Here is a 56,797-nt window from a genome sequence, read left to right as displayed (position 1 = left end):
GCTCATCTCGCCACGATGATCGAGACCGGCGTGCTGGCGTCCGGGACGCGGCTGCCGCCCGTGCGTCAGCTCGCCGCCGATCTCGGGCTCGCCGTGAACACCGCCGCACGGGCGTACCAGGAGTTGGAGCGGGCCGGCCTGGTCACCAGCCGCGTACGCCACGGCACTGTCGTCGCACCTCGCAAGCCGATCGGCCAACCGGAGATACGCCGACGGCTCGCCGGGGCTGCCGACAGCTTTGCCGCCATCGCGGGACGCCTCGGTGTCACCCCGGACGAGGCGCTCGACGCGGTCCGCGAAGCCCTGCGCCGCTGAACGCTCGACACGCCTGCCTTGTCAGTGCTGCGGGCGGTGCCCGTCCCCCTCGGCGGACGCGGCGACGTGCTCGGTGGTCGGGCCGAGCGCCGGGGCCTCCTCCACCGCCCCCGGCCCGCCGGGTGCCACCTCCGCCTGGCCACGCCGGCTGTACTCCTGGAAGAACTGCAGCAGCTCGACCGGGAACGGCATGACCAGGGTGCTGTTCTTCTCCGCCGCCACGTCCACCACCGTCTGCAGCAGCCGCAGTTGGTAGGCCCCCGGCGTCTGCGACATCGTCCGGGACGCATCGGCCAGCCGGCGGGAGGCCTGGTATTCAGCGTCGGCGACGATGACCCGGGCCCGCCGTTCCCGCTCGGCCTCGGCCTGGCGGGACATCGAGCGCTTCATCTCCTCGGGCAGGGCCACGTCCTTGACCTCGACCCGCTCGATCAGCAGGCCCCAGGGTTTCTCGGTGGGCGCGTCGATCACCGATTTCAGCTCGGCGTTGATCTGATCCCGGTTGCTCAGCAGGGTGTCCAGATCAGCCTTGCCGATCACCGAACGCAATGCGGTCTGCGCCACCTGCAGCACCGCCGCCGGGTAGTCCCGAACGTTGATCAGGGCCTTCACCGGATCGACGACCCGGTAGTAGACCACCGCGTCGACGGTGAGTGTCACGTTGTCCCGGGTGATGGCGCCCTGCGCCGGCACCCCGATCACGGTGGTCTGCAGACTGACCCGCACCATCCGATCGGCGATCGGGATGATCAGTTGGAAGCCGGGTTGCCGGATGTTCTCCAGCACCCGGCCGAAGCGGAACACCACGCCACGCTGGTACTGCTGCACCAACCGGACGCTCATCGACAACCCGAGCAGCACAATCACGACGACGATGATCGCCACGATGACGGCGACTGCCATGGTCCCCCTCGATCCCGGAGGCACCCGCCTCCCGGCGCCGCGCCTACCCGTTCCGCCGCGATCCACTCCCCCCACCATCCACGACGCCCGGCACGAGCCGCCCGGAATGCAGATTCAGCACGATGTCGGCCACCTCGATCAAACGGGCGTCGTGCGTGGCGACCAGGACGGTCGTCCCCCGACCGACCGCCTCCCGCAGCGCCGCGACAACCTGCTCGACGTGCCCGTCGTCCTGGTGGGCCGTCGGTTCGTCCAGCACCGCCAGATCGGGGGCGAGGACGAGGGCCCGGGCCAGGGCGGTCCGCTGTTGCTCCCCGAGCGAGGTCTCCCGCGCCGGGCGCTGCGCGATGCGCTCCAAATCTATGCGGGCCAGCAGGTCCGGATCGACGGGCGCCCCCCGCAGCAGGGCCGGCAGGTGGACGTTCTCGGCGACCGTCAGCTCACCGACCAGGGCCAGTCGCTGGGGCGCCAGGGCGACGCCGGCCCAGTCCCGCACCGCGGTCGCCGGCTCACCCTTGACGCGCACCTGGCCGGCGGTCGGCGCCATCACTCCGGCCACCAGATGACAGAGGGTGGACTTTCCCGACCCGGAGCGGCCGGCGAGAGCCACCAGGACTCCCCCGCCGATCTCCACGGTGACCTCGTGCAGCACGGTGACGGCCGCCGCGCCACGACCATGGGTGTGGGTGACCGCGTGAGCGGCCACGAGCGCCGCGCTACTCATCCGCTGTCCTTCCGGGCGCCGTCGGACGATCAGGGGGCACCAGGCGTACGTGGTCGGCATGCACCTCGACCAGCGCGCGGCCGTCCGGGAACAGGGCCAGCGCCGGCTCGGGAAGCTGAACTCGCCCGAATCCGTCGATGGCCGCGGTGCGCCCCGCCGCACCGTGCTGCTCGGCCGACAGCACCCCGTGCCGCAGGTGCAGCACCGCGTCGGCGACGGCCACCGCCCGCGCGTCGTGGGTGGCGAGCACCACGGCCACGCCCTGCTCCGCGCACCGGCGCAGCCGGGCGAGGACGAGGTCGGCGGTGGTGTCGTCGAGCTCGGCGGTCGGTTCGTCGGCGATCACCAGATCCGGTGGCCCGACGCACGCCGCGGCCACGGCGAGTCGCTGCTGCTCCCCTCCGGACAGCGCGGCGGGCAGCGCGTCCGCCCGCTCGACGAGCCCCACGTCGGCCAGCACGGCGACCGGGTCGACCGGCACGCCGCGCAGCCACGCCGTCTGCTCGATCTGCCGGCGGGCGGACAGTTGCGGGAACAGCCCGTGCGCCGGCCGTTGGGCGATGTAGCCGATGTGGTGTCGGCGCAGCCGCTGCACCTGCCGGCGGCTCAGCGCGGCGACCGGGCTGCCCCGGTGGCGCAGCGTTCCACCGGCCGGCCGTTCCCGCAGGGCGAGGATCGCCAGCAGGGTGGACTTCCCGCTGCCGGACGGGCCCGTGATCGCGGTCAGCGTTCCGGTGCGGATCTGCACGTCGACGCCGCGCAGCGCCTGGGTCGGACCGGTGGGCGTCGGGTAGAGCTGAAGCAGCTCGGTGCCGGCGAGCAGCGGCTGGGTGACATGGTCAGGCATCGGTGCGGTACGCCTCCTCCTCGCCGCGGCCGGAGCGCTGCACGCTGACGGCGGTCGCCGCCGCGGCCGCCAGCAACGCCGCCAGGGTCGTCACCCCGAGCGCCGCCGGGGTGACGACCAGCCGGAACGCGGGAGCTTCGTCGGGGGCGACGTCGAGCAACCGCCCGGCCAGCGGGGTGAGCAGCAGCAACCCCAGCACGGCGCAGAGCAGTGCCAGGGCCGCGAGGGTGGCCTGTTCGACGGCCCTCGACAGCAGGACCCGGGAACGCCCGAAGCCGAGCCGCGCGAGCATGAGGTCGCTGGGCCGGTCGGCGGCCGCGCGGCGCTGGGCGTGTACGCACAGCGCCAGCACCGCGAGCAGCGCCAGGTAGCTGGCGACGGCCACCTGATAGCCGCCGGCCTGCTGGGCGGCGACGAAGATGTCACGGCGGCGCAGTTGCTCCGCCGTGTCGAGTTGCCGCGGCCGCACACCGTGGGCGGTCAGCACGGCATCCACGGCCCCGTCCGACGTCCCCCACAGCTCGGTGCGGGCGAAGACACCGGTCGCCAGGTTGTCGCGCGGCTTGAGTCGGGGGTCCCCCGGGCCGAACGTCGGGAACGCCGGCCCGGCGGGTACCACGTACATCGGCTCGCCGGCGTATCGCGGGAACACGTCGACGGTGTCCACGACCCGCAGGCGTTCCCGCCACGGCCCGCCCTCGACCTGGACGATGTCATCCACCTCGATCCCGTCCACGCCGACGGCGATCGCCGGCAGGCCGAGGATCGGGTCGTCCGGGGTGTCATGGTCGGCGAGCCGGCTGAGCGCGCGGCGGGCCTGGGCGAGTTCCGGCCCGTGTCCCCAGGCGGCGGCGTCGACGAGCGTCGCCGGGTCGACGATGAGCAGCTGGTGCGTGCCGAAGGTCGCCGCGTTGGTGACGTCGATCCGCCAGACCAGCGTGGTACGGGCGGGCAGTGGCGGGGTGCGTACCCCGGACACCGGCCCATCGGGCTGCGGCGGCTCGCCGGCCTTGGGGCGTGGTGGCGCGAGCACGGGATCGTCGTCGAGCTGCCAGGCCGCCTCGATGGCGGCCACCGTCTCGGCGCCGGACCGCACGGCGACCCGATCCTCGATCGTCGCCCGGGTGGCGGCCACGCCCGAGAGGGCGAACAGCATCATGCCGAGTCCGGCGGTGACGGCGGCGGCGACCGGGGCGCGGCCGGGCACGGCGGCGGCGAGCCGACGGCGGGCGAGCCACCTCGCGTCCGGGCGCGACGCGTGGGACGGCCGTCGCCACCTGGCCCGGGCCAGCCACGGCAGTGCCCGCATGCCGAGTGCGCCGGCCGCGACGAACACAAGTAGCGGCACGAGCAGATCGGTGCTGCGGGCGTCGTCGCCGGAGTGGTCCGCTGCCGCCAGACCCGCCGTCGCGGTGACCGCCGCGGCGACCAGCAGGACCAGCCACGGTACGGGACGGCGGCTGGTGCCGGGAGCGGCCGGGCGGACCCGTCGGGCGGCGACGCCGCCGGCGAACGCCCCCACCAGGACGACACCTACCGCCGACGACGCCATCGCGAGCAGCAGCCCCGGCACGACGGACAGGGCGGTCACGGTGCCGGTGGGGCCGGCCTGCCCGACGACCGCCCAGGCGCAGAGCCAGCCCAGGACGCCGCCCAGCGCGGCGGGTAGCAGGTGTTCGAGCGACCAGAGCAGGGCGACGAGAACGGTGGGCGTGCCGGTGCCGACCGCGTGGCGCACCTCGACGTCCCGGCGGCGCAGCGCGGCGGCCACGACGGCGAGCAGGGCGGTCAGCGCGACCAGCACGGCGGCCCATTCCAGGGGCAGGGTCCGTTGCCGGGCGCCGTCGGCCACCGCGCCGGCCTGTTCGGTCAGGTCACCGATGCCGCTGGCGACCCGGCGGGCCAGGACCTCGCCTTCGGCCCGGCCCTGGACGTACCGCTTGCGCAGCAGGTCGACCTGGTCCGCAACCTGCCGCGCCTGGGCGAGCGTCAGGCCGGGGGCGAGTGCGGCGTCCACCGACCAGAGCATCTGGTCGCCGACCTCGTCCGCCAGTGCTTCGGTGGTCGCGACGTCGCCGATGACGAGGTACGCCGGCAGCGTTTCCAGGGCGCTGTCGAGTGGCAGCTCGCCTCTGCGGAGGGACCAGTCCCGGCGGCCCGGGGGGTCCAGCGGTCGGCGGCCGTCCTCGGCGACCCGGTAGGTCCCGGCCACGGTGGTGTCGACGCGCCGTTCGTCGCCGTCCCGGCGGCGGGCGGAGAACGTCACCGGGTCGCCGGCTTCGACACCGAGTTCCCGGGCCAGCGGCACGGGCAGCCAGACCCCGTCGGATCGCCCCGCGGCGGCCTCCGCTGTGGTCACCAGGTGCTCGGCCGGGTCGGGGAGGGCGAAGAGACGGGCGCGCTCGCTGAGGGTTCCGTGTGCGAGGAACGACTCCCATCGTGTTGACCGACCCAGCTCGACGCCCACCGACTTGCCGTTCAGGGTGGGCGCGGACAGCCCGGTAATGGCCCGGATCTCGTCGAGGACGGCCTGCTGGTCGGCGCTGGACGGCGACGCCGACGCGGTCAGCCGGACGACGTCCGCATCACTCTGGCGGGCGCCGGCGGGCACGGCGGCACGGGCGCCTTCGAACGCCGCGTTCTCCGATGCCTCGGCGAACATCGGCGGTGCCGCGCTGGCCGTGGCGAGCACCGTGAATACGAGCAGCACCAGCAACGACCACGGCCCCTGACGGATGCCCCACCAGGCGGCCGAGCGCGGCAGCGGAGCACCCCGGGGACCTGCTCGGCGTGGGCGGGACGGGTTGCTGCCGGCCGGCGAGGTCGGGGGCGGAGCGCCGTGCGCGGCCGTCCCGTCGAGCCGATGCGCCATGAATCCCCCGGGTCGTGTGTGGACCCACTGATCCTGCTCGTTTCTACCGACTGAAGGAAGGTCCTGCCGACAAAACGGGGCGAACTCGTAACGTCCTCAACGGCCCGTCGAGAGTGGATGGCAACGCGGGGCGCAGGGCGGCCGGCTGGACAGTGATCGAAAATTGTCGCTTCCACTCCTAGCGCGGCGCACACCGATGGCAATATCCTCCGACTCACGAGCAGCGATTGAAGCTCCTTTTCATACCCTGGCTCTCGCCCGGCCACGGAGGAGATGACATGCATTTCGACCACCCTGAGCTGGACCGCCGTACCCTGCTGCGGGCCGGCCTCGGCGCTGCCGCGGTCGCGGTCGTCGGGACCGAACTCGCCTTCCCGGCTGCCGCGCAGGCCGCGCCGGGCGCGAACCTCGACTGGATCATCAGCTGCGACGGGTGGGGCGCCCGGCCGCCGGCGGACCCGCTGTCGGTCAGCGACATCGCCACCAACAAGATCATCGTGCATCACATGGCGTTCCCGAACAGCACCGACTACTCACCGGAACACGCCAAGCAGCTCGCCCGCGACTGCCAGGACCTGCACATCGACGGCAACGGCTGGTCGGACACCGGCCAGCACTTCACGGTCAGCCGGGGCGGCCACGTCCTGGAGGGCCGGCACGGCAGCCTGGAGCGGCTCCGGGCCGGCGACCGGCAAATGATCTCGGCGCACTGCCCCGGCGAGAACGGCCGGGCCATCGGCATCGAGAACGAGGGCACCTACGTCACCGACACCCCGCCGCGGGAGCTGCTCGACTCCCTGGTCACGCTCTGCACCACCATCTGCCAGCAGTACGGGCTGCACGCGCACGACATCTTCGGCCACTGGGACTTCCGGGCCACGCTGTGCCCAGGAGCGATGTTCTACCGGGAGTTCCCGACGCTGCGCCGCCGGGTCTTCGCCAAGCTCGGCACCCGCCTCGCCGACGTGCCGGCCCGCCGCTGGCCGGACATCTGGCGGTTCGTGGGTGGCCCCGTCGTCCAGGTCGCGCAATACCTGCTCGCGTTCCGCGGCTACCCCGTCCCGGTCAACGGCGTCTTCGACGCCGCCACCGCCGCCGCCGTGCAGAACTGGCAGGCCCGCAACGGCATCCCCGTCGACATCGACGCCACCCTCACCACGCCGACCTGGGAGACCCTGGCTCCCGAGCTGGACAAGCACGCGACCGGCATCCCGGTCAACGCGGTGCAGTTCATCCTCAACTCCAAGGGCTACGCCGACGTCGCGATCACCGGCGAGTACGACCACCCGACCCAGAAGGCGCTCCAGGACCTGCAGCGTCTGCACGGCCTGACACCGAACGGCAAGATCACGACCACAACCTGGTGTGCCCTGGTGGGGGGTGTGGTGCGTCAGTCGTTCCAGTAGAACCGACCGACGCGCCGGCGGGGGAAGCGGTGGAGGTGTCAACGGCGCCACCTCCACCGCACCCTCCCGTCATCGCCCCGTCGCGCCTCGTTGGCTGCGGCCCCTCGGTCTGCGACGATCCGCAGGTCACGATTGAGGAGGCGTCATGATCAAGCTCAACCCGTACCTCAGCTTCCGCGACACGGCGCGGCAGGCGATGGAGTACTACCAGCAGGTGTTCGGCGGCACCCTGACCTTGAGCACCTTCGGCGACTTCGGCAACCCGGCGCCCGGGCTCGCCGACCTGGTCATGCACTCGCAGCTCGAGACCGATCGCGGCCTCACGCTGATGGCCGCCGACACGCCGTCGGAGATGGACCTCACGATCGGCAACAACGTCACGGTGAGCCTCAGCGGCGACGACGCGGACGTGCTGCGGGGCTACTGGGACAAGCTCACCGATGGGGGCACCGTGACCGTCGCGCTCGAAAAGCAGATGTGGGGCGACGAGTTCGGCATGTGCGTGGACCGGTTCGGCATCGGCTGGCTGGTCAACATCAGCCAGCCCGCCTGACCGGGACAACCCACCGGGCGGGCCGATGAGCGCCGGTACGGTGCCGATCGGGCCGACGCTGGTCGTCGCCCTGCTCGGGCTGACCGTGGCGGCCGCCGCCGTGCTGCGACTCAGCGGGGTCGGCCGGGGCCGGGCGGTCCTTACCGCGGCAGCCCGGGCCACCGTGCAGCTCGGCGTGGTGTCGCTGGTCATCGTCGCCGTGCTGCGCGCCTGGTGGAGCACGGGCGCATTCATCCTGCTCATGTACGTGGTCGCCAGCGTCACCGCCCGCCGACGGATCGGGCCGTCCTGCCCGCGCCGGGTCGCCCCCCTCGCGATCGCGGCCGGGGTGGTGCCGAGTCTCGGCGTACTGCTGGTCAGCCGGGCGTTGCCGGTGACGCCGCTGGTGGTCCTGCCGACGGCCGGCATCCTGATCGGCGGAGCGATGACCGCGACCAGCCTCGCCGGCCGGCGCACCCTGGACGAGCTGCGCACCCGCCACGGCGAGTACGAGGCCGGCCTGGCTCTGGGGCTGCTCCCCCGCGACGCGGCGCTGGAGATCTGCCGGCCGGCCGCCGGGCAGGCGCTCATCCCCGCGCTGGACCAGACCCGCACGGTCGGGCTGGTCACCCTGCCGGGCGCGTTCGTCGGCGTGCTGCTGGGCGGGGCGGGGCCGCTGGAGGCCGGGGCGACCCAACTGCTCATCCTGATCACGCTGCTGGCGGTCGAGGCGGTGGCGATCGCGCTGGCCCTGGAACTGCTCGTACGCGCCCGGGCCCGCACCGCGCCCTGGGCCGACCGCCGGCTCAGCCGAGGCCGATCTGCTTCATGAAGGTGGTCAGGTCGTAGAAGAGGTTCTCTTCGACGATCTTGCCGTCGACCCAGCGGGCGATCGTGCAGAAGTCAACGTCGAAGGACTTGCCGGTGGGCGGGATCGGGTTGCCGTCCGGGCCCGTCATCGGGCCGGTCATGGTGCCGGTGAAGCGGGCGATGGAGCAGGTCCACTCGCCCGAAGCGAACAGCACCTTGTAGGGCCGGTTGCCGAGGCGCTGGTCGGGGAACGCTGTGAAGAAATCCCTCGCCTCGGCCTCGTGGTTGACCTGGCCGTGGGTCTCGGGCTTGCCGGGCCACCGGACCACCACGTCGTCGGTGTGGCGGCTGTTGAACGTCTCGAGATCCTGGGCGTTCCAGGCATCGTCGAGCGTCTGCATGAGTTCCATGTTCCGCTGTTCGGCACCCATCATCGGCCCCCGTATCCGTCGGCGTCACCCGCGACACCGTCACGTTATCGGGTTATTCGGTGCGTTTCAGGGAAATTTGCCAGAGGGCCGGTGCCAACTTCCACACATCCTGTTCGAACAGGTGTGCGAATATGGGTGCGTGTCGAGCGAGGCCACGATCCTGCATGCCGATCTGGACGCGTTCTACGCGTCGGTCGAGCAGCGCGACGATCCCCGGCTGCGCGGCCGGCCCGTGATCGTCGGCCGCGGGGTGGTGCTGGCGGCCAGCTACGAAGCGAAGGCGCGCGGGGTGCGCAGCGCGATGGGCGGGCGGCAGGCGCGACGGCTCTGCCCGGAGGCGGTCGTGGTGCCACCGCGGATGGCCGCGTACACGGCGGCGAGCCGGGCCGTCTTCGAGATCTTCCGCCGGACCACCCCGCTGGTCGAAGGCCTCTCCATCGACGAAGCGTTCCTGGACGTGGGTGGGCTGCGCCGGCTGGTCGGCCCGCCCGCCGACATCGCGGCGCAACTGCGCCAGGAGGTTCGCGAGCAGGTCGGCCTGCCGATCACCGTCGGCGTGGCCCGGACGAAGTTCCTGGCCAAGGTGGCCAGCGGGGTGGCTAAGCCGGACGGGCTGCTGGTCGTCGCGCCGGAGCGGGAGCTGGCGTTCCTGCACCCGCTGGCGGTGGAACGGCTGTGGGGCGTCGGGCCGGTCACCGCGACGAAGCTGCGCGAGCGGGGCATCCGTACGGTGGGGCAGGTGGCCCGGCTCAACGAGGCGGCCCTGGTGTCGCTGCTCGGCGCGGGCGCCGGCCGCCACCTGCACGCCCTCGCCAACAACCGCGACCCCCGCTCGGTGCAGGTCGGGCGCCGACGATCCTCGATGGGGGCCCAGCACGCGCTCGGCCGCGAGCCGCACTCCCCCACCGAGCTGGACGCCGTGCTGGCCGGGCTGGTCGACCGGGTGACCGGGCGGATGCGCGCGGCGCGGCGCACCGGGCGCACAGTGACCCTGCGGCTGCGCTTCGCCGACTACACCCGGGCCACCCGCTCGCACACCCTGGACAAGGCGACGGCACAGACCGGGCCGCTGCGGGACGCGGCGCGGGCGTTGCTGCGCGCGGCGCTGCCGGAGATCGAGGCCCGGGGCGTGACGCTGCTCGGGGTGTCCGTCGGCAACCTCGACGACGGGCACGTGCAGCTCACCCTGCCGTTCACCCGCGACCCGGGCGCGGAACTGGACGCCGCGGTGGACGCGGTCCGGGACCGGTTCGGCTCGACGGCGTTGACCCGCGCGGTGCTGCTCGGCCGCGACCCCGGTCTGGACATGCCCCGCCTGCCGGACTGACCGCCCGGGTATGGTCCGCGCATGTCGATGTTCCGACAGCCGCAGGTGATCCTGTTCAGCGAAAACGTCAGCCGGGCCGCCCTTCTACGCCGGGCTCGGGTTCACCGAGACCTTCCGGGTGCCCACCGGGGGGCGAGCCGATCCACGTCGACCTCACCCTCGACGGCTACCGGATCGGAATCGCGTCGGTGGCGTCCACCCGTGACGACCACGGCCTCGACCCGGTGCCGTCGGGCCAGCGCGCGGCGGTCGTCCTGTGGACCGACGACACCGCCGCCGCGTACGCGGCGCTGACCGCCGACGGCGCGCCGGCCCTGGCCGCCCCGCACGTCTGGCTCGATCGGCTGCTGATCGCCTGGACGGCCGACCCGGACGGCAACCCGATTCAGCTCGTCCAGCACCTGCCGGCGCGTTAACCGGTCGTCGCGCCGCTGGCGTCGACGCCTGCCTGGCGACCCGCTGCCCACCCCACCGACCAGCGGTGGAGGTGAGCGGGGACAGCACGCCGACCGGTCGGAACGCGTGGTCGCCGAGCCCACGAAAGGACCGACGATCACCGCTGGTGCGCTCAGGCGATGCGGCGGATCCTGCGGATGGCGAGATAGAGCAGGAGCACGGCGAGGACGACGAAGATGCCGGTCTCGATGCCCTGGAAGAGCCAGAACCGGTCGGCCGGTTGGTAGAGCTGCCAGTTGTAGGCGCCCGGTCCGAGGCCCAGCTCACCACCGCAGCCCCCGCCGGACGGCCCGCTGCTGCCCGGCGGGCAGGCGACCTGAGCGTCGACCGCCACCATTGTCCCGTCGGCGTTGCGGACTCCGCTGGAGAGGACCCAGTCGCCACGGGACATGAGCGGTTGGGTCCCTTCCACCGGGGAGGTGAGGGTGAGTGCGGGTTGATAGTGCGGCCGGGCCAGTGTCGCCAGCGCCGTTCGCACGCCGACGAACCCGACGAGGGTGACGGCCATGGCGGGTAGCATCCGGCGCCAGACGGTGCCGGCGAAGATGCCCAGCGCCACGGCGAAGAGTGTGTAGCCGATGGGGACGACGCCGAGCAGGTCGAAAACCATGACGCCCATCCGGCCCTCGTGTGCGGCCTGGGTCAGCGGGCCGGCCCACCACGACATGCCGAGGCCGTAGCAGATCGCGAGGCCCACCGTGACCGCGCCGACCAGGCCGAACTTCACCAACGCCCAGTGGGTGCGGCCGACGCCCTGGGTCCACGCGAAGCGGTGCGTGCCGTGCTCCACCTCGCGCGCGACAGTTGGGGCTCCCCAAAAGAGGCCGACCAGCATCGGCAGGACGAGCAGCAGCACCGCCACGAGGTTCAGGCTGCCGTATCGGTTGGTGAAGCGACGGAAGCCGGCCTGGCAGGCGTCCGCGGTGGACTGCGCCACGTCGGCGCGGGCCATCTGCCGTACGCAGTCGGGCAGGCCGAGGTCGGTGAACGTGTGCCGCATCGACAGGCCGATCGGGATCATCAGGGCGGCGAGCGCCGCGAACCCGATGAGGGTGAACAGGAGCTGTTTGCGGTGTTGCCGCCAGGCCAGCCAGATCATGCCGGCACCCCCCACTCTGTGTGACTGGTCATCGGGTCGCCGTCGGCGAGGTGGGCCAGGACGATGTCTTCGAGGCTGACCTCGCGGACCGTCCAGGCCGGATCGTCGATCGGCCCGTCGGTGCGAACCAGCAGCGTGGACTGTCGGTCGGTGTGGCTGGCCCGGAGCACCGCGGCGACGCCGGCGGGTGGCGTGCCGTCGTGCCGGGGGCCGACCAGTTGCCGATGCCCGGCCACGAGGTCGTCGACCGTGCCGGTGAGCTGCACCCGAGCGGCGTGCAGCACGATCAGGTAGTCGCAGACCCGTTCCAGGTCGGCCAGCAGGTGGGAGGAGAGCAGCACGCTGGTGCCGGCGTCGGCGACGCTGCCCATCAGCGACTGGAGGAACTCCCGCCGAGCCAGCGGGTCCAGGCTGGCCACCGGCTCGTCGAGCAGCAGCAGCCGGGGCCGTTTGGCCAGCGCGAGCGCCAGCGCGACCTGGGCGCGTTGTCCACCGGACAGCTTGCCGACCGGCCGGTCGGGTGGAATGCCGAGCTGCGCCAGCCGGTTGCGCGCGAGGGCGCCGTCCCACCGCCGGTTCAGCTTCGCGCCGGCGGTGACCAGCTCGGCGGCGCTGAAGTCCCGGTACAGCGGGGTGTCCTGGGCGACAAAGCCGATGTCCGCCAGGGTGCTCGTGTTGTTGTAGGGCGACTCGCCGAACACCCGCACCGTCCCCGCGTCGGGGCGGAGCAGGCCGACGGCCAGGTGCAGCAGGGTGCTCTTGCCCGCCCCGTTCGGGCCAACGAGGGCGGCGATCCGCCCGGCGGGCAGGCGCAGCGTGCAGTCCCGCAGCGCCCAGGTGGTGCCGTATCGCTTGCCTAACCGGTCGGCCTCCAGAACCATCTCCATCTTTCCTCCTCCGCTCACGCGGGCTCCTTCTGCTGTGTCTCGTCGGCGAGCGTGGCGCGCATGGTGGTCTCCACCAGGGCGATCACGTCCTCGGCGGTGAGCCCCGCGGCCCGGGCCCGGTGCAGCCAGGCCACCAGGTCCTCGCGCAGCTCGGCCTGGTTGGCCAGGGACGCGCCCGCCAGGGTGCGTTCGACGAACGTGCCGACCCCGGGTCGGCCGCCGACCAGGCCCTCGATCTCCAGTTCGCGATACGCCTTGAGCACCGTGTTCGGGTTGATCGCCAACGACTGCGCGACGTCCCGAACCTTCGGCAGCTGGTCGCCCGGCGCCAGCAGGCCGACGCGCAGCGCCTGTTTCACCTGCTGCACCAGCTGCATGTAGGTGTTCACCTTCGACCGGCTGTCCAGCACAAACTCGATCACGCAGGACGATCCTCTCTATTGTCCTACGTCAGTAGGATTATAGGACAGGGTGGTCGCGAGGGGAGCCAATGTCAAGGCCCGTCACGGCGGGTCGCGCGACCGGGTGACAGGAGGGCCGGGACCTCGCGCCGCGCCTGGGCGACCCAGTCGGTGGCAGGCCGTACCCTGGCCTCTGTGGTGATGGTGGTCGACCGTGCACAGGTGCTCAGCTTTCGCATCCGCGCCCAGCAACTCGACCGCACCGAAGGCATGCTCGCCGACACCGCCCTGCTCGACATCGGCGCACAGGACACCGGCACCTCCCCGCCGGTGCTGCAACCCATCGCCGGTTTCCGGCCGGCGGCTCAGGTGTCGGCGCGGTTCGACCTGATCCGCGCCTACCTGCGGCTGCTCGGCCCGGCCACCCCCAAGCACGTCGCCGACTACCTCGACGCGCCGGTCAAGGACGTCAAGGCCCGCTGGCCGGCCGACGCCGTCGAGGTGTCCGTGGCCGGCGAGGCCCGCTGGGTGCTGTCCGCCGACGCCGACCGGTTCGACGCGCCCCGCCCGCAACTGGTCCGGCTGCTCGGGCCATTCGACCTGTTCCTGCAGGCCAAGGACCGCCCGTTGCTGGTTGACGACCCGGCCCGCGCGAAGGTCCTCTGGCCGGTGCTCGGCCGGCCTGGCGCGGTGGTCGCCGACGGTGAGATCGCCGGCACCTGGCGACCGCGCCAGTCCGGCGGCAAGCTGACCGTGCAGGTGCAGTTGTGGCCCGCGCCGCCCGCCCGCCTCCGGGCCGCCATCGGGGAGCAGGCCGAACGGCTGGCCGCGCATCGGCAGGTCCGACTGGTCAAGGCGGGCTTCGTCGACTGACACCGCAGCTCGATCGGTGACAGCACAGCCGGCCCTTCGTCCACGTGCCGGCTGGTTCGGCTGCCACCGATCACGCACCCAACCGTGCTGCCGGTAAGAAAATTTCTTCCTCGACATTGACTTTTGGTGATTTCCGACACAACAATCACCATCTATATCGATGGCTGTCGCTATCGATTGTTGACTATGGGAGGAGGTATCCATGGCAGCTCTGCAAGGCGAGGTGTCCTGGTTCTGCTGCGGCAACGCCTGGGGTCCCTGCGGCGCGGCCGGCGGCGGCGCCTGCGGCACCTGCAAGTCGGGCAACTACCAGCACGCCTGGCCCAACACCTCGGACGCCTGCAACGCCATCACCCGCCCGGACGCCTGCGGCATCAACATCAGCCGCCGCGGCTGCGGCTTCGTGCACTACACCACCAACCTCTGCAACGGCGCCCGGGTCGGCACGAGCATCGCCGACTGCGGGCCGCGCACCGTCTCGTTCTGCGGCGAGCGCACGTGCTGCGGCTCGGCCTGCGGCAGCAACCGGGTCGTCGACCTGACCCCCGCGGCGTACAGCGTGATCGCCAGCCTGTCCACCGGGCTGCGGCCCTGTTCGATCGACATCGTCTGAACGGGAGGGCGTCACGATGGACCAGACCCTCAACCGCCGGCGACTGCTCGCCACCGCCGCGATCGGTGGCGTGGTGGGCGCCACCGGGCTCGGCTCACTCGCCCCCGAGGCGGCCTTCGCCGCCGAGGCCGCCGCCGTCACACCGGGTGCCCCGGACCCGAACTTCGCCGAGGGCCGGATCAGCAAGATCTCCGGCCACATGCTGCTGGTCACCGGCTCGGACACCGTGCTGCACTCGATCCGGGTCACCGACGGAACGAGCCTCTGGAAGCTGCACCCGACCACCTTCGACCAGGTGGCCGTCGGGGACGGCCTCTACGCCCGCGGCGTCCGCCTGCCCGACGGCACGCTCGCCGCGGACTCCATCTGGGTCAACATCGTCAACCTGCACGCGCACATCGCGTCGGTCGGCCGCAACCTGCTGCACCTCGACCACCAGGGTCGCCGGATCGTGGCGCACGTCGTGCCGGGGCGATCCGCCGCGGTCTACAACGGCACCCCGGCGATCAGCGACATGTCGCTGCTGCGGGTCGGGCGGCACGTCCAGGTGCTCGGCGCCTGGCATCCGGACACCAACGAGATCAGCATCGCCACCATCTACGCCGCCGCCTGACCGACGACGCCCGGGCGGCGCCGCGTACCGCCCGGGCACCGCCGGCCCGCCAACCCGAGGGGAGAACCCATGATCGAACTGATCGCGGCGCTGCAACCGCTGGTCGTCGGTGTGGTGCTGATCTGGTCCGCGCGCGTCAAGCTGTTCAGCCGGTACGCCGCCGAAGCCGCCAGCCGATCGGCCCTCGTGCGGCTGCTCGGCCAACGCCGGGCGCTGCCCGCGTACCGGCTGCTCGGCGGCGTCGAGCTGACCCTCGGCGCGCTGCTCCTGCTGCCACCCGCGCTGCGGCTGGAGGCGGTCGCCGCGAGCGTGCTGGCCGTCGGTTTCCTCGCCTACCTCACGTACGCCCGGCGAGCCGCTCCCGCCTCCTCGTGCGGCTGCCTGAGCGCCCGATCGACGCCGGTCTCCGGGCGCGGCCTGGGCCGGGCCGGGCTGCTGGTGCTGGCGAGCGGACTGTCCGTCGTGGTGCCCGGCGGCTGGCCGGCCGCGCTGTCCGCGCGACCACTGGCCGGTGCCGCCGTCCTGCTCGCCGAGGTGGCGGCGGTGGTGGCGCTTTCGCCGGAGCTGGACGCCGCCTGGCTGCTGCCGCTGCGCCGGCTGCGCGCCCGGCTGACCCACCCGCTGCGTGGCGGCACCGGCGTGCCGCTGCTCGCCACCGTGCAGCAGCTCCAGCTCAGTGACGCCTATCGGCGGGTCGCCCCGTTGCTCCGCTCCGACGTACGCGAGTACTGGGACGACGGAGACTGGCGCTTCGTCGGGCACGCCGCGCTCTACCAGGGCCGCCCGGTGACCGCGGTGTTCGCCGTGCCACTGGCCGACCAACAGCCCGACACGGTGCGGGTCGCCGTCGTCGACGACGCCACCGGCCACACCCTGCTGAGCCTGGCCGGCACCGCGCCGCCCACCGGCCCCCGGCTCACCGTCGTTCCCGCCTGACAGCAGCGGGACGCTCGGCGCCGACGCCACCGACCACCTCGTCGGACCGGGCGGACCTCCTGGCCCGCCTGGTCCGGGCAGTGCCCGTCGGGCTTCGCTGCGAAACCCGGGGCCGAGAGCCGTGCCTGGCAGCCGACCAGAGCGGTACGGTCCCGAGGTGACCACGGAAACCCTGCTGCGACGCGCGCACACCGGCGCACTCGACTACTACCTGCTGCACGCCCAGGCGGACGACGCCCAGGCAGCCGGCCTGCTGGTCGAGGAGTTCGTCCTGGCCGACGACCTCTCCGCAATCCGGTTACGCACCGCGGGCTGGACCCCGGCCGACGGCGGCTGGTGGAGCTCGGCCGCGTTCGCCCGGGCGATCCGAACGGACCGGCAGCTCCGCGCCCGTCTGAAGGCCGTCGACCGCGCCGCCGCCGCGGTGACCTACGGCAGGCTGGGCGGCGGCGCGCTGCCCGACGAGGAGGCGCTGCGCGGCCACTTCCACGACGACGTGCCGCTGTCGTCCGGGGCGCCGCTGCGGCTGGGCACCGGCGCGGACGTCCACCGGATCCTCTTCGCCGGCGAGTTGGACGATCGCCAGTTGGCCCGACTGAGCACGCTGCTGCGGCTCGGCGACGTTCCGGCCCCGACCGGGAGGCAACCGGGTGTGGTCGGCACCGGGCGCCTGCGGGTCAACGACACGAACTTCCGGTGGAACCTGCGGCACGTCGGCGGCGCATGGTGTCTCGACGTGACATCGCAGCCGGCCGCCGGTGACGCGCTGCGCTGGGTGCTACGCCAGCTCACCGGCGCGGCGCGCGGCCACGGTCTGGTCCCCGCGACGGTCGACCGGCTGTCCTGACCGCACCCGGAGGCGTTGCCTCAGGGCAGGTCGACGAGGAGATCGGCGACCGCGACGTCGACAGGACCGCCGTACCCGTCGCGGGCTGCACAGCGCGCGGCCGCCGGGTCCGTGCCCGGCTGAAGATCAGTCAGGATCAGGTGCCCGACGTCGGCGTCCGCCGCCTGCCGACCCGCCTGGCACGCGCTCGACTGGTACCGCCGCGAGTCCGGCGGCACCTGATCGAGATAGGTGGCCTCGGCGAGCAGCACGTCCGCGCCGCGCGCCAGTTCCACCACGTCGGGGCTCGGGCCGCTGTCCCCGGTGTACGCCAGGACGCGGCCACCGGCGGCGAGCCGGACGCCGGCGTTGGGCACGAAGTGCGGCAGCGGGCGGGTCTGGGCGCGGAACGGGCCGATGTCGAGGTGAGTGCCGGCAGTGAACTCGTGCAACACATAGGCGGCGTCCAGCATCCCGGGACGGTCCAGTGCCAGGACCGCGTCGAGCGCACCCGGCAGCGCGTACACCGGTAGCGGTGCCGGCGGATCGTCACGCAGCGCACGCGCCCGCAGCAGCGGGTTCAGGTCGGCGCAGTGATCGGGATGGCCGTGGCTGATGAACACCGCGTCGACCTGATCCGCGGTGATCCGTTCCAGCAGCCGCAGCGCGGTGGCGTAGCCGACGTCGACGAGCAGCCGGAACCCGTCGTGTTCGACGAGGTAGCCGCTGCACGCCTGACCCGCGTCGGGCCACACACCACACCCGCCCAGCACCGTGAGCCGCATGTTGGAGACTGTACCGACCTCAGCCGGTGCAGCTGCGGAACGTGCGGTCGAGCAGGTCGAACAGGGCGACCCAGTGCCGCTCGGTGGCCCGCTCGTCGTACATCGGGGTGTCGGACTGGGTGTAGCCGTGCGCGGCGCCGGGGTAGATCTCCGAGCGGTAGGTGACCCCGGCCGCGTCCAGGGTCTTCTCCAGCGTGGCGATCTGCTCGGCGGTCATCGACGGGTCCTGGTCGGCGTGGCCGAAGTACAGCTCGCCGGTGACAGAGCCGACGGCCAGGTGCGGGCTGTCCGGGGCGTCGGTGACCAGCCGTCCGGCGTGGAAGGCCGCCGCCGCGGCGATCCGGTCCGGGTGCGCCTCGATGGCCCGCACCGCGTTCATGCCGCCCATGCAGTAACCGGCGATCGCCGCCGGTCCGGGCGCGACGCCCGGCTGACCGGCCAGGAAGTCCAGGTAGGCGGCGGTGTCCCGGGCCACCACCTCCGGGGTCAGCAGTTGCATCATCGGGCGGAGCTGCTCGAACAGCGACCCGCGCCGCTCGGCGTCCGCGAACGCGGACAGGTCGACCAGCGGCGCACGGCCGGACCGGTAGAGCAGGTTCGGCACCAGCACAAGGTAGCCACGGGCCGCGATCGTCTCGGCCATCCGCGCCACCCCCTGGCGCAGCCCGAACGCGTCGGTGAAGACCAGGACGGCCGGGAAGGGTCCGTCTCCGTCCGGCCGGACAAGGTACGCGTCGGCCACGCCGTCGCCGGTCGGCACATCCACGGTCGTCGTCTGCACTGCGGGGACCTCCTCGCGCTGATCGTCTCGCCGTGACGCTACCGGCGGCGTCGGGATCCGGCACCACTCGGTGCAGCCGTTTGGGGCGGCGGTGGCGGGGAAAACCCGGGCAGCCATCCGAGAGAAGGGCCTTGCAGGTGGACGACAATCAGTTCATCGGCCTGGTGGCCACGCGTACGGGGACGTCGTCGGAGCAGGCGACGGCTCTTGTGCGGGCCACGCTGACCACGCTGGCGGAGCGGATCGACGGCGGCGAGGCGCGGGACCTGGCCGGCCAGCTGCCACGGGGTCTGCGGCCGTACGCCTTCGCCCCCGGTGAGACCGCCGAGCGGTTCGGGCTCGATGTCTTCGTCGAGCGGGTCAGCGGGCGCGCCGACATCGACGTGACGCAGGCGAAGGACGGGGTGACCGCGGTGTTCGACGTCCTCCGGCAGGCTCTGCCGGCCGACGGGTACAGCGACGTCGTATCGCAGCTTCCGGCCGAATACGGCGAGGTCGCCGACCTGACCGCCCCCTTCGTCGAGCGTACGCGGTGAACGCCGCCGATCCGCTGCGCCAACCGCCGGCCGCCGACGCGCAGGAGCAGCGGCAGGACGAGACCGTGGTGGGCCCGCCGGACCGGGTGTCGGACGCCGTGCCGGAGGCGTCCGAGGCCGATCTGGCGGAGCAGGGCGTCCTGCGGCCGCCGAGCGACCGGGCCGACCTGGCCGGCGCGGTACGCGGCGACCTCACCGCAGCCGACGCGCTGGAGCAGAACCAGGAGGTTCCGGTCCTGGACGAGGACCGACGGGCCTGAGCGGGTTCAGTGCGCGGCGACGGCGACCGGGGCCGGTTCGACCTCGGCCAGCCGCGCGGGCCGGACGACCACGAGCAGGACGGCCAGTGCCATGGCCATGCCGCCGGCGACCACCACGGCCATCGCCACGCTGCCGGTGCCGAGCACGCCGACCAGCGGCGCGGCCAGCGCACCGATGCCGAACTGCACCGAGCCGAGCAGCGCGGCCGCGGTGCCGGCCGCTTCCCCGTGCCGCGACAGCGCCAGGGCGGGTGCGTTCGGCATCGCGAGCCCGGCGGTGGCGAGCACCACCCACAGCGCGGCCAGGATGGCGGCGAGGCCACCGAAGCCGGTGGCGGCGACCGTGACCAGCACGAGCCCGGCCGCGGTGCCCACGGCCAGGGCGGTGACGAGGATCCGCTGCGGCGAGTGCCGGCGCAGCAGCCGCACGTTGAGCTGGGTGGCCGTGATCAGGCCGACGGCACCCGCGCCGAAGGCGAGCCCGAACTGCTGCTCGTCGAGGCCGTACTGCTGTTGGAAGACGAACGACGACCCGGCCACGTACGCGAAGAGGGCCGCCATGGCGAGCCCGGTGACCAGCACGAGACCCACGAACGTCCGGTCGCGCAGCAGCGCGCGGTAGTCCCGTACGGTGGCGGCCGCGCCGCCGCGGCGGCGTCGCTCGGGCGGCAGGGTTTCCGGCAGCCCGCGGGCCGCGACGGCGATCAGCAACACCCCGAAGACGGCGAGGGCGAGGAACACGCCCCGCCAGTTCGACCAGCGCAGCAGGCCGCTGCCGAGGGTGGGGGCCAGGATCGGGGCCACGCCCATCACCAGCATCAGGCGGGAGAACAGCTTGGCGAAGGCCGCGCCGCTGAACAGGTCGCGGACGACCGCGGTCGACACCACGGCGCTGGCCGCGACGCCCAGCCCCTGCAGCACCCGCAGTGCGCCCACCGTGCCGATGTTCGGGGCGATCGCGCACAGCACGGACGCGACGATGTGCAGGCCGAGGCCAGCGAGCAGCGGCACCCGCCGACCCACGGCGTCGGAGAGCGGGCCGATCAGCAGTTGGCCGACGGCGAGGCCGGCGAGGGTGCCGGTCAGGGTCAGCTGGACGGCCGCCGACGTGGTGTGCAGGTCGGTGGTGATGGTCGGGAGGGCGGGCAGGTACATGTCGATGGTCAGCGGCCCGATGGCGATCAGCGAGCCGAGGACGAGCACGAGCCGCAGTCGTTGCCGGGTGCCCATCAGGTCACCGGCCAGGTGGGTCGACGTGGGTGTTTCGTTCGTGTCGACGGTCGCGGTCATGAGGTCACGCCCGTCCGAAGGCGGGCGGAGGATGCGGCGGTCACACCTGCCACCAAATCATTCGGCGACGGTTCTCATTCCCGTACGGGACGATGGTGCCTCAGCTCACATGCGCCGTGAACGCTCGGCCGCTCCGATCGTTGGACCGGTATGCGACGCGAGCCAGTGACGGAGGAAACGGTGTCGGACTATCCCAAGGCAGTCACCCCCGTCGACCACGTCGAGCCGGTGCCCCGCCGGGTCCGCGCGTTCCTCGCCGCCGAGCCGGTGCTGGACACCACCCGGGCCTCGTACGTGTGGGAATGGCCGTTCTATCCGCAGTATTACATCCCGAGCGCGGACGTGAACCGTGACCTGCTGGTCGACGAGCAGCGCACGGAGCCGTCGCGGCGCGGCAGCGCGCGGCTGCACGGGCTGCGGGTCGGCGAGACCACCCGTGGTTCGTGCGCCCGGTGGTACGGGCACGGCGCGCGGCCCGGGCTGGCGGACACGATCCGGTTCGACTGGGCGGCACTGGACGCCTGGTTCGAGGAGGACGAGCAGGTATTCGTCCATCCCCGCAACCCGTACGCCCGGGTGGACGCGCTGCGCTCCTCGCGCGGCGTCCGGGTGGAGCTGGACGGGACGGTGCTGGCCGAGTCGACGGCACCGGTGCTGGTCTTCGAGACCGGCCTGCCGACCCGCTACTACCTCGACCGCACCGACGTGAACTTCCGGCACCTCGTGCCGTCGGACACCACGACCGCCTGCCCGTACAAGGGGCGGACCACCGGCTACTGGTCCGTGCGCGTCGACGGCACGGCGCACCCCGACCTGGCCTGGTCATACGGCTTCCCCACCGCGGCGCTGCTGCCGATCGCCGGGCTGGTCGCCTTCTACAACGAGAAGGTCGACCTGATCGTCGACGGGGAGCGCCTGGCCCGGCCGCGTACCCATTTCTCCTGAGTCAGGCCCATTCCCCGGTGAAGAGAGGGGCGACGGGACGCTCGCGACGCCCGATCCGCAGGTCGCCGAAGACGGTGCTGCGCTCCGCTCGCTCCACCTCCGCGTCCAGGTCGATCCTCAGCTCCGCGGAGGCGTCGTGGGCCGCTCCGACGAGCACAATCTCGGTCCCGGGATGATCGAGGAAGTCGGGTGGGTCGAGCGGGGCGAAGCGGCGCCCGTGAAACGTCGCCTGCAAGGCGGCGGGCAGCCGGACCTTCTGGGACTCGCGGAGGCCGACTCCGGGCGGGGACGGCGCCTGCGGGTTCTTCACCGTGACGATGTAGCTCGCCTCGGACTCGATGCCGAGGTCATGTTGCGCCTCGCCGAGACGCGGCGGGAGTTCGAGTTCGTACGCGAGGTGGGTGTGGTCGTCGTGTCGCGCGATCGCGTAGGCCCCCTCCGCCGCGGGCCGGGCCGGCGGCTGCCTGCGGTTGTCGCGGGTCCTCGTGCGGTAGCGGTGCGCCTGCAGGGCATCGTGGAGCTGCTGGGGTCGGTCCACCACCGCGTCGACGAACGCCCAGAAGCGGTCGTGCACCTCGATGTCGGGCAGGCGTTTACGCCCGACCACCAGCAGCCGCAGGTGCCGCCCGTGCCACGGGTGCAGCACCACCAGCAGCCGCTGCACCTCCTGCAGGGAGTCGACGTGCTCCTCCTCGACGCGCGGTCGGTAGAGCAGGTAGATGTCCCCGTCCTCGAGCAGCTCGGCCATTCGGCTCGCGTACCCCGATCCGGTCGCTGACCAACATCCCCGGTGATTCGCGCCGAACACGCCAGGGAATGTAATGAGCCAAATGCTGCTTGCCCATTACATCGATATACCGTAGTGTATCAATTTGCAGGAAGCAGTTATGGACCGCCGGTAGAAATGCCTCACAATGCCCCAGACCAGCCATTCCGCCAGATTCACAATGCTCGCCGATTATCGGCAATTCCGGATTATGACCCTTCATACGAGTGGAATCAGAAAGGCCCAGCATGATGGGGATTCCGACCGCGTCTCTGGTCATCGGCATCGCGTCCTCACCGGACGAACGCCGCCAGCTCGCCCAACTGCTCGCGGGGAACGCGGCCTTCCTGATCGTCTCGAGCGTCAGCCAGGCGCGCGAGTTCCTCGGCATGCCCCAGACGCCCCGCACCACGGCGTCACCGCCCACCGAAGCCGCGGTTACCGAAACGGCGATCGCCGCGCCCGTGGAGGACGTCAACGCGCCACCGCACTCCGGCCTCAGCGTCGACTCTGACCGCCGGGTGCTGCGCTGGCGGGACCGCGAGATCGAACTGACCCCGCTGGAGCATGACTTCCTGCGCTGCCTGGTCGGCACGCCCGGGCAGATTTGGACCTACGAGCGGTTGCACCTGAAAGTCTGGGGCAACGTGCACCTCGGCCGGGGCTCCGACATGCACTCGGTGGTGCGCCGGGTACGGCGCAAGCTCGCCTGGCTCAACGCCACGGCGACGATCCACGCGGTCCGTGGGGTCGGTTTCCGGCTGGCCCCATCCTGACCATCGCTGGCGCCCGAGGGCAGCCGCCGCGGGGCCGAAACGGGTTCGGCCCGCCTGGTCGGATACCAGGCGGGCCGAACCTCAACTACCGGTCAGTTGTCAGCAACGGATGGGAGACAGCGCGAAGTCCTCCACCGTGGGCGTACTGTTGTTGATCTTCGTCGTACGGGTCTGGGGCTTCCAGCCGTCCTTGGCGACGATCATCGTCAGCGGGTTGTTCCGCTTGTCCATCCAGTAGGCGTACTTCCCGGCGGCGTCCGTGGTGAACGTGAAGTCCATCGCCCACGTGTCGACCTGGACGATCGCCCCGGAAATCGGTGCCTTCGCGCCCTGGCAACTCGTCCCGGTGACCGTGCCCATCAGCTTGCCCCAGGTCTTCGGCGCATTCGCGATCATCGTCACCGGCACCGGCTGCACCTGGTACGGGGTGTTCTGCTTGATCGCGACCGAAGCGGTGTAGGTGCCCGGCTGGTCGACGTTCGCCGTCATCCCGACGGTGACCGTCACCTTGGCGCCCGGTGCCAGCGTGACCGCCGCCTTGTCGATCGTCATCCAGCTGACGTCCGCCGCGGCCTCGCTGCACCCCTCGAACCCGGGCAGCACCTCGTTGTCGGAGGTGGCGTCGAAGCTGCCCGACGAACCGCCGATCTTGTAGAAGCCGCACGCCGCGGCACCGCGGTAGCGGGCAGTGTTGGCGTTCGGCAGGCTGGACCACGCCTTGGTGGCCGGGTCATAGGCGAAGCCGGCGTTGGTGATGGCGCCACCCTGCACGCCACCGACGACCATGAGCTTGCCGCTCGCCACCGCGAACGAGCTGGCCCAACTGTCGGCCGGCGCGTCGGCGATGGCCGTCCACGCGTTGGCACCCGGGTCGAAGGCATAGCTGGCCTTCAGCGCGACCGAGCCGTCGTTACCACCGGTGCAGTAGACGACGCCGTCGATCCCGCCGCAGGACAGGAACGCCACCGACTTCGGGTAGTTGGGCAACGTCTCCCAGGCGTCGCTGCCCGGGTCGTACCGGACGACCGAGTTGGACATCGGCGTGCAGGACGCGGTCGTGCAACCCCCGATGGCGTACAGCTTGCCGCCGACGACCGCCTGCCCGGCGGCGGAGCGGGCCGCGGGGTTGTTGGCCTTCTTCGTCCAGGTGTTGGCCGCCGGGTCGTACGACCAGGTGGTGCCGTCCGGCCCGGAGGCTCCCCAGCCGCCGGTCGCGATGATCTTCCCGTCCGCGACGCCCACCGTCATGGCGTTGCGCGCGCCGGGCAGATCGGCGATCGGCGCCCAGTTCTGCGCGATCGGGTCGTAGACGTAGTTCTTCGCGGTGGAGGCCGACCCGTCGCTGCCGGCGATCGCATAGACCTTGCCGTCGAGGTTCACCACCCGGTTGTCCATCGTCTTCGCCGGGTAGTTGGCGATGGTGGTCCACGGCGCGGCGTGCGGGCCGACCGCGGCGGGGGCGCCGGTGGTCCCCATGCCGGACGTCTTGGCGGCGAACGACGTGGGGGCGTTGAGCCGCTGCTCCGGTGCGCCGCTGGCCGCGAGCACCTGCTGCTTGCTCAGCTGGGTGCCGTCGGCCCGCTCGAGCACGAAGCCGCCGTCCCGCTTGCTGAACTCGACGTCGACGGGAGCACCGCCGGTGTTGGTCACCGTGAACTTCGAGGTGGCCTTGCCGCCGGGCATCTGCGCGGTGCCGACGACCTCGGCCGGGGTGATCGACAGTTGGCCGGCCCCGAGCTTGAAGTTCGCCGACGTCGCCCAGTCGGTCTCGACGTCGACCTGCTTGCTCTGGCTGACGTACTTGCCGGCCTTGGCAGTGAAGCTGTGCGAGCCGGTCAGCGTGGAGAACATCCAGAAGAAGCCGGGCAGAGCGGGGTCATCCGAGTTGGCCACGGTGGTGGCCTTCTCCGCCGGCCGGTCGTCACTGGTGACGGTGGCGCCATTGAGGTAGCTGCTGTCGTTCTTGTCCTGCACCTGGCCGAACACCAGGCCACCGTCGATCGGCTCGCAGACGACCTTGCTGCCGATCAGCACGTTGTCGATCTGCCACCACCAGACCCACTGGGCGTCATAGAAGTGGAACCGAACCCGCGCCTGGGAATTGCCCGCAGCCTGCGGGATCTTGATCTCGGTCACCAGCGGGCCACGGGCATTGGTCGTCTGCCGCAGCACGTTGGTCCAGGTGGCGCCGCCGTCGAGGCTCAGGTCGACATCCGCCTTGTTGGCGCTCAGCTGGCGGAAGTCCTGGTTGAACCGGATCACCGGCGCGGCGACGTTGGTCAAATCGACGACCGGGCTGACCAGCGAGCTGTCCTGCTTGTTGCCGCTGCCGTACTTGTCGCTGTCGAGGATCGCGAAGTTGCCCGTGCCGCCGGTCAGGTTGCCCCGGGCGCCCGGGTCGTTGAACTGCCAGCCCTGACCGTTGCCGATGTTGTCAACGATCGACCATCCGGCCGGCCTGGTGGTGCCGTCGAAAGTCTCGTACACCCCGTCGGAGCCGTTGCGGTAGCCGGGCGCCGTGGTGCAGGAGTTGGCGGCCACCGGCACGGCCACGTTGTGGGTGACGTTCTTGGAGGCGACCACGACGTCCTTGGTGACCGTCTGGTAACCGGGGTACTTCGACTCGACCTTGATGCTGTAGGTCGCCCCGGCCGGCAGCGTGAGGCTATAGCGGCCGTTGGTGGGCTTGGTGTAGGTCGAAACACCGGCCGGGCCCGCGACGCTCACCTTCGCGTAGAGCGGCCAACCGTGTCCGGAGTCGTCGGTGACCGTGCCGCTGACGGTGACGCTCGGCACCGTCGCCAGCGCGACGTTGGTCGTGGTGGTCGCGTTCTTGGTGACCGTCGCCGACACCGTCTTGCTCTGGTAGCCGAACGCCGACACCGCGACCTGGTAGTCACCGGCCGGCAGGACCGACGAGTACTTGCCGTCGCTTGCGGTGGTCAGGTCGCGGCTGGCCGCACCGGTCAGGGCGACGGTCGCGCCCGGGATCGCGGCACCGGTGCCCGCGTCGGTGACGGTGCCGGCCAGGGTGCCGGTGTCACCGATCGGGGCGGCGTTGAGCAGCGCGAGGACGTCCAGCCGGCCCTCGCCGTAGACGTTGTTGTTCGCTGCGGTGCCGCCACACTGGCTGTCGGCCGTGTCGATGGCCGTGCCGTTGAGCAGTGCGCGGGTGGCGTTGATGTCGCCGACCAGCGCCGGCGCCGCCGACCACAGCAGCGCGACCGCGCCCGCGAGGTGCGGGGCCGCCATGGAGGTCCCGTTGAAGCTGGCGTAGGTGCTGCCGGGAACGCTCGACCGGACGTTGACCCCCGGCGCCGAGATGTTCGGCTTGATCGTGCCGCCCTGCCCGGCTCCGCGGGAGGAGAAGCTGGCGATGGTGTTGTTGACGTCGTAGGCGCCGACGGAGTAGTTGCTGGTGAGGCTGCCCGGCGAGCCGCTGGTCTGGCAGCCGGATCCGTTGTTGCCGTTCGACCAGGCCCCGAAGATGCCCGAGGCCTTCCACGCGTCGGTCACGTCCTCCATGAACGGGTCGTTGGAGGGCAACGTGGTGCCCCACGAGTTGTTGATGATGTTCGGCCGCTTGCTCGCGTCCGGGTTCTGACCGTTGAGGTCCCGGGGCTGCAGCATCCACTGGCCGGAGTTGATCAGCGCGGCGTCGCTGGGGCAGCAGCCGTTCGCCGCGATCCACTTGACCTCGGGGGCGACCCCGATCTCGTTGGCCCCGGCGGAGCCGGCCATGGTGCCCATCGTGTGGGTGCCGTGGCCGTTGGTGTCGCAGGGCGCGGCGGCACAGGTCCCGGCGGCGTTGTACCAGTTGTAGTTGTGGTTGAACGTGCCGTCACCGTTGTTGCCGCGGTAGGAGTTCACCAGCGCCGGGTGATCGTACTGGACCCCGGTGTCGATGTTCGCCACCGTGATGCCGGCGCCCTTGACGCCGTACTGGGACCAGACCTTGTCGGCCTTGATGTTCGCGATGCCCCACTCGAGGGCGTTCACCGTCTTCTCGTCGGTGCCCTTGGTGACCTCGGGGACCTTGTACTCGATCGGGGCGTACAGGCCCTCGACCTCGGCGTGCGTGGCGAAGTTCTGCACCATTGTCGCCGAGCCGCCGCTGACCTTGATGGCGTTGGACGCCCAGAAGGTCTCGTACTTGACGCCCGAGCTGTTCAGTTCAGCCCGGATGGCGGCCTGGCTCTTCGCGGCGGTCTGCTGCAACGCTTCGGCGACCGCGGTGCCCCGCTCGTTCCAGTCCTTGATCGCGCTGGCCTTGCTCAGGTCCGCCTTGTCCTTGAAGTGGATCCAGAAGTCGCCCTCGCTCTTGCCCTGCAGTTGCTGCGCGAGTTCCGGGCGGATCTTGTCCGACGCGGACCCTGCGCCGATGCCCGTTCCGGCCTGTGCGCCGGTGCCGGTGGCGACCAGGGCTGTCGTGGCGAGAGCCAGAGCCGCCCCTGCACTCAGCAGGGATCTGGCGATGCGCCTCGGGTGTGGACGTCTCAGCATCGCTGCTGCCTCCTCCAGTACGACCCGCGGTTGATCGAGCCATGGCGAAGGGTGCCGGAGATCCTTTCCGTCAGGATCACGCCGGAATGACAGGCCCCCGTACCCCCCAGGGCCGCCGTGCGGGTCACGCCGGCTGCCCGGTTGGACACTATGATCGAGGCAAAAGGACGATCAAGAACGGGACGTGAGCAACTTGTCACTAACGGTTGCCTAGCTGCTGGCAGCGTTGACAATTACTGTCACGGTCAAGACGAAGTTGGGCAGAAGTTGCCTACCGTTTTCCGGGGTGGGGGCGGCTGTGGCGGAGGACCTGTTTCCACTGTTGATCGCGGTGACACCGTCGCCGGCCGAACGAATCCGGCTGGCGGAACTCCTCGACGGTGTCGCACCACTGCTGCTGGTGGCTGATTTCGATGAGCTGCGCAAGCTGATCGGGGCCCCGCAGCACCGTACGGCTGCGCCGTCCGCCCGGGCACCCGTCGCCGTGGCCGCGGCAGTCGACGACACTTTGCTGATCGACTCGGTCCGGTCCACCGCCCGCTGCGGGGACCGTCAGGTCGATCTCACCCGGCTCGAGCACGACCTGCTGACCTGTCTGACCACCGAGCCGATCCGGGTGTGGAGCTACGCCGAACTGCACCGTTCGGTCTGGCACGACGAGCGGCTGCAGCGCCGGGCGGACGTGCAGTCCCTGGTGAAGCGGCTGCGGCGCAAGCTCGCCGAACTCGGCACCGGCGTCACCATCGACGCCGTACGCGGTGTCGGGCTCCGGTTGACCCACCACCGTCGGCCCAGAGTCGGTGGCGCGTGATGCCGTCAGGCGGTGGGCATCCTCCGGGCACCGCTCGGCCACAGGATCGTGGTCGGGATGCCGCGCTGCCGCGCCCAGCCGACGGTGCGGTCCGTCGACGCGGCGTGGCAGCCGAGCTCGCCGTCCCAGACCGCCACGAGCCGCTGTATCCGGCGAAGCAACTCCCGGTTGGCGGCCACGTAGGCGGCGGTACCGGAGCGGTCATGACCAATGTTGATGATCTGGGTCGCGCCCTGGAGAAGCTCGTCGTAGGCGGCCCGGCGGTCCGGCGCTATCGCCACGGCCCGGTAGTCCGGGGCCGGCAGGATCACCTCGTACGTGCCGCCGGTGGCCAGGACCGCACGGGCGAAGATCTGGTCGGCACCGGCCGCGAGGCAGGTCACGCCGTGCACCGGCCGGTCGCTGATCCGGCGTAGCTCGACGCGCAGCGCGTCGGCGACGAGCCGCTCGGTGGCGGGGGTCAGGTTGATGTGCCCGGTGATGCCGACGCGCAGCGGTGCGGGGTCAGGAGCCATCGGCCGGTCCTCTCCACTGCCCGGGCACGGCGGGCGCCAGCCGGATCAGCTCGAACCCGCTGTCGGAGAGGACGTCGGGCAGCGCCCGGATCTCCTCACGGTTCTGCTCCTGGACCTCGGGGGTCAGCTCGTGCCAGGGCCGCAGCGCGGGATGCCGCCGCCGAGCGTCGTCGCGGGGGTCGCCGTACGTCCAGCCCTCCCCCTGCCGTTCCCGGCACCAGCGCTCGTGCTCGAGTTGGGCGAGCTCGTCGATCCGGTCGTCGATGGCCCGCCCGGCGGCCGAGGCGTCGCCGGTGCTGCCGTGTCGGGGCGCCACGACGCAGCCGAGGTTCAGCAACTTGGCGGCGATGTCCTGGACATGGGCGCGGTTGGCTTGCCGCAGGGACTCGGGCAGGCGCGGCCAGTCGACCATCGCGGGCGCGTCGCCGGGGCGTACCCCGGCCCGCTGCTGGGCGTGCAGGTAGCGGTCGTGGATCTGCTCGGCCAGCCGTTCGGTGAGGTCCTCGGCGATCAGTCGGGCGTCGCAGGCCTGGGTCAGCACCGGGTACAACCGCAGCTTGCCGTGCACCTCGTCGAGCAGATCGTGGCGGGAATCGCCGTGGAAGGCCGCGGCGAGCGCCGCCTGCCGGTACACCGGGATGAAGACGGCGCTCGCCGCCGCCCGCCAGAGCGCGGGGGTGTCCAGCACGAACTGCAGACCGGTGCGTTCGTCGAGCGGGCAGAGGTAGATGCGGTCGTAGCCACCGATGGCCAGTTGCGGCAGCCTGGCCAGGCCGTCGAAGTCCACGTCGTACGCGGAAAGCCGGCAGGCGGTGGTCAGGAACGGGTAACGGGAGGCGGCCAGGGCAAGCTCGACGGTGGCGTCGGGGGCGACGAGGTCCACGTGCAGGGGTTCGGCGGGCTCACCATCGCCGGCCGGGCGGGACCGCCAGTGGCGGGCGGTCTCGACCAGCAGGGCGCGGCGGAAGGTGCCATTGCCGGCGATGAGCACCTTCGCCGGCCGGCCCGGGGCCGGGCGCAGCGGGTGGTGGCGGTGCAACGCGCGGGCGGCGATGTCGTCGACGTGGAAGTAGTCCAGCCGCAGTCGGCTGGATCCGGCGGCGCCGAGCCGCCGAGCCTGCAGAGACAGGCACATCTCCGGGTCGTGGACCTGGACGTAGACCCGGGGAACGGGCCGCCGGTCGTGAACCAGATGGCTGGCCGCGTTGGCGATGGCGTGGTTGCGGTCGTCGTTGCCGGTGCAGGCGTAGATGGTGTGGGCCCTGGGTAGGCCCGCGCCCCGCAGCACGTCGCCGCGGGTGGGGTCGCCGATGACGCCGAGGTAGCGACGTTGGCGGTATTCCAGTAGCCCGAACGGTTCGGAGCGCACCACGACCACGCGTTCGCCGTCGGCGAATAGCCGGTCGGCGAGCATGTGGGCGAACTGGGAGTCGCCGCAGACCAGGGCGTGGCCGTGGGCTCGGCGGGCGCGCAGGCGACGGATCTCGGCAGCGAGCAGCAGCCGGCTGGCCTCGACCACGGCGATCAGGGTGAACAGCGGGGCGGTGAACCGGGCGACCTGCAGCTGCCACGGGTAGGGGCCCTGCTCCTGGAAGGGTTCGGCGCTGAGGACGAAGAGTTGGAGATCGTAGTAGAGCACGTCGTACACGTCGTGGATGCTGCCCGGACGGTCCAGCCGCAGTTGCTGGAAGCCGAGGTAGCCCAGCATCAGGGAGAGCAGGCCGATGACTCCGAACACCACCCGCAGCCATCGTGCGGTGGGGCGGGTAACGCCGGCGAGGGGGTGCGTCACCGCGTGGCTCTCCCGCCGGCAGGGTCGAGGCGACGCGGGCCGGACATCTCGGCACGCCGGGATCGGTGTCGCGGCCACCAGGTTGGGCCCATGGCTTCTATGGTATTGGACGTAGTCGATCGCGATGGTTCTCGGCAGACCTGACCGATTGGCTCTTTTCGCAGGTGAGCCCGAACTGACCGTCGGCGACGGGTGCGCCGCGTTGGCTACGGACGGCTACGATTTGAAGACGGGCCGGAGCCGACGCACGAACGGAGCAGGCCTCGATACGGGAAAGCCTGGTGCCCAGACCGGAGCTACCGGAGGATCAGGACATGGACGCACTCGGACCACCGGCGGTCGGTCCGGTCAATCCGTTCTCCGCGACGGCCGTCGCCCGGGTGAGTGAGGACGGCACGGACACGACCACGGTGGTCACGGTGGCCATCCGCGACGCGCTCACCCACCTTGACAACTACCTGCGGACGGGCGACGGCGCAACGATCGCCGTGGTGGGTGACTACGGCACCGGAAAGACTCATCTCGCGGTCGAGTTGCTGGCCTACGCCCGCCGCGTCGCCGGTCCGGCGGGGAGGGCGATCTACCTCGATGCGCCGGCCGACACGTTCCTGTCGCTGAGCCGCCGGTTCCTGGGCCGACTGTCCCGCGATGCGGTTCGTGCCCTCGTCGCGCAGTGGCGGGCGGAGCCCGCCTCGTCAGCGGCAGGCGACGGCGACCCGGCGGAAACGCCGACCCATCGGCTCGCCCGGCGGTTACGCGATGAGTTGGCCGAGTTCAATGTCGACCCGTCCGTCGGCACGGTCCTCGCGATGCTGCTCGACCCCGCTACCGAGGCGATGGCGTGGGATTGGTTGATGGGCTATCCACCGGGGCCGGCTCTGGTGGCCGCCGGGGTCACCGCCCGGACGGACGTGGAGGCCGGCGCGGTGGAGACGATGGGCGTGCTCGCCCTGCTGCACGGACGCCGGCACGAACGCTTCGTCCTGGTGTTCGACGAGCTGGACAGAATCCTGTCCACGGCGGGACGACCCGGGGACGAGACGATGGCCCGTTTCGCACGGATGATCGGGGTCCTCGCGTCCGCCGGGGCGTTCCTGATGATCGCCGGGCTGCCCGAGATGCTTCATCTGCTCAGCCCTGACGTGCGGCAACGGATCGGGCCGATCGTGCGGATGTCCGCGCTGAGCTCGGCGGACGTGCGGGACTTCATCCGGCGCAGCCAGTTGCGGGCCTTCGGCCAGGCGCGGCTGGCGCCGTTCACCGAGGAGACCACCGAATATCTGACCAACCTGACCGACGGGGTGCCGCGCCGGATACTCCGGCTCTGCTACCACCTCTACCAGCGGGCGGTGCAGGCCGGCACGCCGGTCACCCACGTCATGGTCCGAGAAGCGGTCCGGGTGCAGTTCGACCTGGCCAGCCGGCAGGATGTCGGCGCGGACGTACGGCGGGTGCTGACCCAGGACGGCTGGTCGTACCAGCGGGATCATCTGATCGGGTCGATGCGGGACCTGCCGGTCGACTTCTGGGTGCCGTTGGACGAGCAGGACGCCGGCTGCTGTGTGCTGCTGTCCGAGTCGGTGCTCAAGTCCGAGGAGGTCGACGAGCTCAACCGGCGGGTGGTGGCGATCCGAGCGGCGGTCGCGGACAGTGAGGTGATCCTGGTCGTCGTCGGGCACCTGCCGGCGGACTTCGCCGCCGACCTGACCGCGACGTTCAGCGTGGAGCCGATCGTCTACGACCCGCAGACGTTCGCCGAGGATCTGTCGGGCAGTGTCAAGGCGTCAATGCGCCGGCTGGAGCAGGTGATCGGCGCGGATGCGCTGACCTCGGTCCGGCAGCGGGTGGAGCGGATCCAGCGCCAGCAGACCAACACCCAGCGGTCCATTGAGCGGTTGACGTACCAGCTTGACGAGATGCGGGGCGAGCTGCATCAGGACTTCAAAGGCTCACGGGTCGACGCTGGCTCCACCGCCGGGCCGGGGCCGGCAACGCTCGTCGCGTCACCACTGCCGGGCCGGGTAGCCCGCATCTTCGTCGAGGCGATACAGGCGCTCGATCAGCTCACCGGGTTCGACCGGCAGCTACGCGACGCGTTCACGCCGCCCCGGGCCGGGGTGGGGCGGGCGGCCGAGGAGGGTGGGCCACCGCTGCGGTCGCGGCTGCGCTCCCGGGACGTGCAGCGGGCGTTGGGGACGTCGCTGGTGCTGCGGCGGTTGATCGAGGTGTTCCGGTACGGCGTCGAACAGTGGTACGAGCGCCACACCCGCGACCCACACCCGGCAGACCTGGAGCAGTTGGACCGGCTCTGCGAGACCTATGACGGGATCGCCGAATACCTGCCGCTGTTCCAGCTGGACGCGTTGGGTGACCTGCCCAATCCCAGCGAGGGCGGCGACGACGCGGTCGAGCCATCGGACCGGTCACGCAGTTGGTCGGGGGCACGTTCGGTCTTCGACGGCTTGAGCGGTCACGTTCGCCAACTGATGCTTGCTGGCTGATCCCCCGGCATGCGGTCGGGTAACGGTCATCGGTCCGGTTCGAGCGCTTTGGGCGAGGGGGTCTCACGCATGCGGGGCAGCCCGGCGTCGGTCTCCGTCGTTACGGGGTCCGGCTGCCCTGGCGATCGGCGCCGGTCGAGCAGCATGGTGGCCAGCGCGTGGATAGAGTTGATCACGATGATCGCGGTGGCGACGACGCCGACGGTGCCGGGAAAGGTGCGCTCCAGCACGAGAGCGAGGATCACCGCGGTCAACCCGTTCTGCTGACCCCAGGCGAGGTACCGCCGGTCGGTCTTCGGCAGGCCGCGTGAGATGGGCAAGGAGACCACCAGGTGGGCAGCCACCGCCGCCAGGCCGAGCACCATTCCTTCGCGCACGTTGACGCCCTGCAGGAGCAGCATGCCGAGTAGGAAGGTGGCGACGAGGTAGGCCGCCTGGGTGGACCTGCCGACGACGGGGCCGAGGCGGGGCCGGAAGAACAGCCCGGCGATCGCCAGGCCAAGCATCAGAAACTGCCAGGCGGCGAGGAGAACGAGCACGATCAGCAGCACGACGGCAGTCCAGCGCAGGGCGGCCCGGGTGCGGGGTCCGGCGGAGCTGTCATCGCCGAGCCCGGCTGCCTGCAGCGCCCGCCACAGCAGCCAGGCGATCGCGGCGAAGGCGAAGTTGGCCCCGAAGCCGAGCAGAAGGTCGAGGGGACCGGCGCCGAGCAGGCCGGGAACGGTGCCGCTGGGGTCGCCGCGCAGGTCCAGCGCGACCGCGGAGAGGTAGATGGTCACCAGGACGGTCACCGGGTCGTCAAACGACGCCCAGATCGACAGGATCGACCGAGCCCGGGGCGAGGTCCGATCCGGGCGGCTCATCGCCGCAACCGCGAGCGGGTCGATCTGCGCGACGGCCACGCCGAGGACCAGAACCGCCGGATCGTGGAAGGCCAGGAACATGACTCCAGCGACGAGCACCGCCTTGGCGATCACCCCGACCGTGACGGCGAGCAGCACCGTGGACAGGTGAGCCCGGACGTCCGCGAGGCTGATGTCCCGGGTGCTGCCGACCAACCCCACCGCAAGCAGGACCGAGGCGAGCAGGAGATACGCCGGAGCGCCCTCCAGCCCGTGGAAGTCACCGGCCCACGCCAACAGTAGGCCGGCCAGTCCGGCACCGATCACGACCGCAGATCGGGCCAGGGAGCTGGCGGCCATCGTCAGCCGGGGAACTCCGTGAGCTGCCGGGCGACCGTCCACATGCTGCTGTCGGCCTGGCTGACCGCATCCTGGTCGAGGGTGACCCCGAACAGGTAGTCGTCCGGGGAAAGCCGGTAGTAGTAGACGGCTCCCATCTCCACGTCGAGCACCAGCCGGGCGACGTCGCCGACGACGGTCCGCCGCAGGTCCCGGCTGACCTGCAGCGCCAGCAGCGCCAGGTCGCCAGCGAGACGCCGATAGCGGGTGCGGCGGTCGGCCACGGTGACGCCGCGGTTGAAGAACGGCCCCAGCTCCGGTCGCTCCAGGATGTCGACTCCGGCCACCTGCTCTCCCGCCCGATGGTGGCTGAGGTAGTGCAACCCGGCGGGCCGCAACACCGCGGCCAAAGGGTCGCTGGGCCCGGTCGAGCCGCTCACCTGCGACGGGACGGTGTCGGCTGACGTCCGGGGGTCCGGTGGATGCTGCCCATCCTGGGCGGTCAGCCAGCCGCCGGGGTTCTGCGACCGTTGCCGTACCAACCGGCGCAGGTCGGTGGCGAGCTCAGCGGCAGCCCGGTCGATCTCGCTGACCAGGGCCGGGTCGGCCAGATCGCCGGCCGACTGCGGGGCGGCGCCGAAGCCCACCACGTGCTCGCTGCCGACCACGGAGTTGCAGAAGACGAGGCCGGCCCTGGTCTGGACGACCATTCGGATCAACGCCCCGCTCTGCAGTTCCCACAGCCGCCGGTTGAGTTCGGTCGCCCGGTAGACCAGGTGGGCGCCCGCCCGGCGGTGGAGGTCGCGGCGCTGCCGCAGGTCGGCGTCGTCGACGGCGGGCGGGGCCGTTTCGTGCGCCAGCAGGTCCAACGCGAAGTCGAGCACGCCGGCGGTGTAGTGCGCGACGTGGTAGACGCCGCAGCCACGCAGCATCAGCCCGCGGCACAGGTCCCGCTTCTTGAGGAACCCCGGGACATCCTGCTCGGCCGACTCCTCCATCAGGGCGTCGAGCAGCTGCGGATCCGTCACCTCTGCACTCCTCAGCTTTGCGGCACGTCAATGTCGGTGTCGGTCAAGGCGGAGGGGCCGCTGTCGTCGGCTCGATCGCGCAGCACGTCGATCGCAGCCAGGTTAGCAGCTGCATCGATGCTGCACGGGTGACGCTGGCCGAGGTAGCGCAGGCAGGTCTGGAGCGTTTCCTCCTGAATCCGGGCGGCGGTGTCCAGGTCACCCCGAGCGGCCAGGTGACCGGCCTGGGCGGTCGCCGCCGTCAGGGTCCACGGGTGGGCGTCGCCGAGTCTGGTCCGCAGCGCGTGCAGCCCCCGTTCACCGTCGCGGACCGCCTGGTCGTATTCGCCGGCACCGCGTTGGAAAAGCCCGAGGTTGACCGAGCAGACCGCGGTGAACGGGTGGCCGGCCTCAAGCTGCCGCTCGTAGCCGCGCAGGCAGCGGATGGCGTGCTGGACGGCTATGGCGGCGTCGCCGGTGCGGTGATAGTCCACGGCCAGGCTAAGCAGGCTGGCCCGGGTGAGCGGATGGTCCTCACCGAGGTGGTCCCGGTAACCGCGGAAGGTTTCGGTGTTTCGCTTCTTGGCCGCGATGGTGAGGCCGAGGCGGCGCTCGGTGACCGCGAGGCTGCGGTTGACGCGCAGCTCGTCGAGGTGGACGGCGGCCTGTAGCTCGTGAACGCGTTCCAACGCCTCGCGGAGGGTGACCAACGACTGGTCGTACTCGCCGACCTCGCGTTCGAAGGTGCCCACCTGGCACGACGCTCGCCAGGTCCGGGGATCCTCCGGTCCGAACAGGGCCATCCGCCGGTCGCGTTCCTGGCGGGCGAGCCGCAGCGCCTCCCGCGCGTCGCCGGTGAGCAGAAAGGAGATCGCGAGGTTGTTGACCGCCATCCGGGTGTTGGGGTGGTCATTGCCGACGACGGCCTGAAAGCCGGCGAAGGTGGCCTGGTCCTCGACCAGAGCGTCGTCGAAGCGGCCCAACCCGCGCAGGTCCCCGCCGCGGCCTCGGCCGGCGATCAGGGTACGGAAGTGCCGCAGCCCGTGGCGGCGGCGCTGCTCGCTGAGCACCTCCTCGTCGAGACGCAACGCATCCTGGTAGTGGCCCAGTGCCCGGTGCAGGTTGGCGGTCTGCACGAACAGCCGCATGGTCAGCTGGTCGATCTCGCCGCTGGCCCGCCACCGTTCGCACGCCGGCTCGGCCAGCTGCAGCGCGGACTGCCACGCGTCACTGTCGTTGAGCAGGTACAGGTAGCGCAGCTGTTTGACGACCCAGTGCCGGACCTGCCGGTCGTCGGCGTCGAGGGCGCCAGAGGGCACGAGGTGCCGCTGCAGTTCGTCGAAGACGTCGGCGTAGCGGCGGTCGTCGGCCTCCGGGTCGGTAGGGGCATACCCGGCCAGGCTGTGCAGGACCTGCCTGTGCCGCTCGCGCCGTCGCGGCTCGGGAATCGTCTCCCGCAGCAGGACCTGGATCGCCCGGTGCATCCGCAGCGCCGCGTCGCGCCCCCAGTCGACCTCGTAGAGGGCGAAGCGTGCCCCGACGGTCAGCACAAGGTCGATCTCCCCGGCGCGCAGCAGCAGTTCCTGCGCGTCGACGTCGGCCGCGGCGGCGAGTTGGGTCAGCATCGGCGCCGACCGCAGCAGCGGCAGCCCGATGCCCTCGGGTGAAAGAAACGCGCAGAGTTCGGCCAGCCTGATCGCGAGCGGGCCGAACTCGGTGTCCTGAAGGGTGGCCAGGGTGATGTCCAGGACGCGGGCGACGGTGGCGGTGTGTGAGCCGGGGATCCGTTCGGCCGGGTCCAGATCAGGGCGCAGGCGCAGCCGGGTCAGCAGCTCGGTGACGCAGCGCGCCACCGCTTCCAGGTTGGGCACGCCGTCGCGTTCCAGCACTCGGACGCTCTGGCGGATCCAGGCGGTGGCCAGCCGCAGGGCCAGCGGCAGGTGCTCCAGCGCGACGGCGATGGACCGAGCGTCGTCGATGCTGATCCCCAGCACCCGGCGCAGCATGGCAACGCTCTCGTCCCCGGTGAACGCCGCGACCTCCAGCGGTGCGGGCAGGTTGGAGGATCCGTCGTCCCGGGAGGTGATCAGCACATGCCCCGTACCGGGGCGGGGCATCAGGTCGGCCGCAAGCACGGTCGCGTCATCGGCGTTGTCGTAGATCAGCAGCCATCGGGTAAGGGCGCCGCGAGGCGCCGACAGGGCCGTCAGGGCCGACTCGGCGGCGCCCACGCCGTCGACGGCGTTGATCACGTCAGCCAGATCACCGAGGCTTGTCTGCACGGTCTCCCGGTCCTGCGCGGGGATCCACCAGACCAGGTCGTAGTCGTAGGCGAAGCGGTGGGCAAACTCGCGGGCGAGCTCGCTCTTGCCGACGCCGGCACCGCCCGTGAGGGTGACCGGGCCGCTGCTGTCGGTCAGCCGGTCGCGGAGCCGTTCCAGGTATTCGCCGCGGCCGACGAAGGATTCGTTGCGGGTTGGCAGGTTGGTCCGCAGTCGACGGTCCGTCTCGCCGGGATAGCGGGAGGTGACTCGCGGGTCGCCGCCGGGCTGCGCCGGCGCGATGAGGCCGAGCATGCTCAGCAGCAGTGACTGGGCCCGGGCGGCGTCGGCGGTGCGTACGTCGACCAGGCGGCTCGGGTCGACCTGGTGCGCCGGGACTTCGCCGGCGGTCAGCACACCGAGCAGTTCGACGTCGTCGGCGTCAGCATCGGACGGTGGGGCGGCGAGCTGGGGGCCAACCGCGCGGAGCACGTTCGGGGACAGCACAGCCAGAACGGTGGTGTCCGCGTCGAGCATCATCGGGGTGCCGGGCCGCACGGCGTGGCGCCGGACGCGGACGTCCGCGCGGTGCAACTGTCCGCCGATCCAGTCTGCCCACGGCCGGTCGACGGGGTCGTAGAGCACGACGATGTCGTCGGTGCTCTCCGCCCGTTCCAGCAGTACGCCCCGCCGGTAGCGGCGGCGGATGCGCTCCGGCGCGGTGGCCGCGCGGACGACCGTGCCGCCGCTGATCCAGAACGCCATCCGTTCGTATGCCGTCAGCAGGCTGGTCTCGTCGCCCGGCGGGTCGGCCAGCGCGGCCAGCACGTCGTCGTAGGTGTCGTACGACTGCTGGGGCACTTCGACGATCTCCACCACGGAAGCGGCGTCCCGGGTGGAGCCGTCGAGCAGCCGGTCGAACGCCCGCCGGGCCAGGTCGCGGTCCTCGCCGCTTCGCGGCTGTCCGACGTCGCGCAGCGTCGGGGCGGCGAGCACCCGGATGCCCCCCGTGGCCTGCCGCTGAAGCTGGCCGGTCAGCTCGGCCGCCTGCTGCATGGCTTGCCGGCGAGGTGGCATGCAGACCACCGCGGCATCGCTGAGCACGGCGGTGTGGGTGATGCCCTCCAGGGTGATGTCCACCGGGGTGTCGATCAGGACGTAGTCGTACGGCGCGTGCTGTAACAGCTGCCGGATCCGCGTCGAGTCGCCCGCGGGCCGGGCCTCGGCGTTGGCGCCGACGCCGACCATGTCGAACCCGAAGCTGGACCCCGGCACCGCATACCGGTAGAGGGTGCCCTGCTCGGGCGCGGGCGGAGCGATCACCGCGGGCGCCCGGTGTGACGGACCGTCCGGATGCGGGCAGATCAGGGTGGCGAGCTCCGCGCCGAGCACGCCGGCCGCCGGGCCGGCGTCGACCTGGAAGGAACGGAGGTAGTCGTAGACCCTCGGGGTGCGGGCGCACCAGTCGATGGCGAGGACCCGCTTGCCGTTGCCAGCGAAGATCCAGGCGACGTTGGCGACAGCGCTGCTGCGGCCCGTGCCGTTGGTGGGTGACACGAACGAGACGATCGTGCAGGTGCCCGGGGTGTCATCGCTGCCAGGCCGGACGGCTGCGCCGGGTGCGGGGCGGTGGTGCGGGACACCGGCCAGGGCGGACGAGCGGCCCATCGGGTCAATCCTCGCCATCGAGGGCGCTCTCGAAGCCCGCGTACTGGTCGGCGGGGGCGGCGCTGCGACGTTCCAGTCGGCGCAGCGCCGCCACGAGCACGGCGCTCGGTAAGGCGTCGAGCGTGGCGGGATCCAGGTCGCTGAGATCGATCAGATCGGAGCGCAATACGTCCTCCCCGGTGTCCATCCCCCGATCACCGCCTGTCTGCGTCCCACACCACCGCCGCCGTGCCCGCGAAGCCGGCATCGACCGGTGGCCAGATCCGCTGCGTGTGCTCATGATAACGGTGTGCGGCATCCTGGTTGGCCCGCACGCGACGGGCGCGCCGCTGGGCCGCCGCAGTCGGCACAGGACACCTGGGGCTGTGCTGAGGTATAAGACTAGCGGCAAACATCGATGTACGCTGAGGGCTTCAACGGCGGCCACAGCGGCCACCGACATGAGGCGGAGCGGCTGATGCCCGGACCCGATGACGGCGACCAGCCGACCGGTGACACCAGGGTTCGCGCGCCTGCCGTCGCCTTCCGGCAGTTCGTGGTCAAGTTGCACAGCCGATGCGACCTGGCCTGCGACCACTGCTACGTCTACACCATGGCCGACCAGCGCTGGCGGTCCCTGCCTCGGCCAATGCCCGAGGGGGTGCTCCGGCGGACGGCGCGGCGGATCGGTGAACACGCCCGAGCGCACCAGCTCGATCAGGTGGACGTCATCCTGCACGGCGGGGAGCCGCTGCTGGCCGGGCCGGCCGGGGTCGAACACGCGGTGACGGAAATCCGACAGTCCGTCGCGCCGGTGCCGACACGGGTGACGGTGCAGACGAACGGCGTCCGCCTGGACGAGGTGTTCCTGCTCCTCTTCGACCGGCTCGGCATCCGGGTCAGCGTCAGCCTCGACGGTGAGCGGGAAGCCCACGACCGGCACCGACGCGGGCCCGACGGGCGGGGCAGCCACGACCGCGTCACGGCCGGGCTGCGTCGCCTGACCACCGGGTACCCGCATCTGTTCAACGGTCTGCTGTGCACGATCGACCTGCGCAACGACCCGGTCACCACATACCGGAGCCTGCTTGCGCACCGGCCGCCTGCAGTCGACTTCCTGTTTCCGCACGGCACCTGGAGCAGTCCCCCGCCCGGCCGGCCGCCTGGCCACCAACTGGCGCCCTACGCGGAGTGGTTGATCACAGTCTTCGACGAGTGGTACCACACTCCCGGACAGCGCACCCGGGTCCGCCTCTTCGACGAGATCATCCAGCTGCTGCTCGGCGGCGTGTCCCGGCTGACCGGGGTGGGCACCAGCCCGGTCGCGGTGGCGGTGGTGCAGACCGACGGCGCCATCGAACTGGACGACACGCTCGGTGCCGCGCACGCCGGCGCGGCCCGCACCGGGCTGCACGTGAGCCGTGACTCGTTCGACGACGCGCTCGACCTGCCGGTCATGGTGGCTCAGCAGGCCGGCGTGAACGCGCTCTGCGCCACCTGCCGCGGGTGCGACCTGCGCCGGGTGTGCGGCGGCGGCCTTCGCACGCACCGCTACCGAGCCGGCACCGGCTTCGACAACCCGTCGGTCTACTGCCCTGACCTGTACGCGCTCATCGGCCACATCCGGCATACCGTCCGCCGGGACGTGGCGGCGCTGCGGGCGGCGTTACGGTGAACCCGCCCGTACACCGGCTGCCCCGGCCGGTCCTCGACGAACTGGCTGCTGGCCGCGGCGGGCCGGACGCCGTCGACCGGTTACGGGCCGCGCAACGCAGCAAGGCCCTACTGCTGGTACGGACGCTGGTGCTGCTGGTGCAGGAGACCGGGCACCCAGACCGGGCGGTGGTCGAGGCGGCGTACGACGTCCTGGCGAGCATGCACCCCGACGACCGCGCGGCGGCGCTCGGGCATCCCCCGGTCGCCGCGTGGGCGTTCGGCACTGCCTCGCTGCTGCGCCGGGGCGAACCGGCGGCGGCGCAGCCCGGAATGCTGGCGGCCGTGGCGGCTGCCGCGGCCGTCCGGTCCGGCGCCGACGCCGACCTAGACGTTCCACTCTCCGCCGGCACGCCCGGCCAGCTGAACCTGCCCGGCCTGGGCACCGTGCTGGTACCCGCGCACGCCACCTGCGCCCGGATTCGGCGCGCTGGCGGGCGGGCCGAGGTGCACTGCGGCGGCGAGCGGATCGAGATCGGAGATGGCCCGTCGGGCGACCGGCGGTGGCTGCCCGTACCCCGGCTGCGGTTCACCCGCGACGACCTGCCGCTGTCTCTGCTGCTGGACACCCGGACCTGGCGGCACGTTCCCGCCAACGGCGAAGGTCATCAGGCCGGCGGGGTCACCGATCCCCGCCGCTGGCGGCACCGCCTCGACGGGGCATGGCGGCTTCTGGCCGGCTGTCACCGTCCGGTCGCCGAGGAGATCTCCGGGGCGCTGCGCGCGCTGCTGCCGATGGCCTCTCCGCCGGCCGGCACCCGCAGCGGCACCTTCCACCACGCCTTCGGGGCGGTGGCCATGTCGCTGCCGCCGGACGACCAGTCCGCCGCCGTCGCCCTTGCCCACGAGATCCAGCACCTCAAGCTGGCCGCGCTGGCAGACATGTTCACCCTGGTGGAGCCGGGGCCGACACAATTCTTCTACGCGCCATGGCGACCGGATCCCCGCCCGATGGGCGGCCTGCTGCATGGCGCTTACGCCCATCTGGGCGTGGCGGGGTTCTGGCGCCGGCAGCGACGGGTGGCGCACACCCGCACGGAGCGGTATCGCGCCGAGGTCGAGTTCGCCCGGTGGACCCGGGCGGCCGGTGCCACCGTGCGGGTGCTGGCCGCGCAGCGGCGGCTGACCCCGGTTGGGCAGTGCCTGGTCGAGGGCATGGCCGGCGTCCTCGACGACTGGGCCCGGGAGCCGGTCACGCCGCAGGCGACGGCCGAGGCCACCCGGCTGCTGGACGCGCATCGGGCCCGGTGGGAGCGAGCGCCAGCGCGCACGGGGTGACACGCGCGTGGCTGATCTCCACTACGCTGTGTCCATGGGGGACGGTAACGATCAGACCACCCGTCGAGAATGTTTCGTCATCGCACCGATCGGCCCCGAGGGTTCGGAAATCCGCAAACGCAGCGACCAGATCCTCAAGCACGTCATCCGCCCGGTGGTGGAGGAGCGTGGTTTCGTCGCCGTGCGCGGCGACGAGATCGAACGCGCCGGCCTGATCACCTCGCAGGTGCTCGACCACATCATCCGCAACGACCTGGTCATCGCCGACCTGACCGATCAGAACGCCAACGTCTTCTACGAGCTGGCGGTCCGGCACGCCCTGCGCAAACCCTTTGTGCAGCTGATGGCGAAGGAGCAGCAGCTCCCCTTCGACGTGCAGGGGATGCGGACAATCCTGGTCGACCATACCGACCTCGACAGCGTGCACACGGCCAAGGAGCAGCTCGGCCGGGCCATTGACGCGATCGGCCAGGAGGCTGACATCGTCACCCCGATGTCGGTTGCGCTCACCCTGCAGGACCTGCGCGGATCGTCCAGCCCGCACGAGGCCGGCCTGTCGCAGGTCATCGAGACGCTGCCGCAGATGTTGGACATTCTCCAAGACCTGCAGCGGCACCTGGGCGCCGGTGCCTCCGACGCCGAATCGGACGACGACGACCACCGAAAGCTGCGGACGCTGGTCGAGTCGCTGGCCGCCCGGGGCGGGCTGACGGAAGAGGACCTGACCGGTCTGCTCGGCGGGGCCAACAGCAAGTTCCGACGGTGGGTCGAGCACCTCATTCAACGGGTGGGGCGGTCCAACAACCACCGGGCGGCGTGACAGGTAAGCCGGTTGGTTCCGGCAGCCGTCATCGCTCCCGGGTTCCCGGCGTCGGATTTCCGTCGTCGTGGCCGATGCGCAGGTCCCGCTCCAACTCCGTCAGCATCGCGCGCAGATCGTCCAACCGCTGCCTGATCATGATCCGGTCGAGATGATCCGGCACACCATCGCCGTCCTCGTCGACCGCCATCCGCTCGGTCATCTCCAACCGCCGAGCCTCCTCCATCGAATTGACGACCACCGCGATCAGGATGTTCAACAACAGGTTGACCGTGATCAACACATAGCTGACGTAGTAGACCAGGGTCCACGGCGACAGCTCCAAGCCCTGCTCGACCAGTTCCGGCAACGTGTTCAAGGACAGCAGCACGAACAGGGTCACCACACTCTGGCCGAGCGTGCCGTAGTCGTCCGGATAGGTCTCGGCGAAGATCAGCCACCCGACCATGCCGTACACGTACAACGTCACCAACGCGAGGGCGAGGAACCCACCGACACCGGGCAGGCTCCGCAACAAAGCCGCCACAATCGTGCGCAACCCCGGCGAGAAACGCACCAGCCGCAGCACCCGCGCCATCCGGATCACCCGCAACGCCGCCGACTCGCCATGCAAACCCGGAATGAACGCCGCCGCGATCACCACGAAATCGAAGACGTTCCACCCACGCCGGAAGAAGTCCTGCGGCCGCCGGCCGTGCGCCAGCATCCGAATGAGGATCTCGACCACGAACACCGCGCGGAACAACCACTCCAACACCCGCAGCGACACCCCGAGCGACCCCGGATGCGGATAGGTCTCGACACCGAGCACCAACGCGTTCACGCCGATGACGACAACGATCGCCACCTCGAACCAGTGCGACTCCACCACGCCGGCACACCAGCGAGCCACCCGCGACGGCCCCGGCCCGGACACCACCGGGGCGGACCGCTGAAGGGATACTGATCGCTCGCTCACCGGGCCGCCCACGGCCCCCGCGCTGGATTGATCACCACGGCAGCCTACGAGTAGGCGACCTGCCACCCTCGGCACGGTACCCGGGTGGTCACGGCCTCGGCGATGCTGCCTAGCCGCGCGGTCTCCTCGGCCAGGCGTCGCGCGCCCAGGGCGGTGAGTCGGTATATCCAGACCGACGGTATAAAGGGCAGCTATCCGCCGGCCATGGCGCCGAGGATGATGAACGGTTCCTCGCCGGCGACGACCCGCTCGGGAAGCGGGGTGTCGGGCGGCTCGTTGGACAGGTCCTCCTGGCAGGCGTAGAAACGGACGAAGGCACGGCGTTTGCCGCTGTGCCGGTCGCGGATCGTGCCGAGCAGCATCGGATACCGCGCCTCGAGGGTGTCCAGCACCCGGCGCTGGGTGACCGGCCCGGCATCCGGGCCGGCCACCTCCAGACGCACCTCGCCGGTGACGTGAGCCAGGGTCTTCAGGTGGGCCGGGAGGACGACCCGGATCACGGCAGCACCTGGACTTCCACGGAGAGCACGGGCGGCAGGTCCCGGACGATCGGGGCCCAGCTGTCGCCGGCGTCGGCCGAGTGGTAGACCTGGCCACCGGTGGTGCCGAAGTAGATCCCGCACGGGTCGAGCGTGTCGACCGCCATCGCGTCGCGCAGCACGTTGACGTAGCAGTCGGACTGCGGCAGGCCCTTGGTCAGCGGCTCCCACTCGTCGCCACCGGTGCGGCTGCGGTAGACGCGCAGCTTCCCCTCCGGCGGGTAGTGCTCGGAGTCGCTCTTGATCGGCACCACGTAGACGGTCTCCGGCTCGTGCGCGTGCACCGCGATCGGGAACCCGAAGTCGGACGGCAGGTCGCCGCTGACCTCGCGCCAGTGCGCGCCGGCGTCGTCGCTGCGCATCACGTCCCAGTGCTTCTGCATGAACAGCGTGTCCGGCCGGGACGGGTGCTGGGTGATGTGGTGCACGCAGTGGCCGACCTCGGCGTCCTGATCCGGGATCTCGCCGGAGCGCAGGCCCTTGTTGATCGGCAGCCAACTGGCGCCGTCGTTGTCGCTGCGGAACGCGCCCGCCGCCGAGATGGCGGCGTAGATCCGGCCGGGATGCGCCGGATCCAGGATGATCGTGTGCAGGCACAGACCGCCGGCGCCGGGCTGCCACGACGGCCCGGTCGGATGCGTCCGGAGGGCGGTGAGCTCCGTCCACTTCTGCCCGCCGTCCGTGGTGACGTAGAGCGCGGCGTCCTCCGCGCCCGCGTATACCGTGTCGGGGTCGTCGCGGGCCGGCTCGAGATGCCAGATGCGTTTGAACTCCCACGGACGCGGGGTGCCGTCGTACCAGAGGTGTTCACCGGCCTCCCCGGAGTAGGCGAAGTCGTTGCCGACCGGGTTCCAGGTCCTGCCGCCGTCGTCGGAGCGCTGGATCAACTGCCCGAACCAGCCGCCGGACTGGGACGCGTAGAGCCGGTCCGGGTCGGCCGGCGACCCGGTCAGGTGGTAGATCTCCCAGCCGCCGAAGTGCGGCCCCTCGACGGCCCAGTCGCCACGTCTGCCGTCCGACGTCAGCACGAACGCGCCCTTGCGCGTGCCGACCAGCACCCGTACGCCGCTCATATCCTCATCCCTCCGCTCCGCCCGGCGGCAGCCCTCGACAGCGGCCCTTCGCCATGCCGAAGCTCACCGGTCCCCGTCAGTCGTACCCTCCGGGTACGACGAAACGGCCGCTTCAGAATGGGCGACACGCCGACGATGTCGCCGGCGCGCGGATCGATCACCGGCGCAGGTGACGCCCCGCTTCGCGCAGATCGTCCAGCAGCAGGTCGATCAGCCGCTCCTCCATCACCGCGCGCCCGGCCCGGCGCATCGCGTCGGCCAGCGCCGGGTCCCAGGGCGTCGGGGCGGGGGCGCCGACCAGGGCCGGGCCCGACACCGCGGCGGTCTCGTACTCGGTTGTGGACATCCGCCAGGGAACCGCCGTCGGGTACCGCGCGAGGGCCGCGGCGGTCAGTCGTACGCCGGTCCAGTCCAGGTCGTTGCGCCACCGGATCGCGGCACCGCCCGCCGCGGGCAGCAGGGTGTGCACCGCCACCGACGGCACCCCCTCGGCGCAGATCAGCGGCGGCGCCTGCGCGCCGAGCGCGGCGGTGGCCGCCCGCAGCACCGCCGGGTTCTCGCAGACGAAGACCGCTTCGCAAGCCAGCGCGAGCGGGGCGAGGCGAAGCTGGTGCAGGGTGACCCGCACCGGCACGCCCGCCCCCGCCGCCTCGGTCAACCACCGTCCGAGCAGCCCGCCAGTGGCGGGCACGTTGAGCACCAGCACCTGACTGGCGAGGTCGTCGGGGACCAGCCCGACGGATTCCCACAGGGCCCGCTCGGGCTCCCCGCCGGTGGGCACCGGCAGCTGCTGCCAGGCGGCGAGGGCCCGCAGCACGAGACCCCGTAACAGGCCCTCGGCCAGGGCCTTCGTGTCGTCGAGCACCCGGTCGGCGAAGATCGGGATGGGCTCGTCCGGCGCGGGCAGGGCGTCGAGTACGCGCAGCACGTCGGGGAACGGCAGGCCGGCGCGGATCGTACGGGTGAGAGTGCCGTCGCGGCGCAGGCCGTCGAGCCAGTCGGCGTACCAGCCGGCGCCGGCGTGGCGGCTTTCGCTGGCGAGGCTGAGCAGGGCGTCGCGGGCGACGGCTTCGCGCTTCGCCTCGGCGGGCCGGTTGCGCAGGGGAATCGCCGCGGAGAGCAGGTCGCGCAGGCCGACCCCGTGGACCGCGCGAAGATGATCGTCCACGTCGCTGAGCCGCACGCTGAGCCGCGCCGACCCCGCCGATCGGTGGGCGCCGCTGATCCCATGATCACCACCCGTTCGTCGTCGCTGGGGGACGTCAGGGTCACGGCGACGTCGAGCCGCCCGCCGGTGCGCTCAAGACTGCGCCGGGCGGCGGCCAGCAGCCGCCGCCAACCCGGGTCGTCGGGCAGCCGCCGGCCCGCGCTCATTCGCCGGCGAGGTCGAGGACGAGTTCGGACGGGTCGATCTGATCGGCGCTGCCCGGCGCTCGGCGGGTCTCCGGCGAGCCGAGCGCCCGAGCCAGCGTCCCGTCGAAGTCGGCGACGTTGACCGAGCCGTCCCACACCAGCAGCAAAGTGGAGACCGTGTGCTCGACCGTGGAATGGGACAGGTCGTAGTGGGCCGCGCCGCGGACCGTCGGGTGGGTGGCCCACAGGTCGTATCCGGTCATGAACAGGTCCAGGTCGAACTGCTTCGCCAGCGCCATCAGCTCGCCCCGGCCGGTGTCGTCCACCCCCGCGAACGCCTCGTCCAGGCCGAGGAGGCGGGGCGCGTCCGGCCGGGCCGAGCCGAACAGGGCGTTCGCGGCGGCGAACAGCGGCAGGTGCAGCGACACGGACTGCTCGCCGCCGGAGAGCTAGCTGTTGCCGGGCTCGGGTCAGCGCCTCGGTGCCGCCGCCCGGCCGGTGCAAGGTGAAGGCGAACGCCCGCCACTGCCGGTAGTCAAGCACCTCCCCCAGCAGCTCCCGGTACGGGCGCTCGGGGTGCATCGCGCGAGCCGCCTTGATCCGGGTGGCGAAGTGCCGGCGCATGGTGGTCAGCTGCGCAGGCCCCAGCCGGGCCGGGTCGCGTTCCAGCAGCTTGCACACCTCCCGCTGCTCGGCGTCGAGGTCGGCGAGCCGCCAACCGACGCCGACGGTCAGCCCGGAGGACATCCGGCGGGCCCGCATCTGGGTGTCCATCGCCTCGACCAGGTCGCGAGCCTCGATGGTGCGGTGATGGATCTGCCGGGCGAGCTGACCGAGCAGGGCGTCCTCCAGCACCCGCTGCTCGGCGTCGGTGAGCAGCTGTTCCTGATCGCGTCGCTCGCGGGCGATCCGGTCGGCGAAGTGCGCCACCGGGGTGAGGCCCTGCTCGTCGGCGACCCGGACGATGATGACCCCGTCATCGGTGTCCCACTCGGGGCGCTGGTCCAGCCCGGCCGCCGGTAGCTGCGCCTGCAGTTCGGTCAGCGCGGTGGTGAGCCGGGTGGCGCTCTGCTTGAGCGAGGTCTCGGTCGGGCTGAGCTCCCGGGTGGCGGCGAGGATCGCCTCGTGCAGGGCGGCCACCTGCGGATCCAGCTCCGCGCCGGGGTCGTCGCCCGTCGAGCGGGCCGGCCACCGCAGGTCCGTCGGGCAGCGCAGCAGCCCGAGCAGGTCCGCCCGGGCGTACGGGCGCAGCCGCGACGCGTCGTGGTGCGCCTCGGCCACCGCGGCGGTGACGGCCTGCTCGCTCAGCTCCACCCGGGTGACCGCGGCGGCCCGCCGCTGCTGGGGGACGCTCAGTTCGGCGCGGACCCGCTCGACTGAGGCCTCCGCTTCGATGATCTCGTCGGCGGTGCGCGCCACGTCGGCCAGCACCCGTTCCGCCTCGGCGCCGACGCTGGCCCGCAGCGTCCGGTACGCCTCGGCCTTCTCCCGGTGCCGCTCGGCCGCCGCCCGGGCCGCGTCCTCGGCGGCGGTGAGCCGGTCGACGGCCTCGTCGTGGCGCTGCTGCGCCTGATCCTCCTGATCGGCGGCGCGGGTGGCGGCCGGATGGGCGGCGTCCAGGCGTACGCCGCGCTTCTCGAACCGGTCGACGGCGTCGGCGGTGGGCTCCAGGCGCTCCACCGGCAGGGACCGCTCCGCGACGACCCGGTGTAGCGCGGCGGCGGCCACGGCCCGTTCGGCCAGGGCCTGGTCCAGGCGGGCGTTCGCCGTGGCCGCAACCTCCTGCCGGTTACGCAGCGTGACCGCCGCCCGCTCCGCCTCCCGCAGCGCGGTGTGGATCGCGGTGAGCGGTGGCAGCTGCCCGGCGGCAGCCGCCACGGCGGCGAGCAGCCGTTCGATCGCCGACCGCTCCTCGTCGACGGTGCGCAGCTGCGCGTCGAGCACGGCCCACTGCCGGTCGCAGTCGGCGAGCCGGGCGGCGCGCCGGGCCGCCCGGGCGGTCGCGCCGATGTACTCGCAGCGGGGCTTGGCGAACCGGCCGACGCCGACGCCCTGGGCGTACCGGCCGTCGGCGCCGACGGTGACCGCCGCCGCGTCCTGCGGGTCGACCACGTCCGCCAACGCCACCGAGGCCAACAGCTCGCGGATCCGTTCGGCGGGCACCTCGTCCTGCTCCTCGGCGACCAGCACGTCGGCGAGCGTCGCGCCGGCGGGACGCCGCCGTGGCGGCAGGGGCAGCAGATAGCCGTCCAGCCCCTCGCCGGCCACCGCGTCCGCCGCGAGGCCGGGGTCAGGATGCAGCCAGGCGTCCAGGAGACCGGCCGCGTGCAGGGCCGCCTCGATGGCCGCGGCGGTCGCGTCGGGCACCCCGTCGGCGAAACGGACCAGCCGCCACAGGGGCGCGCCGGGCCGGCCGGCGCGCGGGGCGGGACGGGTCACCGGGGCCGGCGGCGCGTCGTCGTGCTCGGCGGCGATCCGGTCCCGTTCCGCCGCCAGCTCGGCAACGCGGCCGGCCAGCGCCGTGCGGTGCGCGGTCAGCTCCGCGAACCGGTCGCGGTGCCGCGCGACGGCCGGGGCGGTAGCGTCCGCGTACACCTCCCGTGGGGTCGGCGCGCCGGGCTCGCCGGCGGCGTCGACGGCGGCGGCCAGCAGGGCCGGCAGCTCCGGACGGTCGAGGTCGGGCAGCAGGCCGGCGTGGTCCTGCGCCCATCGGTCGACGGCGGCGCGCACCTGCCCGCGAGCTTCCGTCAGGGCCCGCTCGGCGTCCCGCTCGGCCTGCTCGGCCTCGGTGAGCGCGTCGGCCGCGCCGGCCGCGTCGACAGCCGCCCGGCCGTGGTCGTGTTCGGCCTGTCCGTGCCGGGCCGCCTGCTCGCGCACGGCGCGCACGTCGTCGCGGCGGGCCCCCGCCCGGGCGGCGAGCCGCGCGGACAGTCCCTCCGGGACGCCGTCGGCGGCGGTCCAGGCGATCCCGGCGGTCTCGGCGTCGAGCAGCAGCTCGGCGGCGAGACGCTCCGCGCCGGCCCGCGCGTCCCGGGTCGTCAGCACGGCCCGCTCCCACTCGCCGCGCCGCCGTCCGGCGGCTTCCTGCTCGACGATGACGGACCGGCCAGCCCGTTCCGCCGCCTCGGCCAGGTAGACCGTGAGGAAGGCGGCGGTGGCGCCGTCTGCGGCGGCCAGCCCTTCGAGGGTACGGGCGACCGCCTCCATGTCGTCGAACGAGCGGGCCGCCTCCACGAGCAGGTGGTCCACCCGCAGCGCGCCCCGCTCCTCCAGCCAGCCGACGGCGTCCACGAACGCCCGCCGGTCCGCGCCCTGGTCCGGGTTCAGGCCCAGGCCGGTGATGCGGTTCGCGTCGGCGGCCACCGCATCGGCCAGCTCGCTGAGGGTGATCTGGATGCCGGCGCGGCCCAGCGCCGCCAGGCACAGGGCCAGGTACGCGTACCGCTGGCGGTCGAAGGAACGGCCGGTGCGCGACACCGCCGGTTGGGTGGGGTCCAGCCGGTCCCTGGCCCGAATCAGCCGGGCCGTGCCGCCGTGCAGCTCCAGCCGGTAGCCGAACGCCTCGGACAGGTCCCGCCGCAGGGTCGCGGAGAACCGGCGTACCCGCGGCAACGCCCGCTCGTCGGGCCAGGTCGCCGTGATCAGCGGGTGGCGCAGCACCAGCCGGACGGCCCGCTGGTAGTCGGCCAGTTCCAGGTCGTTGACGTCGGCGGCGAAGCGGTGCTGTTGGGCCAGGTCGGTCACGCCAGCACCAGCTCCCGCTCGCCGAGATCGCGGCGGTCGCACGGCGGCACGGCATGTGGATGCACGTCGACGCGTGCTACGGCGGCTTCGCGCGGCTCGCTCCCTCGGCCCGCCCGCTCTTCGACGGCATGTCGGAGGCCGACTCGATCGCCCTTGACCCGCACAAGTGGCTCTACCTGCCCGCCGACTGCGGCTGCCTCATCTACCGCGACCCCGAGGCGGCACGGCGCGCCTTCAGCATGGACGCCGACTTCATCCGGGTCATGCAGACCGAGCCGGCCGAGGCCTTCGCCTTCTGGGACTACGGCCCGGACCTGTCCCGGCGCTTCCGGGCCCTCAAGGTCTGGATGGCGCTGGCGCACGCCGGTTCGCGAGCTGTCGGCGACGCGATCGAGGGCAACCTCGACTGCGCCCGCCACCTCGCCGAACTCGTCAACGCCAGCGCCGACTTCGAACTGCTCGCCCCGGTCGAGCTTTCCATCTTCTGCTTCCGCTACCTGCCGCCGGACGCCCGGGCCGGCGCGCGATCACAGGCCGACGAGGAGGCGCTGGACCGCCTCAACGAACGGATCATGCTGACATTGCAGCAGGCTGGCAGCTCGTACCTGTCGAACGCGACAGTCAACGGCCGCTTCGCGCTGCGCGGCTGCGTGATCAACTACCGCACCACCCGCCGCGACATGGAGATCCTGCTCGACGACGTACGCCGCGCCGCCGAGCAGGCGACCGAGGAGACGCGCTGAGGGCAGCCCGACCAGGCCAAATGCTGTGCGGGGTGAGCATCGTTTCCTTCGATGCTCGATGCGGACTGTTATCGCGCCATGCGTGCGGACACGGCGATGACGAGCAGGAGCGGCACGAGCAGCAGCGCCGGCGACCAGGCGGGCAGGTGGAGTGCGACCACGGCACCGACGGCGGCGCCGGTCATCAGGGCCAGCAGGACGTGCGCCCTGGGCCGCAGTTCCCGCCACGGGCTCCGCGCGGCGACACCGGCGATCAGGCTCGTCAGCGTGCCGGTCAGGTAGGTGGAGGAGAGGCCCGGTACGCCGAAACGTTGAATGGCGCTGCTCTGTACGCCCAGCGCCGTGGCCGACAGCATGAGCAGCCCGAGGGCGACTCGCGCCGACGGGTGGGGCAGGTTGATCACCCAGACGACGAGGAAGACGACGAACACCAGGAGTTCCAGGACCAACGCGTGGGTGACCCGGCGTGGCCAGACGGGGTCGCTGGGCTGCGCCGAACCGGCGAGGCGGGCGCCCGCGAGGACGCCGGCGATGAAGCTGACGATGGCGCAGCCTGAGGTCAGGGCGAGGTCGGCGTGGCCGCTGCCCGCCGAGAGGCCGAGCAGCACCATGTTGCCGGTCATGACGCTGGAGAAGGCGCCGCCGAGGGCGAGGAAGCCGACAGCATCCGCGCTACCGGTCAGAAAGGTCAGCACGACGACCATTGCGTGCCGGCGCCGCAGGAGGTCCGGGTTGCCCGGCCGGGCTGGGCGGAAACGTACGACGTTCGGCAGCGTTCGCAGCACTCTCGGCCATCCTTAGGAAATTGTTCTTCGTATACGCTTCGTCGGGGATGTTTCACGGAGAGGCGATCAGGTTGGCTGAAGACCTGCGGGGCAAGCTCGGCGCTCGACACCTGCCGCTACGCGATCAGGTCCTCACCGCGTTACGGACCGCCATCATCGACGGCGACTACCTTCCCGGTGAGCGGCTGACCGAGGACCGTCTGGCGGAGGACTTCGGCGTCTCCCGTAACCCGGTGCGGGAGGCGCTGCGCGTGGCGGAGGCGGAGGGCTTCGTAGTGATCCTGCCCCGCCGCGGGGCGGTGGTCGCCTCTCCGAGCAGCGGAACGGTAGCGGACATGTTCGCCGTTCGCCAGCGTCTGGAGGCGCTGGCGGCCCGGCTGGCGGCCGAGCGGTCGACGGCGGCGGACGTGGCCAGCCTGCGGGTCCTGCTGGAGCAGGGCCGCGAGGCGACGGAACAGCAGGACCTGCGCCGGGTCGCCGAGCTGAACAGCGCCCTGCACCTACGGATCCTCGCGATCAGCGGGAACCCCTGGCTGTCGTCGATCGCCAAGGCCCTCTACCTCCATGTGCAATGGGTCTTCCGGCTGGGTGCGGCGCAACGGGCGCCACACTCGTGGGCCGAGCACATTCAACTGGTCGACGCGATCGAGTCGGGTGACGGCGACCGGGCCGAGCAGGCCGCGCTGGCCCACCTCGACGCCGCTTCCGCGGCGGCGTACGAGAACGCCGAAGGCGGGTACGGCCGCCGGTAGCGGTCACCGGCCGCAGGCATAGCCCTGCATGCCACGCGCGTTCGCTCCTGCCGCGAGCACGCCGGTTGCCGGATCGCGGGTCACGGCACAGAGCCGGCCGAGGCTCCACGAGCCGGACAGCCGCACCTCGTGCCCGTATCCGCGCAACGTCGCCAGCACGTCCTCGTCCAGCCGGTCCTCCATCATGAGAACGCCCGGCTCGATGTCGCGCGGGTAGAACGAGCCCGGCAGGCTGGTGGTGTGCCACGCGGGCTCGCCGTCACGGTGCACCATGGTCGGGCTCAGCGTGGTACGCGGCCGGCGCCCCGGCGCCAGCGACGAGGCGAGCCCTTCCTCCAACCAGAACATCTGCAGGCGGCTGCCGAGCGGGAAGCCCAGCTCGGGGATGGTGGGAGAGCTCTGCAGCCAGCCGCCGCTGGGCGTGGCGGAAATCATGTTGCCCCAGCGGTCGACCACGTCGACGTGGCAGGTGTCGCCGCGGGTCACCCCGTCGGCCTGCACCGTCGGCTCCCCGGTCGTGGGGTCGACCAGGTCGGCTCGGCGTCCGGCGCTGCGGCGCACGTACGCCGGGAGTCGGGGCCGCCTGCCCTCGGGGTGGCCGGGTCGCAGTTGCATCGAGGCCCGTTGGCGCATCAGGCCGGCCCGCTCCCGCGCGTACTCGGGGGAAAGGAGCGTCTTCGCCGGCACGTCACCGTCGCCGAACCAGGCCTCCCGGTCGGCGAAGGCGAGTTTCAACGCCTCGGCCTGGGCGTGGATGCCGGCTGCGGTCCCCGGGTCGTATGCCGCCGGGTCGTCGAGCGCGTCGAGGAGGGCCAGGGTCTCCAGCAGCACGGGGCCCTGACCCCAGAAGCCGGTCTTCGCCACGGTGTGGCCGTGCCAGTCGAGGGTGACCGGTTCCTCCCAGGTGGCGGAGTAGCCCGCCAGGTCGGCGCCGGTGACCAGGCCGGCGTGGGGGCGGCCGCTGGAGTCCTGGAACGGTTGTCGGCTGAACCGGTCGATCGCCTCGGCGACGAAGCCGTGGCCCCAGGCACGGCGGGCGGCCTCGATCTGCGCCTCCCGGTCGGCGCCGGCCGCCCGGCCGGCATCGACCAGCCGCTGCAGGGTCCGCGCGTACGCCGGGTTGGTGAACAGCTCGCCCGCCGCCGGCGGCTTGCCGTCGCGCAGCCAGAGCTGGGCGGAGGTGGGCCAGTGTTCCTCGAACAGGGACCGCACGGCGTCCACCGTGTCGCCGACCCGGGCCACCAGTGGGTGGCCGGCGCCGGCGTAGCCGATGGCCGGTTCCAGCACGTCCTCGAGGGAGAGCGTGCCGTGGTCGCGCAGCAGCAGCCAGGCGTCCACGGCGCCGGGCACGGCCGCGGCGAGCGGCCCGGATCCGGGGATGAGTTCCATCCCGAGGGACCTGAAGTGTGCGATCGTGGCGCCGGCCGGTGCCGGGCCCTGCCCGCAGAGCACCTTCGGGGTCCGGTCCCGGGCCGTGGCCACGATGGCGGGCACCTCTCCGCCCGGCCCGTTGAGGTGTGGTTCGACGACGTGCAGGACGAACCCGGCGGTGACCGCCGCGTCGAAGGCGTTCCCGCCGCGCTCCAGGATCCCCATGGCCGCCTGGCTGGCCAGCCAGTGCGTCGAGGAAACCATGCCGAACGTTCCGTGCAGGGTCGGTCTGGTGGTGAACGTCATGACAACACCTCACTCCGAGCCGGCGACTCGGGAAGCGTATGTTGTATACGAAGACTCCACAAGACCTCCTTCAACGGCAGCGAGCAGCCGCTCCTCCTCGCTCCTCCTCCCTGCTACGCTGCGCCGATGCTCACTGACCGGCCACGTGCCGCTGAGCTGGGGATCAGGATCGGGCGGCTGCCCAGCGGCCCCACCGGCTCGATCGTCGACGTGCCCGGGGTGGGCGTCGGCCACGCCGCCGTCTGGCGGGACGAGGCCGATCCGCCGGCCGGGCGGGGCGTCGCGCGTACCGGCGTCACCGTCATCGACCCTGGCGGCAACTGCTTCCGCGAGCCGGTTCCAGCCGGCGGCGCGGTGCTCAACGGCGCCGGCGAGTGCACCGGGTTCCTGGCCGCCGCGGAGTGGGGCCTGGTCGAGGCACCGATCTTCCTGACGTCGACGATGCAACTCGGCCGGGTCTTCGACGCCGCCTGCGAGCTGCTGATCGAGGAGGAGCCCGCGATCGGCGTGGAAGACGTCATCATCCCGGTGGTCGCGGAGTGCGACGACAGCTTCCTCAACGACGCCCGGCGGATGCAGGTCGAGCGCGCCGACGTCGCCGCGGCCCTGGCCCAGGCCCGCGCCTCGGCCCGTTCCGGCGCGGCGCCCGACGAGGGTGCGGTCGGCGCCGGCACGGGGATGAGCTGCCTCGGCTTCAAGGGCGGCATCGGTACGGCGTCCCGCGTGGTGCCGTCCGGCCACACCGTCGGCGTGCTGACGCTGACGAACTTCGGCGAGCGGGAGCGGCTCACGGTCGACGGGGTGCCGGTCGGGCGGCTGCTGCCGCCGCTGCCGCCGGGCGTCCCGGCCGCACCGCCCGCCGGCTCCTGCATCGTCATCGTCCTCACCGACGCGCCGATCGACCCGGCCGGCTGTGCCCGGCTGGCGCGGCGCGCCGGGCTGGGGCTGGCCCGCACCGGCTCCACCGCCCACCACGCCAGCGGCGAGATCTTCCTGGCCCTGGCGACGGGCCTGCGCGCGCCGCGGGGCACGTCGCCCGGCGCGGCACCGGTGCAGGGACGCGATCTCGATCCGTACTTCGCGGCCGTCGTCGAGGCGACCGAGGAATCGGTGCTCAACAGCGTGCTGCGGGCGCGGACGGTCGTCGGCCGCCACGGCAACACGTCGTACGGCCTGCCCGTCGACGAGGTCGCGGCGCTGCTGCGCGCGCACGGCCGTTGACGACACCGCAACGGTGAAGGGGCAGCCCGGGCGCCGGTTGTGTCGTCAACCCGTCGTTGCCTCGCAACAGGGTCGCCCGTAGCGTCGCGACTACAGACCAATGGCCGCGCGGAAGGACCCCTCGTGACCGAACTCGTCGCTCCGCAGCTCGTCGTGAACAGCAGGATGATCTACTTCGGCTGGCTACCCGCCGACCCCGAGGCCGTGGCCGCCCTGGTGCCCGAGGGGCTCAAGCCGATGCCGAACCGCCAGGTCTTCATGAACCAGTACGTCGTCGACGACCCCCGCCAGACCTCCGGCTTCGGCGCCTACTCGCTGACGTACATCGGACCGGATTTGTCCGGCGTGGACGCTCCCGATGGAGTCACCCCGGGCCGTTGGTGGACGCACTACTTCAACTCCAGCCCAGCGGTCCGCGAGTACGCCGCCGCCCGGGGCGTGCCGGCCACTGTGGGCACCACGACCATCGAGGTGCGGGGCCGCCGACTGGTCGCCACCACCAAGGCGGACGGCGTACCAGTGATCAGGACGACCGCCCGCGTCGGCCGCACCGGCGACGTGGTGAACCGGGGGCAACTCCGTTACCTCACCCGGCTGGACGGCAACCTGCTCAGCGGCAACTACCCCTTCGTGGCCGAGCCGGTCGACCCCTTCGAGGTCGAGTCGTTGGAGTTCCTGGAACCGGACCACCCGGTCTACGCGCTGCGTCCGGCCAAGCCGCTGGAGATCGTGTGGGGCTTCTACTCGCCGCGTTCGTCGTTCGCCTACCCCGGTGGTGAGTCGGTCCTCGATTGAACAGACCCGGATGCCCCCGCCGGACCGGCGGTACGGGTGCGCCGTGGGGCCGCCCGCCCTCCCCGCGGTCGGTCCCACGCCACCTTGCCACCGCAGCTCCGTCGGCGATACGACGGCA

50 protein-coding genes and 2 pseudogenes (1 of these 52 only partly in view) are annotated in these 56,797 nt (G+C 72.0%); 24 read left to right on the top strand and 28 right to left on the bottom strand.

Going from position 1 to position 56,797, the window contains the following annotated elements; translation table 11 throughout:
• Nucleotides 1-315, top strand: partial view of a GntR family transcriptional regulator gene (locus tag ABZ671_RS14410; protein WP_357856748.1) — the 3' portion only. It extends 54 nt beyond the left edge of the window; the window shows 315 of its 369 coding nt (coding positions 55-369); the start codon falls outside the window, past its left edge; the stop codon is at nt 313-315.
• 21 nt (nt 316-336) lie between these two features.
• Here ABZ671_RS14410 and ABZ671_RS14405 read toward each other — a convergent pair whose 3' ends face one another.
• The 4 genes from ABZ671_RS14405 to ABZ671_RS14390 are packed head-to-tail and all read right to left on the bottom strand — an operon-like array spanning nt 337 to nt 5,661.
• Complete coding sequence (locus tag ABZ671_RS14405) at nt 337-1,218, bottom strand: slipin family protein (RefSeq protein ID WP_357856745.1); 882 nt, start codon at nt 1,216-1,218, stop codon at nt 337-339.
• A 43-nt stretch (nt 1,219-1,261) separates the two neighbouring features.
• Nucleotides 1,262-1,942 (bottom strand): ATP-binding cassette domain-containing protein, encoded by a 681-nt coding sequence (locus ABZ671_RS14400; RefSeq protein ID WP_357856741.1) that lies wholly within the window; start codon nt 1,940-1,942, stop codon nt 1,262-1,264.
• Nucleotides 1,935-2,789, bottom strand: a complete 855-nt coding sequence (locus tag ABZ671_RS14395; protein WP_357856738.1) for an ATP-binding cassette domain-containing protein — start codon at nt 2,787-2,789, stop codon at nt 1,935-1,937. The genes ABZ671_RS14400 and ABZ671_RS14395 overlap by 8 nt, the downstream gene beginning before the upstream one ends.
• Nucleotides 2,782-5,661: a hypothetical protein gene (locus ABZ671_RS14390; protein ID WP_357856735.1), complete on the bottom strand. Its 2,880-nt coding sequence runs from the start codon at nt 5,659-5,661 to the stop codon at nt 2,782-2,784. The genes ABZ671_RS14395 and ABZ671_RS14390 overlap by 8 nt, the downstream gene beginning before the upstream one ends.
• A gap of 278 nt (nt 5,662-5,939) precedes the next feature.
• Between ABZ671_RS14390 and ABZ671_RS14385 the strand changes: the two genes are divergently transcribed.
• The 3 genes from ABZ671_RS14385 to ABZ671_RS14375 all read left to right on the top strand — a co-directional run bounded on the left by ABZ671_RS14385 (nt 5,940) and on the right by ABZ671_RS14375 (nt 8,431).
• A complete protein-coding gene (locus tag ABZ671_RS14385; RefSeq protein WP_357856732.1) occupies nt 5,940-7,067 on the top strand; it encodes an N-acetylmuramoyl-L-alanine amidase in 1,128 nt (375 codons plus the stop codon).
• A gap of 145 nt (nt 7,068-7,212) precedes the next feature.
• Nucleotides 7,213-7,620, top strand: coding sequence for a VOC family protein (locus ABZ671_RS14380; protein ID WP_357856729.1), 408 nt, complete (start codon nt 7,213-7,215; stop codon nt 7,618-7,620).
• 25 nt (nt 7,621-7,645) lie between these two features.
• Nucleotides 7,646-8,431: an ABC transporter permease gene (locus ABZ671_RS14375; protein ID WP_357856726.1), complete on the top strand. Its 786-nt coding sequence runs from the start codon at nt 7,646-7,648 to the stop codon at nt 8,429-8,431.
• Here the strand turns inward: ABZ671_RS14375 and ABZ671_RS14370 are convergent.
• Nucleotides 8,406-8,810 carry an ester cyclase gene (locus tag ABZ671_RS14370; protein WP_357856723.1) on the bottom strand — a complete coding sequence of 135 codons (405 nt, stop codon included), beginning with the start codon at nt 8,808-8,810 and terminating at the stop codon, nt 8,406-8,408. The two genes, ABZ671_RS14375 and ABZ671_RS14370, sit on opposite strands and share 26 nt — an antisense overlap.
• A 169-nt stretch (nt 8,811-8,979) precedes the next feature.
• On the opposite strand from ABZ671_RS14370, the gene dinB reads away from it, so the two are divergent.
• Nucleotides 8,980-10,167 carry a DNA polymerase IV gene (dinB, locus tag ABZ671_RS14365; protein ID WP_357856720.1) on the top strand — a complete coding sequence of 396 codons (1,188 nt, stop codon included), beginning with the start codon at nt 8,980-8,982 and terminating at the stop codon, nt 10,165-10,167.
• Between the two features lie 188 nt (nt 10,168-10,355).
• Entirely contained in the window at nt 10,356-10,583 is a 228-nt protein-coding gene (locus tag ABZ671_RS14360) for a hypothetical protein (protein WP_357856717.1), read from the top strand.
• Between the two features lie 152 nt (nt 10,584-10,735).
• Here the strand turns inward: ABZ671_RS14360 and ABZ671_RS14355 are convergent, their stop codons facing one another.
• Genes ABZ671_RS14355 through ABZ671_RS14345 form a run of 3 tightly spaced genes read right to left on the bottom strand, consistent with a single transcriptional unit; the run spans nt 10,736 to nt 13,031 of the window.
• Entirely contained in the window at nt 10,736-11,722 is a 987-nt protein-coding gene (locus ABZ671_RS14355; protein WP_357856714.1) for a transporter, read from the bottom strand.
• Complete coding sequence (locus tag ABZ671_RS14350) at nt 11,719-12,609, bottom strand: ABC transporter ATP-binding protein (protein ID WP_357856711.1); 891 nt, start codon at nt 12,607-12,609, stop codon at nt 11,719-11,721. The genes ABZ671_RS14355 and ABZ671_RS14350 overlap by 4 nt, the downstream gene beginning before the upstream one ends.
• A gap of 14 nt (nt 12,610-12,623) precedes the next feature.
• Nucleotides 12,624-13,031, bottom strand: coding sequence for a GntR family transcriptional regulator (locus ABZ671_RS14345; protein ID WP_357856708.1), 408 nt, complete (start codon nt 13,029-13,031; stop codon nt 12,624-12,626).
• On the opposite strand from ABZ671_RS14345, the gene ABZ671_RS14340 reads away from it, so the two are divergent.
• The 5 genes from ABZ671_RS14340 to ABZ671_RS14320 all read left to right on the top strand — a co-directional run bounded on the left by ABZ671_RS14340 (nt 12,924) and on the right by ABZ671_RS14320 (nt 16,892).
• Nucleotides 12,924-13,883: a crosslink repair DNA glycosylase YcaQ family protein gene (locus ABZ671_RS14340; RefSeq protein WP_357856808.1), complete on the top strand. Its 960-nt coding sequence runs from the start codon at nt 12,924-12,926 to the stop codon at nt 13,881-13,883. The two genes, ABZ671_RS14345 and ABZ671_RS14340, sit on opposite strands and share 108 nt — an antisense overlap.
• 202 nt (nt 13,884-14,085) lie before the next feature.
• On the top strand, nt 14,086-14,496 hold the full coding sequence (locus ABZ671_RS14335) for a hypothetical protein (protein ID WP_357856705.1): 411 nt from the start codon (nt 14,086-14,088) through the stop codon (nt 14,494-14,496).
• A 16-nt stretch (nt 14,497-14,512) separates the two neighbouring features.
• Nucleotides 14,513-15,109: a twin-arginine translocation signal domain-containing protein gene (locus ABZ671_RS14330; protein WP_357856702.1), complete on the top strand. Its 597-nt coding sequence runs from the start codon at nt 14,513-14,515 to the stop codon at nt 15,107-15,109.
• A gap of 69 nt (nt 15,110-15,178) precedes the next feature.
• The gene (locus ABZ671_RS14325) at nt 15,179-16,045 is read left to right on the top strand and encodes a MauE/DoxX family redox-associated membrane protein (protein ID WP_357856698.1); all 867 of its coding nucleotides are present in this window, start codon (nt 15,179-15,181) and stop codon (nt 16,043-16,045) included.
• Nucleotides 16,046-16,202: 157 nt separating this feature from the next.
• Entirely contained in the window at nt 16,203-16,892 is a 690-nt protein-coding gene (locus tag ABZ671_RS14320) for a hypothetical protein (RefSeq protein WP_357856695.1), read from the top strand.
• 20 nt (nt 16,893-16,912) lie between these two features.
• Here ABZ671_RS14320 and ABZ671_RS14315 read toward each other — a convergent pair whose 3' ends face one another.
• Together ABZ671_RS14315 and ABZ671_RS14310 are read right to left on the bottom strand one after the other, a co-directional pair.
• The gene (locus ABZ671_RS14315) at nt 16,913-17,656 is read right to left on the bottom strand and encodes an MBL fold metallo-hydrolase (RefSeq protein WP_357856692.1); all 744 of its coding nucleotides are present in this window, start codon (nt 17,654-17,656) and stop codon (nt 16,913-16,915) included.
• 19 nt (nt 17,657-17,675) lie between these two features.
• Entirely contained in the window at nt 17,676-18,437 is a 762-nt protein-coding gene (locus tag ABZ671_RS14310; RefSeq protein WP_357856689.1) for a dienelactone hydrolase family protein, read from the bottom strand.
• Nucleotides 18,438-18,574: 137 nt separating this feature from the next.
• Between ABZ671_RS14310 and ABZ671_RS14305 the strand changes: the two genes are divergently transcribed.
• Entirely contained in the window at nt 18,575-18,973 is a 399-nt protein-coding gene (locus ABZ671_RS14305; protein ID WP_357856686.1) for a DUF2267 domain-containing protein, read from the top strand.
• On the top strand, nt 18,970-19,233 hold the full coding sequence (locus ABZ671_RS14300; RefSeq protein ID WP_357856683.1) for a hypothetical protein: 264 nt from the start codon (nt 18,970-18,972) through the stop codon (nt 19,231-19,233). The genes ABZ671_RS14305 and ABZ671_RS14300 overlap by 4 nt, the downstream gene beginning before the upstream one ends.
• 6 nt (nt 19,234-19,239) lie before the next feature.
• On the opposite strand, the gene ABZ671_RS14295 is transcribed toward ABZ671_RS14300, so the two are convergent.
• Nucleotides 19,240-20,463: a multidrug effflux MFS transporter gene (locus ABZ671_RS14295; RefSeq protein WP_357856804.1), complete on the bottom strand. Its 1,224-nt coding sequence runs from the start codon at nt 20,461-20,463 to the stop codon at nt 19,240-19,242.
• 240 nt (nt 20,464-20,703) lie between these two features.
• Here ABZ671_RS14295 and ABZ671_RS14290 point away from each other — a divergent pair, with 240 nt between their 5' ends.
• Entirely contained in the window at nt 20,704-21,468 is a 765-nt protein-coding gene (locus ABZ671_RS14290; protein WP_357856680.1) for a DUF427 domain-containing protein, read from the top strand.
• A 1-nt stretch (nt 21,469) separates the two neighbouring features.
• Here the strand turns inward: ABZ671_RS14290 and ABZ671_RS14285 are convergent, their stop codons facing one another.
• Nucleotides 21,470-22,216, bottom strand: a complete 747-nt coding sequence (locus ABZ671_RS14285; protein WP_357856677.1) for a hypothetical protein — start codon at nt 22,214-22,216, stop codon at nt 21,470-21,472.
• Between the two features lie 266 nt (nt 22,217-22,482).
• Between ABZ671_RS14285 and ABZ671_RS14280 the strand changes: the two genes are divergently transcribed.
• Nucleotides 22,483-23,010, top strand: coding sequence for a winged helix-turn-helix domain-containing protein (locus ABZ671_RS14280; RefSeq protein ID WP_357856674.1), 528 nt, complete (start codon nt 22,483-22,485; stop codon nt 23,008-23,010).
• Nucleotides 23,011-23,109: 99 nt separating this feature from the next.
• Here ABZ671_RS14280 and ABZ671_RS14275 read toward each other — a convergent pair whose 3' ends face one another.
• A complete protein-coding gene (locus ABZ671_RS14275; RefSeq protein ID WP_357856671.1) occupies nt 23,110-27,513 on the bottom strand; it encodes a S8 family serine peptidase in 4,404 nt (1,467 codons plus the stop codon).
• 286 nt (nt 27,514-27,799) lie between these two features.
• Here ABZ671_RS14275 and ABZ671_RS14270 point away from each other — a divergent pair, with 286 nt between their 5' ends.
• On the top strand, nt 27,800-28,324 hold the full coding sequence (locus ABZ671_RS14270) for a winged helix-turn-helix domain-containing protein (protein ID WP_357856668.1): 525 nt from the start codon (nt 27,800-27,802) through the stop codon (nt 28,322-28,324).
• A 5-nt stretch (nt 28,325-28,329) separates the two neighbouring features.
• On the opposite strand, the gene ABZ671_RS14265 is transcribed toward ABZ671_RS14270, so the two are convergent.
• Complete coding sequence (locus ABZ671_RS14265) at nt 28,330-28,839, bottom strand: hypothetical protein (RefSeq protein WP_357856665.1); 510 nt, start codon at nt 28,837-28,839, stop codon at nt 28,330-28,332.
• Nucleotides 28,829-30,631 carry a RyR domain-containing protein gene (locus ABZ671_RS14260; protein ID WP_357856662.1) on the bottom strand — a complete coding sequence of 601 codons (1,803 nt, stop codon included), beginning with the start codon at nt 30,629-30,631 and terminating at the stop codon, nt 28,829-28,831. Before ABZ671_RS14260 ends, ABZ671_RS14265 begins: the two co-directional genes overlap by 11 nt.
• 314 nt (nt 30,632-30,945) lie before the next feature.
• Between ABZ671_RS14260 and ABZ671_RS14255 the strand changes: the two genes are divergently transcribed.
• Nucleotides 30,946-33,132 (top strand): AAA family ATPase, encoded by a 2,187-nt coding sequence (locus ABZ671_RS14255; protein ID WP_357856659.1) that lies wholly within the window; start codon nt 30,946-30,948, stop codon nt 33,130-33,132.
• 26 nt (nt 33,133-33,158) lie between these two features.
• Here the strand turns inward: ABZ671_RS14255 and ABZ671_RS14250 are convergent, their stop codons facing one another.
• The 4 genes from ABZ671_RS14250 to fxsA are packed head-to-tail and all read right to left on the bottom strand — an operon-like array spanning nt 33,159 to nt 39,436.
• Nucleotides 33,159-34,334, bottom strand: coding sequence for a hypothetical protein (locus ABZ671_RS14250; protein ID WP_357856657.1), 1,176 nt, complete (start codon nt 34,332-34,334; stop codon nt 33,159-33,161).
• Nucleotides 34,335-34,336: 2 nt separating this feature from the next.
• Nucleotides 34,337-35,341 (bottom strand): hypothetical protein, encoded by a 1,005-nt coding sequence (locus ABZ671_RS14245; protein WP_357856654.1) that lies wholly within the window; start codon nt 35,339-35,341, stop codon nt 34,337-34,339.
• 11 nt (nt 35,342-35,352) lie between these two features.
• Nucleotides 35,353-39,249 (bottom strand): FxSxx-COOH system tetratricopeptide repeat protein, encoded by a 3,897-nt coding sequence (gene fxsT / locus ABZ671_RS14240; RefSeq protein ID WP_357856651.1) that lies wholly within the window; start codon nt 39,247-39,249, stop codon nt 35,353-35,355.
• 4 nt (nt 39,250-39,253) lie between these two features.
• A complete protein-coding gene (gene fxsA, locus ABZ671_RS14235) occupies nt 39,254-39,436 on the bottom strand; it encodes an FxSxx-COOH cyclophane-containing RiPP peptide (protein ID WP_357856648.1) in 183 nt (60 codons plus the stop codon).
• 270 nt (nt 39,437-39,706) lie between these two features.
• Here fxsA and ABZ671_RS14230 point away from each other — a divergent pair, with 270 nt between their 5' ends.
• Genes ABZ671_RS14230 through ABZ671_RS14220 form a run of 3 tightly spaced genes read left to right on the top strand, consistent with a single transcriptional unit; the run spans nt 39,707 to nt 43,039 of the window.
• Nucleotides 39,707-40,903 carry an FxsB family cyclophane-forming radical SAM/SPASM peptide maturase gene (locus ABZ671_RS14230; protein WP_357856644.1) on the top strand — a complete coding sequence of 399 codons (1,197 nt, stop codon included), beginning with the start codon at nt 39,707-39,709 and terminating at the stop codon, nt 40,901-40,903.
• Nucleotides 40,900-42,219 (top strand): HEXXH motif domain-containing protein, encoded by a 1,320-nt coding sequence (locus ABZ671_RS14225; protein WP_357856640.1) that lies wholly within the window; start codon nt 40,900-40,902, stop codon nt 42,217-42,219. Before ABZ671_RS14230 ends, ABZ671_RS14225 begins: the two co-directional genes overlap by 4 nt.
• A gap of 34 nt (nt 42,220-42,253) precedes the next feature.
• The gene (locus ABZ671_RS14220) at nt 42,254-43,039 is read left to right on the top strand and encodes a hypothetical protein (protein ID WP_357856637.1); all 786 of its coding nucleotides are present in this window, start codon (nt 42,254-42,256) and stop codon (nt 43,037-43,039) included.
• 28 nt (nt 43,040-43,067) lie between these two features.
• Here the strand turns inward: ABZ671_RS14220 and ABZ671_RS14215 are convergent, their stop codons facing one another.
• The 7 genes and pseudogenes from ABZ671_RS14215 to ABZ671_RS14185 form a co-directional block, all read right to left on the bottom strand.
• Complete coding sequence (locus ABZ671_RS14215) at nt 43,068-43,910, bottom strand: ion transporter (RefSeq protein WP_357856634.1); 843 nt, start codon at nt 43,908-43,910, stop codon at nt 43,068-43,070.
• Nucleotides 43,911-44,188: 278 nt separating this feature from the next.
• Nucleotides 44,189-44,497, bottom strand: coding sequence for a MoaD/ThiS family protein (locus tag ABZ671_RS14210; protein ID WP_357856631.1), 309 nt, complete (start codon nt 44,495-44,497; stop codon nt 44,189-44,191).
• A complete protein-coding gene (locus ABZ671_RS14205; RefSeq protein WP_357856628.1) occupies nt 44,494-45,609 on the bottom strand; it encodes a sialidase family protein in 1,116 nt (371 codons plus the stop codon). Before ABZ671_RS14205 ends, ABZ671_RS14210 begins: the two co-directional genes overlap by 4 nt.
• 157 nt (nt 45,610-45,766) lie before the next feature.
• Nucleotides 45,767-46,300: a DUF2399 domain-containing protein gene (locus ABZ671_RS14200; RefSeq protein WP_357856801.1), complete on the bottom strand. Its 534-nt coding sequence runs from the start codon at nt 46,298-46,300 to the stop codon at nt 45,767-45,769.
• Between the two features lie 51 nt (nt 46,301-46,351).
• Nucleotides 46,352-46,777, bottom strand: a pseudogene (locus tag ABZ671_RS14195) (TIGR02679 domain-containing protein); the annotation flags it as partial.
• 202 nt (nt 46,778-46,979) lie between these two features.
• Nucleotides 46,980-47,390 carry an SbcC/MukB-like Walker B domain-containing protein gene (locus ABZ671_RS14190; protein WP_357856798.1) on the bottom strand — a complete coding sequence of 137 codons (411 nt, stop codon included), beginning with the start codon at nt 47,388-47,390 and terminating at the stop codon, nt 46,980-46,982.
• 2,875 nt (nt 47,391-50,265) lie between these two features.
• A pseudogene (locus ABZ671_RS14185) lies at nt 50,266-50,622 on the bottom strand (DUF2398 family protein); the annotation flags it as partial.
• A 110-nt stretch (nt 50,623-50,732) separates the two neighbouring features.
• Here ABZ671_RS14185 and ABZ671_RS14180 point away from each other — a divergent pair.
• Nucleotides 50,733-51,449, top strand: a complete 717-nt coding sequence (locus tag ABZ671_RS14180) for a pyridoxal-dependent decarboxylase (RefSeq protein ID WP_357856795.1) — start codon at nt 50,733-50,735, stop codon at nt 51,447-51,449.
• A gap of 68 nt (nt 51,450-51,517) precedes the next feature.
• Here ABZ671_RS14180 and ABZ671_RS14175 read toward each other — a convergent pair whose 3' ends face one another.
• Nucleotides 51,518-52,234, bottom strand: coding sequence for a YoaK family protein (locus tag ABZ671_RS14175; RefSeq protein ID WP_357856625.1), 717 nt, complete (start codon nt 52,232-52,234; stop codon nt 51,518-51,520).
• A 71-nt stretch (nt 52,235-52,305) separates the two neighbouring features.
• On the opposite strand from ABZ671_RS14175, the gene ABZ671_RS14170 reads away from it, so the two are divergent.
• Entirely contained in the window at nt 52,306-52,986 is a 681-nt protein-coding gene (locus tag ABZ671_RS14170) for a GntR family transcriptional regulator (protein ID WP_357856622.1), read from the top strand.
• Nucleotides 52,987-52,989: 3 nt separating this feature from the next.
• On the opposite strand, the gene ABZ671_RS14165 is transcribed toward ABZ671_RS14170, so the two are convergent.
• Nucleotides 52,990-54,663 carry a gamma-glutamyltransferase gene (locus tag ABZ671_RS14165; RefSeq protein WP_357856619.1) on the bottom strand — a complete coding sequence of 558 codons (1,674 nt, stop codon included), beginning with the start codon at nt 54,661-54,663 and terminating at the stop codon, nt 52,990-52,992.
• Between the two features lie 126 nt (nt 54,664-54,789).
• Here ABZ671_RS14165 and ABZ671_RS14160 point away from each other — a divergent pair, with 126 nt between their 5' ends.
• Both ABZ671_RS14160 and ABZ671_RS14155 read left to right on the top strand, forming a co-directional pair.
• Nucleotides 54,790-55,884, top strand: a complete 1,095-nt coding sequence (locus ABZ671_RS14160; protein ID WP_357856615.1) for a P1 family peptidase — start codon at nt 54,790-54,792, stop codon at nt 55,882-55,884.
• Between the two features lie 123 nt (nt 55,885-56,007).
• Complete coding sequence (locus tag ABZ671_RS14155) at nt 56,008-56,679, top strand: hypothetical protein (RefSeq protein ID WP_357856612.1); 672 nt, start codon at nt 56,008-56,010, stop codon at nt 56,677-56,679.
• Nucleotides 56,680-56,797 lie beyond the last annotated feature (118 nt).

The organism is Micromonospora sp. NPDC006766, from assembly GCF_040636055.1.
In the GTDB taxonomy this organism is placed as follows: domain Bacteria; phylum Actinomycetota; class Actinomycetes; order Mycobacteriales; family Micromonosporaceae; genus Micromonospora.
Note: the sequence above shows the minus strand (reverse complement) of the source record. Positions and strands in the feature narration are given on the sequence as shown.

Excerpts from the sequence above, each read along its gene's own strand:
- ABZ671_RS14400 (WP_357856741.1), bottom strand. The coding sequence starts at position 1,942 with ATGAGTAGCGCGGCGCTCGTGGCCGCTCACGCGGTCACCCACACCCAT.
- ABZ671_RS14330 (WP_357856702.1), top strand. The coding sequence starts at position 14,513 with ATGGACCAGACCCTCAACCGCCGGCGACTGCTCGCCACCGCCGCGATC.
- ABZ671_RS14405 (WP_357856745.1), bottom strand. The coding sequence starts at position 1,218 with ATGGCAGTCGCCGTCATCGTGGCGATCATCGTCGTCGTGATTGTGCTG.
- ABZ671_RS14370 (WP_357856723.1), bottom strand. The coding sequence starts at position 8,810 with ATGCAGACGCTCGACGATGCCTGGAACGCCCAGGATCTCGAGACGTTC.
- ABZ671_RS14285 (WP_357856677.1), bottom strand. The coding sequence starts at position 22,216 with ATGGCCGAGCTGCTCGAGGACGGGGACATCTACCTGCTCTACCGACCG.
- ABZ671_RS14230 (WP_357856644.1), top strand. The coding sequence starts at position 39,707 with ATGCCCGGACCCGATGACGGCGACCAGCCGACCGGTGACACCAGGGTT.
- ABZ671_RS14165 (WP_357856619.1), bottom strand. The coding sequence starts at position 54,663 with ATGACGTTCACCACCAGACCGACCCTGCACGGAACGTTCGGCATGGTT.
- ABZ671_RS14295 (WP_357856804.1), bottom strand. The coding sequence starts at position 20,463 with ATGGGCACCCGGCAACGACTGCGGCTCGTGCTCGTCCTCGGCTCGCTG.
- ABZ671_RS14385 (WP_357856732.1), top strand. The coding sequence starts at position 5,940 with ATGCATTTCGACCACCCTGAGCTGGACCGCCGTACCCTGCTGCGGGCC.
- ABZ671_RS14375 (WP_357856726.1), top strand. The coding sequence starts at position 7,646 with ATGAGCGCCGGTACGGTGCCGATCGGGCCGACGCTGGTCGTCGCCCTG.
- ABZ671_RS14395 (WP_357856738.1), bottom strand. The coding sequence starts at position 2,789 with ATGCCTGACCATGTCACCCAGCCGCTGCTCGCCGGCACCGAGCTGCTT.
- ABZ671_RS14335 (WP_357856705.1), top strand. The coding sequence starts at position 14,086 with ATGGCAGCTCTGCAAGGCGAGGTGTCCTGGTTCTGCTGCGGCAACGCC.
- ABZ671_RS14275 (WP_357856671.1), bottom strand. The coding sequence starts at position 27,513 with ATGCTGAGACGTCCACACCCGAGGCGCATCGCCAGATCCCTGCTGAGT.
- ABZ671_RS14255 (WP_357856659.1), top strand. The coding sequence starts at position 30,946 with ATGGACGCACTCGGACCACCGGCGGTCGGTCCGGTCAATCCGTTCTCC.
- ABZ671_RS14250 (WP_357856657.1), bottom strand. The coding sequence starts at position 34,334 with ATGGCCGCCAGCTCCCTGGCCCGATCTGCGGTCGTGATCGGTGCCGGA.
- ABZ671_RS14265 (WP_357856665.1), bottom strand. The coding sequence starts at position 28,839 with ATGGCTCCTGACCCCGCACCGCTGCGCGTCGGCATCACCGGGCACATC.
- ABZ671_RS14380 (WP_357856729.1), top strand. The coding sequence starts at position 7,213 with ATGATCAAGCTCAACCCGTACCTCAGCTTCCGCGACACGGCGCGGCAG.
- ABZ671_RS14160 (WP_357856615.1), top strand. The coding sequence starts at position 54,790 with ATGCTCACTGACCGGCCACGTGCCGCTGAGCTGGGGATCAGGATCGGG.
- ABZ671_RS14355 (WP_357856714.1), bottom strand. The coding sequence starts at position 11,722 with ATGATCTGGCTGGCCTGGCGGCAACACCGCAAACAGCTCCTGTTCACC.
- ABZ671_RS14390 (WP_357856735.1), bottom strand. The coding sequence starts at position 5,661 with ATGGCGCATCGGCTCGACGGGACGGCCGCGCACGGCGCTCCGCCCCCG.
- ABZ671_RS14325 (WP_357856698.1), top strand. The coding sequence starts at position 15,179 with ATGATCGAACTGATCGCGGCGCTGCAACCGCTGGTCGTCGGTGTGGTG.
- ABZ671_RS14315 (WP_357856692.1), bottom strand. The coding sequence starts at position 17,656 with ATGCGGCTCACGGTGCTGGGCGGGTGTGGTGTGTGGCCCGACGCGGGT.
- fxsA (WP_357856648.1), bottom strand. The coding sequence starts at position 39,436 with ATGGACACCGGGGAGGACGTATTGCGCTCCGATCTGATCGATCTCAGC.
- ABZ671_RS14280 (WP_357856674.1), top strand. The coding sequence starts at position 22,483 with ATGATGGGGATTCCGACCGCGTCTCTGGTCATCGGCATCGCGTCCTCA.
- ABZ671_RS14220 (WP_357856637.1), top strand. The coding sequence starts at position 42,254 with ATGGGGGACGGTAACGATCAGACCACCCGTCGAGAATGTTTCGTCATC.
- fxsT (WP_357856651.1), bottom strand. The coding sequence starts at position 39,249 with ATGGGCCGCTCGTCCGCCCTGGCCGGTGTCCCGCACCACCGCCCCGCA.
- ABZ671_RS14350 (WP_357856711.1), bottom strand. The coding sequence starts at position 12,609 with ATGGAGATGGTTCTGGAGGCCGACCGGTTAGGCAAGCGATACGGCACC.
- ABZ671_RS14205 (WP_357856628.1), bottom strand. The coding sequence starts at position 45,609 with ATGAGCGGCGTACGGGTGCTGGTCGGCACGCGCAAGGGCGCGTTCGTG.